Source organism: Roseibium sp. RKSG952, assembly GCF_009711355.1.
This window is the reverse complement of the sequence record NZ_SMMF01000902.1, coordinates 1-42,499: the sequence shown is the minus strand read 5'-3', so window position 1 is coordinate 42,499 and position 42,499 is coordinate 1. Positions and strand designations below refer to the sequence as shown.

The window sequence follows — 42,499 nt, the reverse complement described above, 5'->3', positions numbered from 1 at the left end:
AAAGTGCGAAAGATCTTTGACACTACCCATAAAACGGATCAATGACCCGGCCATCCTCTGTGGTGCACCGGTCTGCCCTTAACCGCATCCACCGGTCGTTCACGGGGTATCGGCTCGACAGGATTTTCCAAGGCTTGATCATGATATGCGCCCACCATACGAGTTGTATTGGCCATACTGCCGGGGCCATAGGACAGGAGGCGGTACGATCACCCGCCCGCGTCCGGTAACGCCGTGACAGGTTTCGCGAGTATTGTCATCATGCGATCACCCAGTCCATTTGCATTTGCTGCCGAGAGTGTCTTTGAAACGGCGTCGAAGATGGCGAGGTCCGAATTTGCCAAGGCTGCAAAATCGCGCATTTGCCGGTCCATGGCAGCGACCTTGAAGGGAAGGGCTGTTTCCTCGCCCAAAAGGGCTGTGGTGAACATGGTAAGCAGGGGGCTGTCACAAGCGCCTTTTTTCAGGAGGGCTGCAAGAGCGTCATCAGGGACGCCAACCGCCTGGGTGGAGCGGAAGGTTTCAGCCAACAGGCATCCGAAACCGATGGCAAGTGCATTATAGGCGAGTTTTGAGGCATGCCCGGAGCCTGGCCCTCCCATATGCAGGACATCGCTTGCAAACTGCGCAAGAAGCGTGCGGCGGGCTTGAAAGGTTTGAGGTGTTGCTCCCACCATCAGGAGCAGATTGCCGTTTCGTGCATCGTCCGGTGTGCGGCTGACCGGAGCATCCATCCAGTCTGCGCCTTTCGCAGTGACGAAGGCGGAGAGTTCCTGCGTGAGCGCCGGGGTTGAGGTCGACAGATCGACTATCAGTTGCTTTGGTCTGATCCAGTCGCGCCACCCGGGAGCGCTTTGTGCGACAGCATCTGCGGAGGGCAGGCAAAGGAACAGGCAATCGGTTGCTCCCACCATTTCGGCCAGCGTGTCGAAAGCGTGTGCGCCACGCAAAACGGCCTTGTCGACATTTTGCTGCGCAAAACCATTGAGCACCAGCACCGTATGGCCCGTGTCCAAAAGCCGGTCTGCAATTGCGGAGCCCATCTTGCCAAGGCCCAATAATGCGATTTTTTGGACCGCGCCATTGATCATCTCAACCTCTCCTGTGTATGCGGGGGAACCGGCTTAATGCCCTGCTCCGAGTGCAATTGGGGTGTCCATTATGCATATCAGCGGGAAAGACCGGTTAGAAGCATTCCGGACAAACTCGTGGCCTTACGCATAATTGCAGACCGTATGTTGCCTGCATGGCAGCCGGATTTGGCAAACAGCTGCTTGAAAGGTTCTCCCAAGGCTTGAACGTGATGGCTGGCAGCTACAAATTCGGATGGGGTAGCACCAACTAAACGAGGGCTTTTGAAGTGCGTCCGGCGGGACCTGCCGGGCTGCAATACGGGTCATGAACATGAACGACAATCTGGACCGGGTGTCACGGCTGCACTCCGCCATCGCGCGGCTTGCCGGACTGCCCGGAATTTCCCAAAAACTCACATGTGCGGCTGCTCACGGCATTCTGGCGGCCAGATTCCACGAGTTTGCAGACCTGCGCCCGGGCGCGGAACCGATTGATGCAGCATGGATCGAGGCGGTGTTTCCCGGCAATACCATTTTCGGGGCGCCGTGTGACAATGATCCCTACATACTCTCGTTTTATCCGGATGGTGCTGGACGGATGAAGATCATGGGCCGGAACGCCGAGAACGGGCGCTGGTGGCTGGATCGGCAGCAGAACATCTTGCACTCCCGTTGGGCGCATTCGGCGGCCGGCCGCGACATTGCTGTCCGCTATTATCGCACACCGGACCCCGGTATCTATCTGCACGAGGCGGCAAACCGGCCGCTGCCACAATCCAATTGGCGTATATGTGTGGTCCGGCCCGGGCTTGCCTTGTGAAACGCGGCCAGGCTGGAAACACCCGGTCGAGTGTTGATCTCGGGGCTATTGGGTTCTGTCGGAAATGTAGCATCTATCCGGATTTCTTGCCGCTTTCCGGCAGTTCTCCATGGCGATCCGGTCCGCTTCTGCTTGTGTCTTCTTGTTCCAGGCAGCTCCGCATCCAGCCATTCCGGTGATTGACAGGGCCCGTCCGCGCGCAAAGGCGGAATAGGTTTTTTGTTGGTGCTCGGCACGCCATTCCTTCAACATGTAGGTGCAGCCATAGTGCCTCTCTTTTGTCAGCTCGACATTGCTCAGCGGCGCAGCTCCTTCCGATTGGCAGGACGCAGTTGCAAGACAAATGCCACAGGCCAGAAGATTGCGCAGGGCAGGGCGGCGGAAGACCGGAACAGTCATTCGAAAATCCTGTTTTGAGGGAAGAGCGTCTTTAGGCATATAATCGAACCGTTGGTGGCGCGCTTGCCGCAAGTTCGTTCAGTTGCGAAAATAGAAACAACTTATTGTTTTTGCCAAGGTTTCTTTTCCCCGGATCGTGCAGCAAGCTGGTCGTTTCGAGAGCAGGTTGCAGCCAGACGGCAATGGGATTTGCGCGCAAGCCGCGGGCGGTTCGTCCCGGGGCCCGCTTGATCGTCCGCCCCCCCATTGCCCCGCGGCGCAAGATCCCCTAAAACACGGCCCGAGAAATCTCGAATAATCCCGTCATTTTTGCAAAGACACGCGGAGAAGCGGAGCCCCCATGGCGCGCCAGTTCATCTATCACATGCATGGCCTCTCGAAGGCCTATAACGGCAAGAAGGTCCTCGACAATATCCATCTGTCCTTCTACCCGGACGCCAAGATCGGCATTCTGGGCCCGAACGGGGCGGGTAAGTCGACGCTTTTGAAGATCATGGCCGGTCTCGACAAGGAGTATACCGGGGAAGCCTGGGCAGCCGAAGGCGCCAAGGTCGGTTACCTGCCGCAAGAACCGCAGCTCGACCCGAACAAGACCGTGATGGAAAACGTCATGGAAGGCGTTGCCCACAAGCAGGCCAAGCTCGACCGCTACAACGAGCTGATGATGAACTACTCGGACGAAACCGCCGAGGAAGGGGCCCAGCTTCAGGACGAAATCGACGCGCAGGACCTGTGGAACCTGGAAAGCCAGGTCGAAATGGCGATGGAAGCCCTGCGCTGCCCGCCGTCCGATGCCGATGTCGAAAACCTGTCGGGCGGTGAGCGCCGCCGGGTGGCGCTGTGCAAGCTGCTCCTGTCGGAGCCGGATCTGTTGCTCCTCGACGAACCGACCAACCATCTGGACGCTGAAACCGTGCACTGGCTGGAGCGTCACCTGCGTGAGTTCAAGGGCTCCGTCCTGATCATCACCCACGACCGCTACTTCCTTGACAATGTCACGGGCTGGATTCTGGAGCTCGACCGGGGCCAGGGCATTCCCTACGAGGGCAATTACTCGGTCTATCTGGAGAAAAAGACCAAGCGCATGGAGCAGGAAGGCCGCGAGAACATGGCCCGCTCCAAGGCGATCTCGCGGGAACGCGAATGGATGGGCATGTCGCCGAAAGGCCGCCAGACCAAGTCCAAGGCGCGTATCCGGGCCTATGAAGACCTGCTGGCCATGCAGGAAGAGCGTCAGCCGACCATCGAGCAGATCCTCATTCCGGTGGGCGAGCGTCTGGGCGCCAATGTCATCGAACTCAACGCCGTCTCCAAGGGGTTTGAAGACCGTCTGCTGATCGATGACCTGTCGTTCAAGCTGCCGCGCGGCGGCATTGTCGGCGTGATCGGCCCGAACGGTGCCGGCAAGTCGACCCTGTTCAAGATGCTGACCGGTCAGGAAAAGCCGGACAATGGTGACATCACCATCGGCGACAGCGTGCATCTGGGCTATGTCGACCAGTCCCGCGACAAGCTCGACCCGAACAAGACGGTCTGGGAAGAAATTTCCGACGGCAACGAGATCATCTATCTCGACGGCAAGGAGATCAACTCCCGCGCCTATTGCTCGTCCTTCAACTTCAAGGGCCCGGCTCAGCAAGCCAAGGTGGGCGACCTCTCCGGTGGCCAGCGCAACCGCGTGCATCTCGCCAAGGTCTTGAAGCAGGGCGCCAACGTGTTGCTGCTCGATGAGCCGACCAACGACCTCGACACCGAAACCCTGGCGGCCCTCGAGGATGCGCTTGAAAACTACGCCGGTTGCGCCGTGGTGATCTCGCACGACCGGATGTTCCTCGACCGTCTGGCCACGCACATGCTTGCCTTTGAAGGCGACAGCCATGTGGAGTGGTTCGAAGGCAACTTCGAGGACTACGAGAAGGACAAGGTCCGCCGCCTCGGCGCCCACGCCGCCGATCCGCGCCGGATCAAGTACAAGCCGCTGACACGTTAAGCGGTTCGGTCGATCGAACACGAAACCCCCGGAGCGGTGCTCCGGGGTTTTTTTATTTTTCAGCACCATAAAGTTGATCGCGCAATACCAGGCCTGGTTGACCATGACCCATGAGCCCCTTCCCGCATTCGGATCGGTACAACGTACCGATGCTGACTTGGTCCTCTGGTTCTTCGGCGAAGGCCTGCCCGAAATCCAGCAGAAGAAGGAGAAAGCGCCACTCAAAACCAAAGATGCATAACCCGCCCCGGCGAGCGGCAACCGTCAGGTCAATGCTGTTTAATTGCAGATGGTAATTGTCTAAGGTAATTCATTATTTCTTCAAAAATTTATTATTAATTTGATTGATGCATGACTCATTTACTGAATTGGTTATTTGATCAAAGCATCTATAAATTAATTTTGAAATATTTATTATAAAATTAGTCTTATCAGATTCTTTGTCAAATTCAATTCCGTTGATACTTATTGAAAGAAATTTAGACATTACACTATTTTTGCATTCTAGGAATGTTGAATATTTAACATCTCGACTTACTAAGGCTATTGCAGCATATCTATTATTTTTTGGGTCTATAATATTTATTATGTCACAGTATCTATTCGATTCATTAAGCCTCAGTGGCCGTAAATTTTCTTTTTCTAAAAAATCATTGTAGGATTTATTTGTATTGAAGATCGCTATTTGCTTGTTAACAATTTTATTCGGGGAGTGGGGAAGGCTCTCTAGATATGTGATTAATTCCTGATCACGATCAGGGTAGTTTGTTTTCGACATGTGATAATGAACGTTTCCATCACCAACAGAATAGTAACTTTCATCGGGGATAGTGGAAACTATGTGATCTATATACGAGTTAGAATCATCTTTGAATAAATCTCCCGCCAAACAAGAAGTGGTGGTCAGAAGCATTGCCGTCAATAACGTAATTATTATATTTGTAATGTGCTTAATATAACACTTTTTCATAGATAATTCCCACCAACAGTTTTCATTCCAAAACGCCAGAAGAGCCGTCAGTTTTAAGCGGCCTGTTCTCCATTTATGACATGTACTAGCAGATTCTGGCAGCTGCGTGTGTCCTCCCAATGCCGCTCCGCTTGCATCAGACGTAGGGCCGCTTTACCGCCAGGCAGCGTACCCAATAGGGCCGGTCCGGAACTGGCAGCGAGCGCTCGATGATCGCCATCGCCTTTGCTTCGGAATCTAGGGGACGTATGAGCGGCACGCGCCGACCCGGTTCCGGCTGTGAATTAAACCCCCTTGTCCTCGTGGTCTGCGAAGACGAAATCCCGGAAGGGTCACTTTGGCATGGCGCCGTGATGATGTTGCCTGAGCCAGGGTCCATTTCGCGAAAGTGGCGCATATGGGGTGTTGCCGGAAGGGGGGTAATCCATTCACTTTACAAGGAATCAACCTGCATCACCTGCCGTGTGAAGATAGAACCGGACGGCCTGAAATCTGCGCAAGAGCTGGTTGACTGCAATCGAGGATATGCACATGCCTGTGTGACGGATATTTGCCGGACTGAATCCGGCCTGCGGCTTCCGGAAACGAACTGTATCAACGCTGCGGGGTTCTATGCAGCTGATCTCGAAAAGATGGTGCCTGAATTGGCTGCGTTGAATAGGGACTGAAGCAATACCAACCCGATGCCCAGTCTGCTTTGAGATCTCTTCGTGATGCTTTTTGTTGGCCCGGTGCGTGGTTTGGTCGATCGAACACGAAACCCCGGAGCGTTGCTCCGGGGTTTTTTGTTTTTTGGCTAAGTGGCCGGTTCGATCTCGATGGTCAGGTGGGACAGGTCATGGATATGGGATAGTTTTTCCCGGTATCGGGCGGGCTTTTTCGGCTGGCTTGACCGGATCGATACGATGGCACTGCGGTGGCCCGGGCCGAGTTGCCAGACATGCAGGTCGACGATGCGGTCGTGGTCGGTTTCGATGGCCTTGCGAATTTCTTCCGGCAAGTCCTCTTCGGCCGGCATGTAGTCCAGAAGCACGCCGCCCGTGTCCCGGATCAATCCCCACGACCACTGGGCGATCACAAGGCTGCCGACGATGCCCATCATCGGGTCCATCCAGATCCAGCCATAGAGGCTTGCCAGAACCAGTGCGGCAATCGCCAGAACGGAGGTCAGCGCATCTGCCAGAACATGGATGTAGGCGGCCCTCAGATTTCGGTCTGTTGCGCTCCTGTGGGCATGGTGATGACCGTGACCGTGGTGATGATGGTTCTTGTGATGGTGCCCATGGCCGTGATGGTGGTGGTCGTGATCATCGCGCAGCAGCCATGCGCTTGCGAGATTGACGACGAGGCCCACGACAGCCACGGAAATGGCTTCTGGAAAGCTGATGGTCACCGGGTTGGAGAAACGCTGGATGCTGTCCCAAATGATCAGCAGCGCGATCAGCGCCAAAATCACGGCGCTTGCAAATCCTGCCAGTTCTCCGAATTTGCCCGTGCCGAATGTAAAGCGCGGGTTCCGGGCGTTTTGACGGGCATAACGATAGGCAAGCGCTGCGATCAGCATGGCCGCTGCATGGGTGGACATGTGCCATCCGTCGGCGACGAGGGCCATAGATCCGAATATCGATCCGGCAGTGATCTCGACGACCATCATCGTTGCCGTCAGGGCGATCACCAGCCAGGTGCGGCGCTCGTTGCGGGCGTGACCTTCGCCGAGGAAAACATGGTCATGGGGCGTGGCCAGACGAGCGGAGGTCTCGCTCATTTCATGTAACTCCTGATAACGCCGATCAGTTCCCGTGCTCCGTTGGCACGGTCGCTGTTTTCATCGGTGTCCGGATTGGAAATATGTTCGCGGATGTGATCCTCGATCAGTTCCGCCGTCAGGCCGTTCACGGCCCCGCGGATCGAGGCGACGAGGTTCAAGACCTCGCCGCAGGGCGCTTCGGCCTCCAGCAGTCGATCGACTGCTTCGATCTGCCCCTTCAGGCGATTGACCCTTGCGCGAAGTTTGGTCTTGTTACGTGTTGTGTGTGACATAATATAGGGGGGTACCCTATAAAATTTGCCTGCACAAGAGCCCGATGATTGCGGTTTCGTCACCCTTTTGGACCAGCCAAACAGAATGCGAAGATGGAATCAGGTATTTGCCCGTTTTGGAAGGAGTGCGGTCCGGACACAAACCTGGTGGTGGCGTTTACCGGCGCATGCGTCACCATGGTCAAGAACTCGGCGATCAAAGTCGGACGTGGTGAGCGGTGCGCTGGCGGCTTTTTCACAGTCATTTCGCCAAGCATACCTGCGCCCGGTGGCGCCATGTGGTGTGTGGGTGGTGATCCTCGGGGCTACGCGTGATCAAGATGCGCGATGATATCCTGCGAACTGGTGGTGATGTCGGCGGAAATCTTCTTGAGTTCCTCCGTCAACGCGCCGAACTCGCGGCCATAACTGCCCGCGCGGTCGGCGGAGATCTTGGCGTTGAGCGCGACCATGCGTGATACACGGGACGCTTTCTGGATTTCCTTGAGCGCCTGCATGACCTTCGCCATGTCTTCCGACCGTGCGCTGGCCTGGGCCTGCACCGTGTCTGCGAAATCGGCTTCGAGCGCTTCAACCAATGCCTGAAGGGTAGACAGCAGGGGCCCCAGAACAAAACCGGTCAGAGATGTCAGCCGGTCTTCCGGCCACCGTTCACCCGCTTTCAGGGCAGCCGCGGCCGCATGCGCCTCCTTCAGGAAAGCTTCGATCAGACCGGCCCCAGTCTGCCCGTCCGGGGCGGCCGTGTTCAGAACAAGGTTGATCCGTCCGGAGCGGGCTGACGGCAAGTCCTGGCTGGCGTCGCCATTGAGCAGGATCTCGTATCCGTGGCCAAAGTCGCGGACGGCATGGTCCAGAAAACCGGTCTGCAATTGTCCGGCTGCGTTCTCACCGGCGCTCGAGCGCATCAGCGACAGCACCAGAAGACCGATCCGCTGGGACAGCATCCGTTGGCGGCCGGCAATGTTGATCAGCCGCGCATAGGTGCTTTCCTTGATGAACTGTTCCGCCATGATCACTGCCCGCAAGAGTCGATAGTTGATTATGTTTCTCTTTTTGCGGGTTCAGAAGGGGCAAATTCTAGGCAGGCTGCTCAAACATTGGAGCATCCATGTCAGTTTTTACCAAGTCTTAACGCGTGCGATGGCGGCAACCGGCCTACTTGGTTTTGTCGGCCTGCCTATTGATCCTCGACGGACCAGCGCCGTTCGGCAGGCGGGGTGGCATCGCAATTGACCAGCTCCAACGCTCTCGATTCATAAGGGCCTGCGGCATAGGTGTCGCCCGGGCTGCCGAGGCAAAGATATTTGATCTCGAACGGATGGATCGCCTCGGATGCAGGCTCATAGGCGAAGGATTGCAGCGGGTCGTCGGAGCAGGGCTGAAGACCAAGCTTCACCCCTGGTGCAGGTTCGTCCAGAAGCTGGGCGCACATGTTGTCGAAGGCTGCGGAGATGATATGCCCGGTGACCGGATCGTAGCGGAATTGAACGTCGCCTCCCTGAGGCTTGCAGGAATGGGCATGCAGGCGGTCGGACATGCCACGCCCGACTGTATCGATGCAAAAGCCCAAATTGTCCTTTTCGCCGAGATTGTCCGACAGATAGATCACAGGAGGGGGCGTCTGAAGGTTCGGTGCTGCGGCCAGGGCCGGGGTCAGGCTGGTCAGAACAAGGCAGATGGAAGAAACGGCTAGATGGGAGTGCGGCATCCTGAAGGTCCTATCTTTGGAATCTCCGGTCAGCCTATGGTCAACGCGACCTTGCGGCAATACCGGTGTGGCTGGCATTCGCCACTGCACCGGAACCATTGACTTTTTGAAGGCATTTTCTTGCGAAAAGCGCAAATGTATCTCAATCGGCGGTCCTTATATGTACAAGGGACGAAATGACTTCAGGGTTCCTGGAGGTTTCGCATCCAGTCCTGATTGGAGATGGCCTGATGGGCAAGCAGTTCCCGGAGCTGACCGAAGCGCATATTCGATTTGTCGAAAAGCAGCACATCTTTTTCACCGCAACCGCCGCGCCAACCGGCCGGGTCAACGTGTCGCCCCGGCCAACAAACGCATTCAGGGTGCTTCAGCCGAATCGCGCCGTCTATCTCGACCAGACCGGCAGCAGCAATGAAGTGGCCGCCCATTTGCGTTTGTCGGATCGCATGACGATCATGTTTTGCGCCTTTGAAGGCACGCCCATGATCGTACGGCTTTACGGCAAGGCCCGCATTATTCCGCGCGGCGTGCCGGAGTATCAGGACCTGCTGCAAGACCGCTTTGCCAATACGGAACCGGCGGGCGCGCGGCAGATGGTGTCTCTTGAGGTTGATCTGGTGCAGAACTCCTGCGGCATGGGGGTACCACTTTACGATTATCGCAAGGACCGGTCGAACCTGACCGCGCATTGGGCGAAAAAGACACCGGAAGAACTGGAAACCTATCAGCGTGAAAAGAACCGGTTCAGCATCGACGGCTTTGCAACCGGCTTGTTTGAAGACACGGACGTGTCTTAATACCAACCGTTCCTGCGCTGTACCCCGTGATCCAACATGGGGTCAGGTCAGGGCCGGGATCCGCATTTCGGCCTTTGCCAGCGGCCAGTGGCAGGTTGTGCTTCCATGGCACCCATCGCAAGGTCTGTCATCCGGACCCGGATGTTCATATAGTCGTGTTCGCGACCTGTTTGCACATGAAGTCCTTTGCCGCCTGGGAGACTGTTTCTGCTCCGGTTCCTGATTGTTCTGTGGTTGGTCTATGCCGTGTGCGTGTTGGGGGCGCTTGGGGCTCCTCTCGCCTGGCCTTTGGATCTGCTGGCTCATTTTCACACTCAGCTCGCGATTGCGGGGCTGATTTTCCTGTTCGCGTTTTTGTTGGCGCGAGCCTGGCGGCTTGGACTGATGGCTCTGGTTCTTGCCGTGCTTTCGATTGGTCATGTCCTTGTATTCTCAGACCGGGCAAGCGTCAGGGCAGTGGGATCCGAACACAGTCAACGGCAGTTCAAGGCCGCCGCGGCGAATCTTTTCGGGAAGCTGAGCGCTTTGAAGGCGGTATCCGAACAGCATGAGAACGGGTGGCTGGACCTTGCCGTTTTGACCGAGCTGCCATCGCCAATTCCGGAATTGCAGGCGTATTTTCCGGATCTGCCACATGTTGCCGGTCTGCCGGACCGCGCGACCAAGGGGCGTCCGAGCGCGATTGTCCTGTCACGGTTTCCTCCGCATGACATTCGGATTGTGCCGGTGGGCCGTAATCCGGCTGCCATCGTGCGAGCGCGTTATTGTCCGGACAGCACCACAACCTGCGTAACAGTGTTCGCCCTGCATACCCCGCCGCCCATCACAAGAGGCTTTTTTGAGCGCCAACGGGCTATCTTCCATACGCTGACGAGACAGGTTTTTGAGACCGAAGGGCCTGTTCTGGTGGCCGGGGACCTGAATGCCGTGTCCTGGTCACCCGGCCTGCGCAGCCTTGCAAGTGGAACGGGGCTGAAAAAGGTGCCATGCGGCGGGCTCGCCCGCCCGACATGGCTGTCGTCTTTCTGGGGCGCGGGCCTGGAACTGGATCATTTTTTTGTGCGCGGCGGCGCGACTCCGTTAAGCTGCCATCTCGGGCCGTCCGCCGGGTCCGATCACTGGCCGATCATCGGGACATTTGCATTGATGCGCGTTCAGTCCGAAAACGGGAAGAAATGGAAAGCACACCGGTAATTTTCTGTTTCGCCGACCCACTGCCCGAGGCAACACCGTGACCTTTGCCAATTTGCATGAATTGCCGTTTGCCGTGATGAGCGGGCCGCGTGTCCGGAAACTCTGGAACCGTTTTGCCGAGCTTGATCCGGGCGGGATCAGGCTGGTCCGGGGCATCAAGCTGGTCGTCACGATGATGTTGGCCGGGCTCGTAGGCACGATCATTCAGCATGTCCTGCCTTACCGCGATCTGCCGGACTTTGGCGCCAGCACCGGCATTATCGCGATGATCTTGCAGATCTTCACATTGCCGGCTCCCAGACTGACAGAGCAACGCCAATTGTGGTTTAACGGCATTGTGTTCACCGGAGTTTTGTCGCTGATCATTCCATTGAGTTTTCTGCTCCCCGGAGAGCGGGATATCCTCTTGCAGGCCCTTTGGGTGTTTGTCATTGCCTTCGGGTTTTATTTGCGCCGGTACGGACCGTTCTATGAACGTCTGGGCATCCAGATTGCGCTGGCGTGGCTGATCATCGTCAGTTTTCATCCGACCTTTGCGCAAGCGGTCTGGTTCCCGCTGGCGGGCGGAGCGGCGATTGCAACCGTATCGCTTGTCTGGATGGTGTTTCCACGGCCGTCTCCCAAAAATGTGTTGCAGGCTGTCGAACGGGCCTATGGGAGAGAGCTTGCGGACAACCTGATCCAGATCGCGCGCGGGCGTGTGTTCACTCCGCCGGAGCAGCTGGATGTCCGTTCCCTGCTGATGTCCAAACGGCTGAAACTCGGACTTGCAGTGGAGTCGGCGGCAAAGACGGGAGAGATCGTACCGCCTGAGCCCTCTCTTATTCTTGCAAGGGCAACAAAGCGTATGCTCGCTTTGCTGGTTGTGATGGATGCGCTTGAAAAAATTTCGGCCCCCTTGCGCCCGACAGTTGTGTCATCACACCTTTTTCAGGCTACCCTTCGGGACGTTGTTGCAGTCACCCGAGGCGGCAAGGCTTCCGAGGCCGTGTCAGAGATCCGGCTGCAGGATTGGCTGGCGATCGGGCGGGCGGGATCGAAAGACGACCGCTACCGGCTCATCAGGCTGTACAAGTCCCTGACAGCCTTGTTGCGCCTGTCGGATCCAAACAACCTTGCGGAGAGCGCCCGGCGGGATATGGACACTCTTCCGGCAACCAAACCGGCGCCGGTTCCCGCTCTGCGTTTGGCGTTGCAGGGCGGGATTGCAGCCGCCATTGCCGTTTTCATCGCGCATGTTTTTGGCCTGCACCACGCGTTCTGGGTTCCCATGACTGTCATCTTCGTCCTGTCCAACAGTCTCGGGCAGACCTTGCGCAGATCCATCGAAAGGGTCCTGGGAACCGTCATTGGCGTTGTGGTTGCCTTTGGTGCATTTGCGATTTGGAAAGAAGCACCTTTGGTTCTCGGTGTGATTTCCCTTGTGTGCTTCAGCCTTGTGTTCGTGGCGACCGACCGGCACTATGTGGCCGGGAGTGCGGTGGTCGCATTTTCCGTCGTTCTTGGCCTGCATCTGTTAACGGGTATCGGCGTGGCAGACATGTTGGCCAGAGCCTACGACACCGCAATCGGGGCGATTGCGGGGGCGTTGATTGCGTTTGTCGTTTTTCCGATCAAGACCGACATACGCATTCGCGGGTGTCTTGTAGACATCCTCGACGAGGCGCGCCGCCTGATGACTGAGGAAGCTTCACGAAATGCTGTTTCGGTGAAAGAAGGGCGCTTGCTGGTCCTGCAGGTCAACCAGTTTGCAGCACAACTCGCCGCTTTTCGGGATGAACAGGTAATCCTGACGGCCTCGGCGCTGAGAAGCCGCGAGTTTTTGTCCTATCTGGAAATGCTGGCCGATTATACAGCACTGTTTTGTCTTGCACGTTACAACTTTCTGCAAGACAAAAGCATGCAGGAATGGGTTCCGTTGATCGTGGAGCTGGAAAGCCTGCTCGTCCAGAGTTTCGACGCGCTGGAGACGCATGAAACCATCCCGGATCTCACACAGACTGCTGCAAAATGGCGTGCCATGCTTCCGTTGGATGACGATACCGAGGCCGCAAGCCTGATCGATCTGGTCAACCAGATGTATTATGCCCGGAAGATAGTTTCGACTGTTCAAGCCTTGTCCGAGGACCCGGTGTTCCGGTTCATTCTACGTTGAGCCAACGATGGTGATTTGATCATCCTGATCAGTATGTTATCAAATTACATCAAGAAACATGACCGAATTCTTGCGCAGTCTTAACCTGAATTTTCGGTAAAATTGTAAACGGGTCATTGTTGTTCCGTAGCGTAATATCCATCTCTGGCGCGGCCCCAGTGCCGACAGGTCCCAAGCCGGACCGCTTCCCCATTGAAGACCATCGGTACGGGCCAAAAAATACCGATGGAGTATTTCAATCATGAAAAAAATAGCAGTGATATGCATGGCGGCGGTGCTTGGTCTCGCGCCGGTTGTGGCCAATGCGCAAGCTGTCCCGGCAGCGCCCACGGGTGCGGATGGGACACCGGCGCCATCATATGATTACGTTCAACAGGCCTCCGGAATGACGTTCGACGGCAACTCGACCCTGACACTCACTGGGGCTGCACCGAATGTCTCGTATTTTTCCAACCGGCCATACCGTGTCAGCGGAAAGGTGAATGAAGCGGATTTCGTGAAAATGTGGCAAGCGCCCGCAGGGTTCAAGAATGATCCGCCGAATGCGGCTCTCAGTGTTCCCGGCAATTCCGGTCAGTCGCCTGCAGTGCTGGAACTTTTGTCGTCCAAGGTTGACGGCTCGAATGTTGTCTACAAGGTGAAGGTTGTGGACGGAAACGTTCCGTCAAGTGCCAAGAACGTGTCGATGTTCGTTGATCAGGGTTTCCAACCCGTTCCTACCCACATTATTCGTCAGGGCCCCCCACCTCACGGTCCTGGCCGGGGCCCGGGCCCGGGTCCGAATGCAGGTGCGGCCGTCGCAGCCGGAATTGCCGGTTTGGCAACCGGGGCGATTATCGCGAGCGCCGCAAATCCGGCCCCCGCTCCGGCGCCGGTTTACACCTACTCCACACCGGTCCAGCAGGGATGCTATCTCAATTCCACGCATACGGCTGTGGTTTGCCCCGTCCGCTAGGGCAAAGCTCCCTGGGTGCCGGCAGGCACCCGGGGGCATCACGACAGGCGCTGGTTAGGGAAGCCAGCTTCCTCGGTCTGTTTACGACAGGCAGCCGGAAAACCCCAATTGTGCTCCGCCATTGACCGAAAACGTTCCGTTCCGGGACGCAGCGCCTTGCGCCGAGACCTGAACACGTCCGCCGGCAATCTCCGAACCTGCCACACGGGTTTGCCCCAAGGCGCTGTCGGGCAACGTGTCATCGACGTCTATTGTGAATTCCAAAGGCTGATCGGGCAAAAGATCAAGCAGCGTTATTTCAAGCGCGTGACCGCCATCCTGTGGCGCCCGGATTGTTTCGATCATCTCCGCCCCTCGAGTCAATTCAAAGGGTTGGAACACCTCCACACCGGCGCCTGATGCTTCCGTATCGAAAATGAGATTTCCCGCAGATTCGGACAGATCGATCGACAGAGTAATCGGGCCGGTCGGGCAAGTGGATGTATTCAGAACAACAAACCGGTCTTTTGGTGCGCTTTCGATAAATCCGATCGAAATGCCTGCAGTTGCGGGCGTGGCGCCCAAGACGATTGAAACAAGGGTTGACGTCAGCGTCAGGGATTGTCGCATCATTTTTCCTCCGATACTCATTCCGTTACGCAAGTTCGATGATGACGGACCAAAAACGGCGCAGCTTGCCGTCGTTCTGATGCAATGGATTGTCTAACTTGTGCCTCGGGTCTGGGAGGCTGCTGTCCCCGCGTTGCGGGCGGCGGCTGGACATGACTGACAAGGATGCGTGTTCAGGCATCAAGATGGGAGTGAGAGGATCATGAAAAGTCTTACGGTACTTTGCATTGCAGCAGGGGTTGGCTTTTTGCCGTCTCTGGCTGCGGCGCAGGAAACGGTTCCGGCCAACGCCAATCCGACACCGCCACCGACCTATGACTATGTGCAGCAGGCAGCAGGCATGACCTATGACGGCCAGTCGAGCATGACCCTGACCGGTGCCGCTCCGACGATCCTGTATTTCAGTGACCGGCCCTATCGGGTTGCCGGCCAGCTTAGCAAGGAAGCGTTTGCCGACTTCTGGACGGCGCCGGAAGGCTTCGGCGATCAGCCGCCAAATGCCGTTGTCAGCATTCTGGGCCAGACCGACAAGGCTCCGGCTTTCATCGAACTCATGTCGTCAAAAGTGGACGGCGAAAATGTAAGCTACACTATGCGGGTCTTGCGCGGAGAGCTTCCAGCTTCTGCACAAAATATTGCGCTTTTTATAGATCAGGGACCGGGCCCTTCAGGCGGGCATGGCGGCGGGGGTGAAAGCCGTGGAGGGGCCGAGAGCCATCACCATGGCGGGCATCCGCATAACCAGCCCGTCCATCACGCGCATCCCTATCCGCACACGCATGCCGCCCCCTATTATCACCACCAAGGATATCACGGTTTCTGGCCCTATGGTCCATATTGCGCCCATGCACCCCAGGATCCGCAGTGCCGGGCATGGCATCAGCCGTACCACCCCTATCACCCCTACAACCCGTACTACCCGAGATATTACTACCCGGGGGCTGCCTATGCGGCAGGGGTGGCAACAGGGGCGGCGGTCGCGCACTCGGCTCAGCCGACCTATTATTACTACCCGCTCCCGAATGGCCCGTTGCCGCAGAATTGCTACGTCAATTCCACGCACACCCAAATGGTCTGTACGGTTCCCCTGAACTGACTTGTTCTTGGCACGGGCGGACCGTTCCGTCCGTGCCTTCCAATCATGCCGGGGGTGTATCCGGCCGGTTGGTCCGGCAGCATTCAGGGGGGCTGGGTCCGTTTGAATTCATCACCGGACCATGGGGTCTTGATCAAATGCTTTGATTTGTTCCGGCGTGCTGGTGGGGCTAGTGTGCGGCCGCACCCGAAAGGACAAGGCATGACCGCAGATCTCTTTGGCGAAGACCAGATTTCGCCGCTCCATCACACGCCGGCACGCAAACTGAAAGCCGATGTCAGTGCTGTTATGCAAACGCCGCAGGCAGACGATTTTCAGACCCGAAAGGTTTCCGGGCTCACCCTGACGCTTGAAGGCATTCCGGGAGACCGCCATGGCGGCTATACCCGATGTTCCGGCGGGCGTGAGCCTTATTACCCGCGCGGCACGGAGATGTGCAATGAGCGGCAGGTGTCGATCCTGTCGGAAGAAGAGCTTCGGAGCATCGCACGCAGGATGGATGTCCGGGCTGTCGAGGCGGAGTGGATCGGCGGCAACATCCTGGTCAAGGGCCTTGCCAACCTGTCCCTGATCCCGCCACGCACCCGTCTTGTATTTGAAGGCGGAGCGGTGATCCGGGTCGATGGCGACAATCGGCCCTGCCGGTATGCGGGAAAGGCGATTGCAGCGAACTATCCGGATCGCGACGGGCTGGACCTGTTGTTCCCCAAGGTGGCCCAACGCCTGCGCGGGCTTGTCGGCTTTGTTGAAAAGCCCGGGACCATCCGCGCCGGGGAAAGCGTGACAGCGCATGTTCCCGAACAGTGGATTTATCAGCCCGGTTAAACCGCCGCTTCACAACAGAGGCTGAGTTATTGAGCGGGAGCACCGGCGGGAAGGGTTTCGAACAGCAGACCCTTGGCGGTGCGATCTGCAAAACCGGTCCAGTAGCTGTGATCGGGCGTCGGCAATCCGCCGTCGTCCAGAGCATGGACACCCATTTCGGCTTCCGGGACAAGGTTCAGATAAGCGGCCTTCTGGGTGTCGCCCTTTACATGCAGGTCCAGAAAGGCTGCTGCAAAGTGTTGCAGGATATTGTTCATGCGCACCGTATCCCAGACTGCATCCGCATAGTGTTCATACGGGTACCAGCCGAGTGTTTCGCTGAATGCAAATGCCTCGGCCGGGGCTGGAAGCGGGGCGGCCGCATTGTGATTGGCGCTCAGGAAGGTCAGCAAATGCCGGTCGGTGCCGGTTGCCTCCTGCCAGAGCTTGCGGACGCCGTTTTCGTATCCGGAGATGTCATCCTCGCTCCCGGCGACGAACAGGGTCGGAATGCGCAGGCCGGCCATGCCTTTGGCGTCCCAGAAATCCCGTTCCCGGCCCCATGGACCAATGGCAATGATCGCGGCAAGACGCGGGTCGATCAGGGATTCGTGGGTCTTCGATCCGGCGGTATGCCGGGCAAGGGTCCGGTTCGGAGCGCCCCATTCATAGCCGACCGATTTTTCCGTCACCCCGGCGCCACCTGCGATCAGAGCGCCATAACCGCCCATGGAATATCCGACCAGCCCTGTTTTCGAGGTATCGATCAGGCCGGACAGCGGGCCGCCCGGCATATCGGTCAGGCGCTGCATCTCGTCGAGGACAAAAAGCTGATCCAGCGGGCGGTTGACCAGCGTCGAGCCGAAAGCGGCCTTGTCCCGATAGGTGGAATCCGTGTGATCAATGGAGGCCGCTACATAACCCCTTGAGGCCAGTGATTCGGCAAGATGGCTCATCAGGAACCGGTTGCCCGGATATCCGTGCGAAATCAGGACCAAAGGGTAAGGGGCGCTTTCGCTCTGAGGCGCGGCATCCAGGGTCGATGTTCCAAGAAGCGTGACCGGTGTTTTGCCATCGCGCAGATAGGTCTTGATCGGGTCGGGTGCTGTTTTGGCGGCCGCGGGGTAGAACACCTCGACCGTGAGCGGCCGGTCGTAGCGGGGCAGTGGGGCGGTTTCGCCGGTATTCAGAATGTCGATCTGGTCCGGATTTGTAAGGCTGAGGGTCAACCGCCCGACAGGGTGCGGGCCACGGTGCGCCAGGTCCGGCGCATCGGGCCGTATTTGATCGATTCGATTGCCGGACGTCATTTGCGCTTTCACGACCAGGGGGGCGTCAGGGGCAATCAGCCAGATGCGGTTCTCGCCCAGAGCTGACTGGCCAAAGGCCAAACCGCCCCACACACATGCCAGCAGGAAGGGACCCAAACCTTTAAAAATCGCCATGACACAAAAGCCTGCGGTAGAAGTAGAAAGAGATATCGTTAAAGTTGCTGCAGCCTATCCGGTCAATATGCTTCTGGCTATCGTCAATCGGGAAAAATGCCGGCGTCTGTTTCATCGATCTGGCGGTTGCAGCCCCACTCCCGCAAAAGTTCGTTCATGTCGTCGACCACAAAAAACCGGGCAGCATGGCGGTCGTAGCCTTCGCCCAGGAGCAGATCATAATCCGTGTGCAAGTGCCGGATATGGGACGAGAGCGCTTGCCATAGCGCGATCGAGGGCGGCAGGTGCCGGAGGTGTCCGGCGAGTGCGATCGTCAAAATGTCTTCGGCATCGGCAAGCGGGACGCGCGGTACCAAAGCGCGCAAGGCCTTGCGCATCTCCTTCTGCCGTTTTGTGCCGCCTGCCATAAGAGCTCCGGGAATATGTCGATTTCCATTGAATATATGGCACTAGAGCTTCTGTACCAGCCAATCAACATAGCGCCGCGAACGTCTGGCTCCCGCCGGGCTTCGCTTGGATCGGCGGTAACATCATTCAGCAAGTCATCCGGAATGAGGTCCAGCGGCTCCATTCTCGCCTGTTTGGCTGAAAAGTCATAAGACACGCGTGTCTTGGGACGGGACTGCGGTCTCACACGCGCCGATGTGATAAACTGGACCTGATTGGCCGATGATGCCGCAGCTAGCGGTGCAGAATTGACGTATACGGAACCAAGATTTGGTGCCGGCATGCTGAAAATGAAGATGAATTTTAAATCAACATTACCTCTTCTTAACCCGGCGTAACCACGCTATGGTTCGAATCGGACCTTGGGGCCGAACATCGGGGGAAGGTAGCCTGTATGGTTTTGAAAGCTGCTTTACAATCGTTGCCCAGGCGGTTTTTCGTTCTGGTTTCTTTTCTTTTACTAGCAGGTTGCAGCCGGTCGGACTATCCGGTCATGTTCCCGAGCGGACCGATCGGCCAGGCCCAGCGTGATCTTCTGTTTGACGCCTTTTGGCTGATGATGATCGTTGCAATTCCGGTCTACCTGCTGGCAATTTTCTTTATCTGGCGTTACCGTCGGTCGCATAAGGGAAATGCGACCTACAAGCCGCACTGGGAAGGAAACTGGCAGATCGAGACCGTGGTCTGGACAGTGCCCGCCCTGATCGTGATCGTGATTGCCTATCTCCAGATCACCGGCACGCAGAAGCTTGATCCGTTCCGGCAAATCGATCCCAACCTGAAGTCTTTCCAGGTACAGGCGGTCGCGCAGGACTGGAAGTGGCTGTTCATCTATCCCGAACTGGGTGTCGCCACGGTCAACGAACTGGCGTTTCCTGCCGACCGGCCGCTGACCATCGATATTACGTCCGACACGGTGATGAACTCCTTCATGATCCCGGCACTGGGCGGGCAGATCTATGCCATGGCGGGCATGCGCACGGAGCTCAATCTTCTCGCAAACGAACCGGGCACCTTTACCGGGCGCAACACGCTCTACAGTGGTGACGGCTACTCCGAGCAATATTTCCAGGCGCATGCGATGACGGACGCGGATTTCAGCGCCTGGCGGGAGAAGGTCGCCGCCTCCGCCAACGCATTGGACGCGCAGACCTATGTCGACCTGCAAAAGCCCAGCGTCGCCAATCCGGTGACCTATTACTCAAGTTTCGAACCAAACCTGTTCACGATCATCTTGCGCAAATACGCGCCGATTGTCGGCCCATACGAAAGCGAAGCCGCTGAACTGATTTGCCGTGGGAGTGCTGCCTGATGCTTGGACGTCTGACCATTGACGCATTGCCGTTTTACAGTTGGGTTGCGATGATGGCCGGTGGCATTACCGTCGGCGGTTTCATTGTTGCCTTGCTCCTGATTACCTATCTGCGCGCGTGGAAATATGTCTGGACCGAATGGCTGATCAGCACGGATCACAAGCGCATCGGCATCATGTATGTGATGCTGGCCCTGATCATGCTCGTGCGCGGTTTCGTCGATGCCATCATGATGCGCTCGCAACAGGCGATCGCCCTGAATGGCGGGGGCTATCTGCCACCTGATCACTACGATCAGATCTTTTCCTCTCACGGCACGATCATGATCTTTTTCGTGGCGGTGCCGTTCCTGTCCGGGTTGATCAACATCATCCTGCCCCTGCAGCTCGGATCGCGGGACGTCTCCTTTCCGATGTTGAATTCGTTGAGTTTCTTCCTGACCGCGGCCGGTGCGGCTCTGGTGATGATTTCGCTGGCAATCGGCAAGTTCTCGACCGCCGGCTGGACCGGGTATCCGCCGTACTCGGGGATCCAGTACAATCCCGGGGTCGGTGTGGATTACTGGATATGGGCACTTTTGCTCAGCGGGATAGGCACGACCATATCGGGCATCAATTTCATCGTCACGATCATCAAGAACCGTTGCCCCGGCATGACCTATTTTCGCATGCCGTTGTTCGTGTGGACGACGCTGTGTATTTCGATCCTGATCGTTTTTGCTTTCCCGGCGCTGACCGTTGTCGGTCTTGAGCTGTGGCTGGACCGCACGCTCGGCTTCCACTTCTTCACAAACGGTGACGGCGGCAACATGATGATGTTTGCCAACCTGATCTGGATATGGGGGCACCCGGAAGTCTATATTCTGATCCTGCCGGCCTTTGGGATTTTCTCGGAAGTTGTTGCCACATTCTCCCGCAAGCGGCTGTTCGGATACGTGTCCATGGTCAACGCGACCATGGTGATTTCGATCCTCGCCTTTTCGGTCTGGCTGCACCACTTTTTCACCATGGGAGCGAGCGCAAACGTCAATGCGGCCTTCGGGATCGCAACGATGATCATCGCGGTTCCGACGGGCGTGAAGATTTTCGACTGGCTGTTCACCATGTATCGCGGCCGGATCGAGTTTCACCCGGCCATGCTTTATACGATCGGCGCGATTGTAACCTTCACCATCGGTGGTGTCAGCGGCGTGCTTCTGGCTCTGCCACCGGCCGACTACCTGATGCACAACTCCACCTTCCTGGTGGCGCATTTCCATAACATGCTGATCCCTGGCGCCCTGTTCGGCTATCTTGCCGGCATGAACTACTGGTTCCCGAAGGCTTTCGGGTTCAAGCTTAATGAGAAATGGGGCGTGCGCGCCTTCTGGTTCTGGATCATCGGCTTCTATCTCGCCTTCATGCCGCTCTACGTGCTGGGCTTCATGGGTATGACGCGGCGGATGGAGCAGTATCAGGATCCGTCCTGGCAGCCGTGGCTGGTTGTGGCCCTTGTTGGTGCCGTGTTCATCATGTTCGGCCTGATCAGCATCGGCATGCAGCTTTATGTCAGCATCCGGGAGTGGGGTTCGCATCGTGATCGCACCGGCGATCCCTGGAACGGCCGCACGCTTGAATGGGCGACCTCATCGCCTCCGGCTCCCTATAATTTTGCGGTAATCCCGTCGGTAAAGGATCTTGATGCCTTCGTGGACATGAAGATCGAGGGGACAGCCTACAAGCCGCCTGCCGAATACGAGGACATTGTCATGCCGAAACCCTCATCGGTCGGAGTGGTAATGGGCATTACCTCCTTTGTTCTGGGGTTTGCCGCTGTCTGGTACATCTGGTGGCTTGCCCTTTTGGCGCTCATTGTCAGCGCGGTGGGCATGATCATCTATGCCTGCAATGACAACACCGAATACGTCATTCCCAAGGAAGAGGTTGAGCGGATCGAGAGCGAACGTCTTGCAGCCCTGGGTCCGGATGACCTCCATGACATGAGCGAGCTTGCCCCTGTTGGCGAAGCGTCCGGTCAACCGCTGCCAGGGAGTGCATAATGAACATGATCTCAACGGAGCGGGCCGAAGCTGCGCTCAAGCATGAAGAACCGCATATCATTGCCTCACGCGAATTCGGCTTCTGGCTGTTCCTTTTGGGCGATGCCATCACCTTTGCGCTCCTGATCGCAAGTTACGCCGTGCTTGGCGACAATTCCGCTGCGGGACCGACTTCTCAGGAGGTCTTCCATCTGGGCCTGACCCTTGCACAAACCGTTTTGCTGTTGCTGGCGACCTATGTGATGGGATTGGCGGTCGTCTCGCTGATGGAAGAGGATGCCGCACAGGTGCGGCTCTGGCTGGCCGCCACCGTGGTCCTGGGGCTGGCCTTCACGGTGCTTCAGGTCTACGAGTTCTCCAGCATGATCGCGAGCGGGGCCGGTCCGGATGTGAGCGGGTTTCTGAGCGCGTTCTTTACCTTGCTTGGGGTTCACGGTCTGCACGTGATTTTCGGGACACTGGCCTGTGCGGTGTTGTTCGGGCAGGTGATCGTCAAGGGTTTGACCAAGCCGGTCGGCTCGCGCGTGATCCGAATGGCGGTTTATTGGCACTTCCTTGTGGCCGTCTGGGTCGCCATCTATTCGGTCGTTTATCTTTCCGGCGTCTTGTAGGAGCAGGTCATGATCCATCCAAGCCAACCGAGCCGCGTGACCTATCTCAACGGGTTGCTGCTTGCGGCGATACTGACGGCCATTCCTTTTGCACTTATCTGGAGCGGGCTTTTGGGAGGAACGGCAGCTTACACGGTGATTGCGGTTGCCGCCGTCCTGCAGATCATCGTTCATATGGTGTTTTTCCTCCATGTCGACTTTAAGGCCACGCCGGCGGAAAACCTGTTTTTTCTGGCCTTTGCGATCGTTTTGATCGGCATGATGGTTGGCGGAAGTATCTGGATTATGAGCGACTTGCATCACCGCATGCGCTATTGACGGAGCGCTGGGTGCCAATTGGCGCAATGATTGGGATCAATCAAAACAAAAGACGCCGCGCCGGAGGAAACTGGCGCGGCGTCTTTTGCTGACTGATCGGGACTGCAGGCTTTGCATGTCGTGGCCAGTGTTAGTTCGCTGCCTCGACCGGGCTACTGGCCGGGTGGAGGCGGTGGAGGTGGCGGAAAGCCAGGCATCCCGGGAGGCGGACGCATTCCGTCTGGGGCACCCGGCATCCCGCCCGGTCCGCGCATGCCACCCGGTCTCCCGGGACGGCCGCGTCTGTCCGGGGGCGGTTTTCGGAACGAGGCGTCTGCTGTTCCCTTGAAACACGCAATGATCCAAGGGTATTCATCGGTGACAAAATAGGCGTATACGCCATTGACGGTCATGCCGTTGCATTCGTCGAGGTCGCCCTGTCCGGTAAAGGTATAATCACCTCGGTAGAGGCCGTTATAGTCTCCCCCGGGGTTTCCGTCACCGCTGGGCCGTTTGCCGGACTTTAGTGTGTATCCGGACTTTGCCTTGCGGACCGTGCCGGTTTCGTCGCGGAAATAGGAGCCGTATATCGGGAACCCGTCGGCCGCGAAGCCGATCAGCGGCGAGCCGTCCGGACCCGGTGTGACGTTGAACATCGCTTCCGGATTGCCGTGATAGTGGTATCGTCCGGTTCCGCTTTCCGGCTGGGTGTGGGCATGGTGATTGTCCAATTCGATCGGTGAAAAGGGCGACATCGGATCCACGAGCCAGGGATGCGTATAGCGGCAACCGATCATTATGATCCCGTCCGCATTGGCTCTTGGGCTGTCCGGGCTGTAGCATGCGGCGGCGACGATATCGATCGGCACGCCATTCAGAAACACGCCATTAAAGCTGATATTCACGAGCGGTTGAGGACTGCTGGCGAATTTCGGGGCGCTGGTGATATTGAAAGATTTCCCGATTTGTCCGGCAGGGACCGCAAACGGCCTGTTCACCCCTCCGCCGAAATTGTGGTTGGGGATGCCGTTCGAACTGAGCGTACAGCCGTCCTTGTCTTTCTTGATGATCACAGCACCATTGAATGTGCGGTCCTGCTGCAGGTCCGTAACCTTGGAAGCATATGCATCAACATAGTCGGCGCAATTCGCCATCATATTGGTAAAAATCGCATTGGTTATATCAACGCTGTTCGGGTCGTCGGTAACATCCTGAACAAGGTCGGCCGCGCTTTGTGCATGAATTTGTCCGTACGTCCAGAAGATACCAAGGGCTGCTGCAGCAGCGCCCTGACGTAGTCGATGGGCCCTCATGTCACGTGTACCTCGCGGGATTTGCAGGCTGAAATCACGATATTGACGCGCGGGTGTCGTCTCACAAAAGCGACACATCCGCCTATTCATTTCAATACAAGGGAACGGCGTTGGCAATGCGGATTATTGCCAGATTGGGCCATGACGACAAAAGGTTATCGGTGGGTGGCGACAGGTTTGGCGCTCGCCGGAAAGTTCAGACTGATTGAATCTGCGCTGTGAGACTTGGCGGTTTGGTGAACCGGTGTTGAAAATATTCCTGTTCGGTGACAATTATCCATCATGGATAAAACATCACGTGCATTTTTGTTTCGGGAGCGTCTGGCAGGTGCCCTGGATAGCCGGGGCCTGAACCGCAGCGATCTTGCGCGCGCCGCAGGGCTTGACCGGTCCACAGTTTCCCAGCTTCTGTCAGAAGATCAGCCGCGCCTGCCGAACGGTCAGGCACTCGCGTCCATTGCATCCAGCCTAAGCGTCTCCGCTGACTGGCTTCTCGGGCTGTCTACCCATCAGGGCGTGGCGGCGGAAATCCTTGATCGCGCGGTCCAGTTTGCCGAGGCAGACCGCAATCCCGTGGACGATCATCTACTTGCATGGCAGAAGGAAGCGGCTGGCTCGAAAATCCGCCATGTCCCGGCCAACCTGCCGGACGTGCTGAAGACAGAAGCGGTCCTCGCTTATGAATATGCGGCGACCGACTACCGCACACCCGGCCAGGCGATTACCGGGACTCGTGACCAGCAAGCGCTGTTGACCCGGCCGGAAACGGACATGGAAATCGCCGTATCCCGCCAGGCTTTGGAGGGATTTGCCCGGGGAGAGGGGTTATGGTCCGGCCTGACCAGTGATCTGCGGCGGACACAGCTCATATGGATGGGAGATCTCCTGGAGACCTATTACCCGTCTTTGCGCCTGCACTTGTTCGGCGCCAATGACCGGTATTCAGCGCCATTCACCGTTTTTGGGCAAAAGCGGGCGGCCATCTATCTGGGGCAGAGATATCTGGCATTTTCGGCCACCAGTCATGTGCGTCTGTTTACGAGCCATTTCGACGATTTGGTGCGTCATGCGCAAATCAGATCGCATGAGGCGGGCGGTTTTGTGCGCGGTCTCGGTGACGCTTTATAGGAGGGGTTCCTTGGAGGGGGCGCCACTTTCATGAAACCCTGGTGCATGGTACGGCGTTGTAGTGGCCAATGCGAATCAGCGGGCGGACAAACACTTTTTGATTGAGTTTGCTGTAGTTGTGCTCTTAAAGGTGTAATTCGCACCAAGGCGCAAGGCTCATGTAAGTCCGGATTGATCTCATAATTCCGCATTTGTCCCGATTTTTTCGCTTTCAAGTTTGCGTTATCAACGCAAGCCGTGTTAAAGTTGAGTCAATTAAATTTATATAAATCAAGGGGTTGTAGTTTTTTGGGGAGGGTGTTCAGAAGGTACGTAAAGATTTGGGAAACCACGTTTCCATTTTGATCCGAAGCGTTCTTCTTCTTTTTAAATCTGAGCTTCATCCTCCATAATAGACGGGAATTCACTCAGGTAAGAATCTATGTCCGAGTCCGATGCATTGAAAACTGAACTGGTGAACTTCTCGGAGCTGACCGGGGAAGCTGGACGCGCGCGCCGTGCAGAATTGGCACGCCATGTGGCAACCCTCTTTGCCCTAACATCCGATCGCTGTTCTGACGAGCAGGTCGATATTTATGATTCCGTTCTCGTGCGTCTCGTCGACATGGTCGAACTTGAAGTGCGCCGCTATGTGGCGGAGCAGATGGCCGGACTGCGGCGCGGGCCGGAAGAAACCATCCGCAAGCTGGCGGAGGATGAAATCGAAGTTGCCGCTCCGATCCTGAAACGGTCGACCGTCTTGCGCGACGCGGACCTCGTTCGGATTGCCACCGATATGGGCGACGCACACCGGTTTGCCATTGCGCATCGCGACATCCTGTCCGAGGATTTGACAAATGTGCTGGTGCGCCGGGGGGACCTGCGCGTGAAACGCAGGCTTGCGGCCAATGACGGGGCACGGCTTTCCGAAGCCTCCATGTCGGTCCTTGTCAGCGACGCAGCTGCCGATGCCACCTTGCAGATGTCTCTTGCCGACCGCGTCGATCTCGCCGAAAACCATATCCGCGCTCTTGTGGTGATTGCCAGCGAGGAAGTCCGCCGCAAGCTCAAGGAGCGCGGGCGGACCTCCGAAGCAGCCCGTCTGGGCGAGGCCAAGGAAGTCGCGGCGCGGCGGATGACCAACAGGTACTGGCTTAGCCGGTATGATTTCGAGACGGCCCGCAGCCGGGTCCTTCTTCTTGCCAAGCGCGGCATGGTGAGCGAAACCACCCTGCGCCGCTTTGCATCTGAAGACCGGTTTCCGGAAGCCGTTGCCGCTTTTGCCTGGTTGGTCAGATGCGGGATTGAGGAAGCGAGCCACTGGATGGTGCGGGAAGACCCCGAACCCTTTTTGATCATTGCGAAGGCTTCGGGCATTTCGGCCATCACCGTCGGCGGGCTCTTGTCCGTCGGTCCGTGGCGGCATCGGCTGACACCCGAAGGTAGGACGGCTGCCATGCGGAAGTTCGAACGGATGAGTGCAGCGGATGCCAAGCGCAAAATGGCGCATTGGAAGGATGTGACACTCAACTGATCGTAGCTGGTTGTTTACCTTTTGTTTCAGCCCCGCTCACAGCGGGGTTTTTTTGCTTTTTGTGAAGCCCGTTGCGGCGTTGAGGGGGGGGAGGCCTGCACCAGGTTGGGCGATTTCGAGGCGGAATACTTCAGGGAAGGTGCGAGCCGATGCGGACATCGGTCAAGAAATTTACCAAGTCATTGTTTTAGTGACATGTTGCGAGCCGGAAACGAAAATCAAAGTATGCTTTGGACGTAGCGTTAATAAAGAATGTCTAAATCCGGCCTTGGGTCTTTTCATGATGATTAATCCGTGGTTTGTCAGAAGGGGACTAATTGCGGAGATGCGAGTATGGCCAGGTCCTTTCTACGCAACTTGAACGACTGCCAAATGTCTCGACGGTACCAACACTGGTTGGGTCTTCTTCTTGTCTTGGGGCTAATCCTTGCGCCCGCCTTTGCGGCGGTGCCCGCGCAAGCGCAAGGGATCTTGTCGCTGATCCAGTCGGCACAATCCGAGAGCAAGGCGTCGGAAGAGACCGGGGCGGCTGGCAACGCAAGTGCTGCTGCGGCAAGCAGCGAGCCTGCGGGCCGGACGGTATCGCAAGCGTCCGCGATGGCGGACGTGGACATGCTTTCCGAGCAAGCCGTCCTGGCCCGCAACGAATTGAGCGGGATCATCGCAGCCCTCCCCCAATTCGGATCGTCAATGGCGGCAACATTGCGGTCTCAGGGAGACGACGGCAGTCTTTCATGGCTTCCGAATGCAATAATCGGGGTTGTGATTGCCATCCTGGCAGGCTTGGCCGCCATGCAACTTCTTGAGCGCTGGGTCCGGCCGAAATTCGAGCACCTTTATCGCGCCGACGTCTTTCACCGCGCCGATAAAATTTCTTACTTATTCATACGCACCATTATCATGACCCTCGGACTGGTCGTGTTCCTGCTGGTCGCGGGCATTTTGGCTCTGGTTCTCAACAGTGCCCCGGATGCGGCCAAGCAAACGGCGATTGTAGCCCTCAGTGTGATGCTCTTGTTCCTGTTTGTACGGATCGTGTTTCTCAATGTTATTGTCCCGGACGCTGAAAGCCATCGCCTGATCCCGCTGAGCGATCATGAGGCGCGGGGGCTGTATTTCAGTCTCCTTGGAGGTGCGGCGATCTCTGCTGCAGCCTTGGCCTTGTGCAATTGGATGGACCGTCTCGGGTTGCCGGAAGAACCCCACAAGCTGGCGTTGATCGGCGCAGCCTTTCTGTCGATGCTCATCCTGAGCACGATCGCAATTGCCTTTCGAAAGGTGATCGGCCGTCTGTTTCTCGGGGCAGCGGGTGCAAGCGGTTCGCAGGAGGGCGGGCCTGCCGCCTTCGATGTTTTGGCAACCGGGCCCGTAGCGTTGTGGCGCCGGATCCTGGCACAGGGCTGGCACATTATTGCGGTCGTCTACTTTGTCATTGCTTTCGCGATTTCTGCGGTTCGGGTTCTGCTGGATTTGCCCGACGCCACCGGCCTTGTCGTTGCGCCGATCCAGGTGATGCTGATTGCGGCTGCTGCTTACGGGGTGCTGGTGTTGATTATCGACCGGCTTCTTCTGCCGCGGCTCGATACGCCTCAATCACAGGCGGCGATCGCCGAAGACATCATGCGCACCGAGGAGGCGGAAGGCGAGGATGTCAGCCCGGTTGAATCCGCGGCCCAGGCAGAGGCGGAGGCTGCCGACCGGGAAGCGCACCGCAGTCCGTTCAGGCACCTGCTTGATCATGGGGCCAAGATCCTTGTCCTGTTTGGTGCCGCCTACATGTTGGCACTCAGTTGGGGCGTTCCGATTATTGGCAGTCAGTCCTTTATCAGCAGTTTTATAGATGTCCTTCTGGTCGGCTTTGTCGGCTACATGACCTACCAGGCCGTGAAAGTCTTTATCGATCAGCAGATCGAAAAGGAATCCCCGGCCGAAAAGGACGAGGAGGCGGAAATTGGCGGCCCGGGCGAGAGCCGGATCGCGACGCTTCTGCCGATTTTCCGCAACTTCCTGCTGATCACCATCGTGGTGATTGCCGCCATGGTCATCCTCTCGGAGCTGGGTGTGAATATAGGTCCGCTTTTCGCAGGTGCCGGGGTTGTTGGTTTGGCCATAGGTTTTGGCGCTCAGACGCTGATCCGCGATATTTTTTCAGGCGCGTTCTATCTGCTCGACGATGCTTTTCGCAAAGGCGAATACATTGATATCGGCAGTGCCAAGGGGGTTGTGGAGAAAATCTCGATTCGTTCGATGCAGCTGCGCCACCACCGTGGAGCGCTGACCACCGTGCCGTTTGGAGAAATTCAGCATGTCGAAAACTACGCGCGTGACTGGGCGATGATGAAACTTGCCTTCCGGGTCACCTATGACACCGATGTCGACAAGATGCGCAAGATCATCAAGAAATTCGGTCAGCAATTGCTGGACGACGAATATTACGGGCCGATGTTCCTGCAGCCTTTGAAATCGCAGGGTATTCTGGCCATGGAAGATTCGGCGATGATTGCCCGTGTGAAATTCATGACCAAGCCGGGCAAGCAGTTCGAGTTGCGCAAGGTGGTTTATGCCGGTCTGCAGGATTTGTTTGAACAAAACGGCATCAAGTTCGCCCACAAGCAAGTGACCGTTCGGGTTGCGACGGACGAGACTCAAACCAATGGCAGCGGCAAGCCCAGCCCGGAGGCCCTTAAGGCAGCAGCCGCCGCAGGGGCTGGGGCGGCCGGCGTGATTGAGGGAGAAGAAGCCGGGAACGGTCAGGCGGCCGCAGACCAGCTTTGACTTTTTCCTTGCACGGGTTGTGCGCTTCACCTTGCGTGGTGATCGGGTGAGCCTGCCATATGCCCGCAAAACAAACTGGACAGGCTGGGTGCGCTTCGCTATGGCGGGGGAAACCAGCCTGAGGACTTCCGGAATGCGCATTGGCTTTCAAGGTGCCGCGATCAATGAGCGCGGCATGAGCGTCGCGGTTTACGACTACGCATCAGGTGTTCAGGAGCAGCTCGGACATGAAGCCGTTGTCTTCTACGACAAGCAAAAGAGCAATGCCGATGTCCTTAGGAAATTTGCCGGCAAATTCCGGATGATCGGCTATGAGGGTGCGGAGGACTTCCGCAGTTCGGCAGAAGCCGCACACCTTGATTTTTGCTATTTCATTACGGGCGGGCAGGGGGCTGTGCCGTGCAATTTGGCCGAGCGTACAGGCATTCACGCCGTATTCCGGCACTTCGAACCCAGCGCCGACGTCTACGCCTATGTTTCGAAGTGGCTCGCGGACTGGATGACAGGCGGACAGGCGCCGCATGTTCCCCATATTGTTGATCTTCCCGCTCCATCGGAGGACTTCCGCGCGGAGCATGGGATACCGGCGGATGCGTTTGTTGTCGGGCGCTATGGCGGTTTTGACCAGTTCAATCTGGATTTTGCTAAAACCGCTGTCCGACAAGCGCTTGAAAAACGGAACAATCTGTATTTAGTGTTTTTGAATACCGAACCGTTTGTCGCTCATGAGCGGGCTCTGTTCCTGCCGGCTCGCGTGACCTTGCAGGAAAAATCGAATTTCATTCACGCCTGCGATGCCGGTTTGAATGCAAAGAAGATCGGCGAAAGTTTCGGGCTTGCTAACGCGGAATTTCTGGCTTGCGGCAAACCGGTTTTCACCTGGGCAGGCGGGATGGATCAGAATCATGTCCATCTCAGCCCATCCGAAACCTGGGTGTACCGAAATCGTGCCGATCTGCTGTGCCTTCTGCTCGAGACGCAAGTCTCGGCACGTGACACGGAACTGGCGCGCGCGTCCACCTCCGGCTTGGCGCCCGCACCTGTCATGCGTCAGTTCGACAAGGTCTTCCTGTCGGGAGACTACAGGGCGCAGGATTTGTCGTTGTCTCCGGCTTTCCGGTTGAAGCGGTGGAGCCAGGAAAAGGCGCTTCGCGCGAAATTTCGGTTCTGGAAGATGTCCTGATCGGGAGATCTGGCTTCGCCGGATTTGCTGCGGGCTGTGTGTTACCAAGGTCTTTGGCCACGCATTTCTGCGTAAAAAAACACATAAACATTCAGTGATTGTTTTCTGGTGCTGCCGGAGAGATTTGAACTCTCGACCTCTCCCTTACCAAGGGAGTGCTCTACCCCTGAGCTACGGCAGCATCTGCGCAGTAATTGACCTCTAAACATCAGGCAGCTGGTGTGCCGACAAGGTCGTCTAAAGCGCTTCCGGCCAGTTGTGCCGCCCGGAATGAGGCGGCTTTTGCCACAACTGTTTTGAAGGCGCAAGCGCTTGTCGTGTCTTTTTTCGTTTTGCTGTTGATGGACGGCGTAGCTGCACGTCGCCGGATTAGCTCCCGGTTGTCGAATGGCTTAGAATTCCGTCAGTTTTTTGCTTGTCAAAACGGCGAGGCGTTGTGGAAAAGAATTCGCCGGTTCACCAGACAGTTCACCAATATGAGCCGGTCAACTATTGTTTGACCATGATCGGTCGGCGGATTATTCCGTAGCGCCGGGCTGGCCGGTGCGGCCGGATCACTGGAGAGGCTAAATGGACTCCAAGCAATCAGATGACGAGAGGGCGCCTGGCAAGGCTTCCAGGCCGGTCCGCAACACGGATGAGGCGGGTGCAAAGGCAAGCCGGGAAGAGCGCTTGGCCGAAGCTCTGCGGGCCAATCTGAGGCGCCGCAAGGCGGCCACGAAGAAAACAACGGGTTAGGGCGCAAGCGCTCAAGGCCAGGTGCGGGGGTGCTCAAACAGCCAAGGGTATGCTCAAAGATGTGGCGTTGCGCCTCTGGTGCCTTGCCTTGCATGAACCGGCACTTGCGTGTAGATCGCCGCTTTGCTTGGGATTTGTGGCAAGTTGCCGGATCATGACGCGCGGTGAAGCGCAGACCAGGATGGGATAATGGACAGCATCAGAATCACCGGTGGCAATGAACTTCATGGAGTGATCCCGATTTCGGGTGCCAAGAATGCCGCGCTGCCCTTGATGATTGCCGCGCTTCTGACCGACGAAACCCTGACGCTTTCCAACGTGCCGCGTCTGCGCGATGTCGCCCAGCTGTCCCATATCCTGTCCAATCACGGGGTCGACTACGCCGTCAATGGAAAGCGCAATGGCCAGCACGCTCTGGCAGGCCAGACCATAAGTCTGACCGCGCGTGAAATCGTCGATACCACCGCGCCCTACGAGCTTGTGTCCAAGATGCGTGCAAGTTTCTGGGTGATTGGTCCCATGGTCGCCCGGATGCACGAAGCGCGTGTGTCGTTGCCCGGTGGATGCGCCATCGGAACGCGCCCGGTGGACTTTTTCATTGAAGGGCTGACCGCGCTTGGGGCCGAGATCGAGATCGAGGGCGGATATGTCGTCGTCCGCGCGCCAGGTGGTCTGAAGGGGGCCAGGGTTGAATTCCCCAAAGTCTCTGTCGGTGCGACCCACACGATCATGATGGCGGCGACCCTTGCAGACGGCGAGACCGAAATCGTCAATGCGGCCCGCGAGCCGGAAGTCGTGGACCTTGCCAAGTGCCTGCGTGCCATGGGCGCACAGATTGAGGGCGAGGGCACATCTGTCATCCGGATCCAGGGCGTGAAGCGCCTCCACGGCGCGCATCACGCGGTTCTACCGGACCGGATCGAGACTGGCACCTATGCCATGGCGGTTGCCATGACCGGCGGCGACGTTCTGCTTCAGGGCGCGCGCGGGGACCTGCTCGACACGGCTCTGGAAACCCTGCGCCAGACCGGAGCGCAGATTACGGAGACGGCTGAGGGCATCAAGGTCTACCGCAATGGCAACGGCATTCAGCCGGTCGATGTGACGACAGAGCCTTTTCCGGGCTTTCCAACCGATCTGCAGGCGCAGTTCATGGCGCTGATGACCATGGCCGGCGGGTCCAGCCGGATTACCGAAACGATTTTTGAAAACCGGTTCATGCATGTGCAGGAACTGGCCCGGCTCGGTGCCCAGATCCATGTCGACGGCCATACGGCAACAGTTGACGGCGTGTCTACCTTGCGCGGCGCGCCTGTGATGGCAACGGATCTCAGGGCTTCCGTATCTCTGGTGATTGCGGGTCTGGCTGCGAAGGGCGAGACCACGGTCAGCCGGGTCTATCATCTTGACCGTGGCTTCGAACGGCTGGAAGACAAGCTCACCCATTGTGGCGCAAATATTCAGCGCATCAGCGCCTGAAGCGGGTGCCGTGACCGTCTGGAGCATGCCGGGCGATTGCCAAAACCGTGAAACCCGGCTACGGGATCGCAATGAATGGTGTTTGCAAGCGCTTGTGTTGAGCAGGATGCGCAAGCGGTGCCAAAACTGGTGTCAGGTCGTACAGACCATCATGACAGGAGAGGGGAACAGGACGTGACAGCGAATGGTCCGCTAAAACTCGCAGCTCTCGACGTGGAAGATCTTGAGGTCATTTCGACCCATTTGCAGGACGCCATCATGATGGTGGGAGATATCCGGTATCTTCCGAAAGAAAAAAAGGCGGTTTTCGTAATGAACCGCTTTGTCTGGGATCAGGAAGCCGACAAGCGCACGCAAGAGCATGAGCGCCGCCGCTCCGCGTTGGCAATCTCGCAGGTTTCGGCCATGAAGGCTTCCAAAATCCGGCAGAATGCCAAGGATGCGGTGCTGGAGCTGCTCGCGGTCACATTCGAGCCCTCCGAAGGTCCGTCCGGCCGGGTCAAGCTGGAATTTGCCGGTGGCGGCACGGTCATGCTGGAGGTGGAGTGCATCGAGGCGCAGCTTGCCGATCTGGGCGCTGCCTGGTCGACGCCCAACAAACCCGCCCACGATCTCAATTGAAGTGACCCCATTGTGGGCAAATAATACGTCAAGCATTTCAGGAGCAGCCCTTTGGCCCGCCGCCTTTCGATTAAAGATGCCGATTTTGATGCCCGTTTTGCCGAGCTTCTGGGCGCAAAGCGTGAAGTGTCCGAAGATGTCGATCTGACTGTCCGGGACATTCTGGAAGATGTCCGTCAGCGCGGCGATGCGGCGCTGGTCGACTGCACCCGTAAGTTCGACCGGGTAGACGTTTCTTCGGCAGGGGACCTTGTTGTCACGGCAGCGGAAATCGAGGCCGCTGTCGCCGAGGTGCCGGAGGAAACACTGGACGCCTTGAAACTTGCTGCGGACCGCATCCGCTCCCATCACGCAAGACAGATGCCGAAGGACGATCGTTATACGGACGCCCTTGGCGTCGAACTTGGCTCCCGGTGGACCGCGGTTGAGGCCGTTGGCCTTTATGTGCCCGGTGGGCTTGCGAGTTATCCCAGCTCCGTTTTGATGAATGCCATTCCGGCACTTGTCGCCGGTGTGGAACGGATCGCGATGGTGGTTCCAAGCCCCGGCGGCGTTCTTAACCCGCAAGTTCTGGCTGCAGCTCATATCGCGGGTGTTTCCGAGGTATACAGGGTCGGCGGGGCACAGGCCGTGGCGGCCCTTGCCTACGGCACGGACACGATTGCACCGGTGTCGAAGATTGTCGGTCCGGGCAATGCCTATGTGGCAGCAGCCAAGCGCCGGGTCTTCGGTACCGTTGGTATCGACATGATTGCAGGGCCTTCGGAAGTGCTGATCCTCGCGGATGGCGACAGCCATCCGGACTGGGTGGCTGCCGATCTTCTGGCGCAAGCCGAACACGACCCGGTTGCCCAGTCGATCCTGATCACAGACAGTCCCGAGCTTGCCGATGCGGTTGCCAGCGCGGTCGAACGGCAGTTGAAAACCTTGCCGCGCGAGGATGTGGCGCGGGCGAGCTGGCAGGATTTCGGTGCAATCATTGTCGTTGATGACTTGATGTCGGCCATGCCGCTTGCCAACCGGATCGCGGCGGAGCATCTGGAGCTGGCTGTCGCCGATCCGGAAAGGCTGCTTGAAAAAGTGCGTAATGCCGGGGCTGTGTTTCTCGGTCATCACACGCCCGAGGCCATCGGAGACTATGTTGGCGGGTCCAATCACGTCCTGCCGACCGCCCGTTCGGCACGGTTCTCCTCGGGTCTTTCGGTGCTTGATTTCGTCAAGCGCACCTCGATCCTGAAATGCTCGCCGGACAGTTTGCGGGCTCTGGGCCCGGCGGCCATCACCCTTGGCGAAGCCGAGGGCTTGACTGCGCACGCCCGATCAGTAGCCATAAGGCTCAATCTCTAACGGGGGAAGACAACGGGGATGAGTGAGGTCAGGGAGGAGCATGGCGGCAGCCGCAGCAGCGGAAAGCTGGTGGATGTGGTTCTTGACGAGGCCTCGATTGCCCGGTCGACCCCGGATGTCGAACACGACAGGGCGGTCGCGATCTATGACTTGATCGAGGAAAACCAGTTCCAGCCGGTTGGGCAACCGTCGGCGAACTACGTCCTGCATCTGTCAGTGGTGGAAAAGCGGCTCGTTTTCGAAATCCGGCTCGAAAACGGCGAGCAGGTTGTCACTCATGTCCTGTCGCTGTCGCCCCTGCGCAAGATCGTCAAGGACTATGACATGATCTGCCAGAGCTACTATGAGGCGATCCGGACGGCGACACCGCGCCAGATCGAGGCGATCGACATGGGGCGGCGCGGGGTGCATAATGAGGGCTCGACGATCCTGATGGAGCGTCTTGACGGCAAAGTGAACGTGGATATGCAAACCGCCCGCCGTCTGTTTACGCTGGTCTACGCGCTTCACTGGAAAGGCTAGGGCAAGTGGCCGGGCCGGGCAATCGTCCGACTGCGGTGCTTTATGCGTGCGGGATGAATGCCGTGCGTTCCCCGATGGCTGCCGCGATTACCGAGAAACTGTTTCCGGGGCGCATCTATGTCCGGTCTGCGGGGGTCCGGCAGGGGCAACTCGACCCGTTTGTCGATGCGGTGATGGCCGAAATCGGCATTGATATGGCCGGACACCATCCCAAAACCTTTGAGGAACTTGATGAATCAGGCTTCGATCTGGTCGTGACACTTGCTCCGGAAGCCCATCACAAGGCCTTGGACCTGACCCGGACGGATGCCGTCGATGTGGAGTATTGGCCGACCATGGACCCGACGCTTGCGACCGGCAGCCGGGAACAGATCATGGATTCCTACCGGGGTATCCGTGATCAGCTGATGATGCGCATCAAAAAACGGCTGGATTGGACGCCGCCTCCGAGCGGATGAGGACCGCATCAGGAACTAAATTCGAACAATGCGAAGACTATGCCAAAGAATGGTTCCCTTTCCGAAGCTGATCCGTTAGGTTCCCCGCTCATCTGACATCCTCTATCAGGAAAGCATATGGCAAAAGAAGAAGCTCTGGAGTTTCCGGGCGTCGTCACGGAATTGCTCCCGAACGCGACATTCCGCGTAAAGCTCGAAAACGATCACGAAATCATCGCCCATACGGCGGGGCGCATGCGCAAGAACCGTATCCGGGTACTGGCTGGCGACAAGGTTCTTGTCGAAATGACTCCATACGATCTGACCAAGGGCCGCATCACCTACCGCTTCAAGTAGGGTGACAGCCGTCGTGCAGGCATAATACTTTCGGATCCATGACCGACGCTCCGCCTCTCATTCTCGCTTCCGCGTCGCCGCGGCGATTGGCCCTTCTTCAACAGATAGGGCTGGATCCGGATCACCTGATGCCGGCCGATATCGACGAAACGCCTCAAAGGCTTGAAACACCCCGCGCGCTTGCTGCGCGTTTGGCGCGGGAAAAGGCTGCGGCTGTGCGGCAACTTGTCGACAGGGACCCGGATTTGAAGCCGGGTCTTGTCCTGTCCGCCGACACGGTGGTTGCGGTCGGCCGGAGGGTCTTGCCGAAAGCCGAGGTCAGCGACGAGGCCATGGCTTGCCTGTCATTGTTGTCGGGCCGTGGGCACCGGGTCTTCACCGGTCTGGCGCTAAGCCAGCCGGACGGAAAGACGCGCGCAAAGGTGATTGAAACCCGCGTCCGGTTCAAGCGCCTGTCGCGCAAGGACATGGACGACTATATTGCCTCCGGAGAATGGCGGGGCAAGGCGGGTGGCTACGCCATCCAGGGATTGGCCGGGAGCTTTGTCATCAAGTTGGCCGGATCCTATACAAGTGTGGTCGGACTGCCGGTTGCCGAAACGGCGGCCCTGCTGTCAGGAGCCGGTTATCCGGTTCATCGCAACTGGGCCGACACCGCCGCCTGAGTTCCGGGTTTTAGATAAGCCCGGACCGGAAAGAAAGAAACTGACATGAGCGAGACCAGACAAGAGCGGCGGATGCGGCCTTGCCCTATCTGTTCCAAGCTGTCCACGCCGGAAGACTATCCGTTTTGCTCTGATCGTTGTGCAAAGGTGGACCTCAATCGCTGGTTCAGCGAAGGCTATACGATTCCGGTTGTTGAGACCGATGACATGGATGAGTCGGACCGCGTCACCGATGACGGGGGCAATAGCTAGGGAGATTGTCCCGGCGCGAGTCCCGCAAATCAATGAGCCGGCTTATTTTTCACTTGATTGCCCCCTGCTCCTGCGGACATAAAGTTTGGCACTGTTTATTTTGACGGGGTTCTTTTGATAAACTGTCAAGAATGACAAGTAATCTTCGCAGAGGATGGCTACACTTCCGGACCGACCAACCGGCAGCTGTGGCTGGATATAAAAAAAGCAAGTTGAGGCTTTGATGAAAAACCTGTTCCTTGGCAGCGCGGTCCTTGCCGCGTCGACCATGCTCTCGTCCACGGCATTTGCCGACTACTCCCTGACAATCCTTCACCTGAACGATCTGCATTCGCGGATCGAGTCGATCAACAAGTATGATTCGACCTGTAACGCGGAAGGTGAGGCCGAGGGCAAGTGTTTCGGCGGTATCGCGCGCGTGAAGACGATGCTTGATGAGCGCCGCGACGCGCTGAGCAACGAAGGCAAGGACTATCTCGTCGTCGACGCCGGCGACCAGTTCCAGGGATCCCTGTTTTATACGACCTACAAGGGCGCTGCCGCCGTTGAGTTCATGAACGGCCTCGGCGTCGATGTGATGGCTGTTGGCAACCACGAATTCGATGATGGTTCCCAAGGATTGGCAGATTTCATCGAGGCGGCAGAATTCCCGGTGATTTCCGGGAACACCCATGTTGAAAACGAGCCGCTTCTGAAGGGCAAGATACCGGGCGTGCTGGTTCTGGAGAAGAGTGGCGAAAAGATCGGCATTGTCTCTGCGCTTGCAGAGGATACCGATGAAACGTCGTCTCCGGGAGAGGGCGTGCGTTTCATTCAGGCTGAAGACTACTTGAAGGGAGCCGTTGAATCTCTGGAAGCAGCGGGTATCAACAAGATCATTGCTGTGACCCATGCGGGTTTGAGTCGTGACAAGGAAATTGCGGCCGCTGTTCCGGGCATCGACCTGATCGTGGGCGGACATTCCCACACGCTGCTTTCCAATACCCAGGAACGCGCGGAAGGCCCGTATCCGGTTCTGGTTGAGAACCCGGAAGGCAAGCAGGTTCCGATCGTTCAAGCCTATGCCTACGGCAAGTTTCTTGGCGAAATCGATGTGACCTTCGACGATGATGGCAATGTTCTCTCCGCGCAGGGCGAGCCGATCCTGCTGGATGCGTCTGTCACGCCGGACGAGGCATTTCAGGCACGTGTTGCAGAACTGGGAGCGCCGATCGAGGAACTGAAGGCCAAGGTGATCGGTTCGTCCGAAGCGCCGATTGACGGCGCGCGCACCAGCTGCCGGGCAGGGGAGTGCCAGATGGGCAATCTCGTTGCCGACGCGATGCTTGACCGCGTGAAGGATCAAGGCGTTCAGATTGCGATCCAGAATGGTGGTGGTTTGCGGTCCTCGATTGATGAGGGCGAGGTCACCATGGGTGAAGTTCTGACCGTTCTGCCATTTCAGAACACGGTCGCGACGTTCCGGCTTTCGGGTGCCGACGTGATCGCCGCCCTTGAAAATGGTGTGTCCAAGGTCGAGGAAGGTGCTGGCCGCTTCCCGCAGGTCGCCGGACTGAAATACACTTGGACCCAGTCCAAGCCCGCAGGCGAAGGCCGTATTCTTGCTGTTGAAGTGATGGAAAACGGTGAGTGGGTGCCGATCGACCCTGAAAAGACCTATGGCGTTGTGTCCAACAACTACATGCGTTCGGGCGGTGACGGCTACAAGGTCTTTGCGGAAAACGGTGCGAATGCCTATGACTTCGGCCCCGGACTGGAGCTCGTTCTGGCAGACTACATTGCTGCCAATAATGGCTATACGCCTTATCTGGATGGCCGTATCACCGAGCAATAAGCTCTTCCGTGGCAAGTAAATAATGAAGGCGCGCCGTTTCGGTGCGCCTTTTTTGTTTCCCAAACGCAACACTAGTGCTTTGTTGTGACGGCAGCGCGCGGTCCGTGTCTCGACTCAAGGCGCTAAAGTCCATAACAATTTAAAAACTTACGTTTCGGCACTTTTTGCTGTCGAAACTGTCATGCCCTTGCGTGCGGGAAAGGGGCTTTGCGGGTGTTTGGTGCTGGGACGCGAGCTGTTCGGGTTATTTATCTTTGCGCCGCGTTGTTGGCACTCGGCGCGGTACCCTCACTTGCGCAAACAGCCGGGGAAGACGGCACACCATCTGCCAATCTCTCAGCCGAAGCACTGGAAGCCCGCCAGCTTGCACTTTTGAATGCCATGCTGCTCAATCCTGCAGATCTGGATGTGGCCTTCGACTACGCGACAATCGCTGCACAAAACGGGGATTTCGAAGCTGCAATCGGTACCTATGAGCGTATGCTGATTTTCGCTCCCGGCTTGCCGCGGATTCAGCTGGAGCTCGGTGTGCTGTATTATCGGCTCGGCGCCTTTGACGTTGCACGAAGCTATTTCGAAGCGGCTCTCAGTGCTCCCAATGTGCCTCCGGAGGTTGAGGCCCGGGTCGCGACTTATCTGGCCGCCATAGACCAACAGGACCGGACGACGGAATTTAGCGCAACCGTTGTTGCGGGCGCACGTTACCAGACAAATGCCAATGCAGCCCCGGGTAGCCGAAGGGTTGATTTGAATGGCGGGACTTTCATCCTTGATGAAACCGCAACTGGCCGGGCGGACTATAATGGCTTCATCGCTGCGAATATCCACGCAGCCTATGATCTGGGAGCCCAGGGAGATCTTCTGGAAGCCGACCTGATTGTTTATGCGGCCCGGTATGCGGATCTGGTTCGGCTTGATACCGGGCTTGCGGAGTTGACGTTTGGTCCGTCGTTCAATTTGAAAAGGATTGGCCTCGACAATGGCAGGCTGGGTGTTTACGGGATTCTCTCCGGCATCCGGCTGGACCACGCCAACTACAACGGGACAGTCGGGGTCGGCAGCCGCCTTGCCTATGCGTTCGGTCCCTTCACGTTTTTTGATGGCAAACTCGAGTACCGTCAGCGCTGGTACAATGACACTGCTGCCTATCCGACGGTGTCAGACCGGAATGGCTATCAGCTGGAAACCCTGTTGACGCTCACGCGGCAGGTTTCGGGATCCTTTACGGCGCGCACGCTTTTGCTCGGAGACTTCGAGGAGACAGTCCGGCAATTTACCCAAAGCTGGGAACTCGGGATTGGTGTCGGGGGAACATATCAATTCCCGTCACCGATCAAGAGGATTGCGGACGACTGGTCTATCGATCTCGAGGCCGGGTACATCTACCGCGAATACCAGGGGCCCGATCCACTGATTGATCCAACCCAAAGTCAACGGGACAATGAAGGCTGGATTCGCGGGGTTCTGGCGGTTCCGGTCCGTTCCGACGTGCTGATCGGTCTGACTGGTGAGTTCCGGCGCCAGCAATCGAACTATGACGTCTCGACTTACAACAATACCTCCGCGATGCTCTCTGTCGCCAAGTCCTTTTAGGAGGCGGGCGTGACCGCTAGAATGTCAGGAACCCATCTGTTGGCATTTGCCGGAGCGGTTGCGGCGCTTTTACTGGTGCCTGAAATTGGCTTTCGGTCCGCCCTTGCGCAGGACATCGGTGTCGCAGCCGCAGTCAATCGCATGGCGACCGGGCGTCCTCCGGGGCGGGCTGAGCGAACGGTCGTATTGGGCGATCAAATCATCTACGAAGAGCGCATTCGCACCACCGGAACCGGCCTTGTTCAAGTCCTGTTACGCGACGGGTCGATATTCACGATTGGCGCAAATTCGGATTTTGTCATTGATGAGTTTGTGTATGACCCGGATGCCGGTAGCGGCAGACTTGCGGTCTCGTTTGGAAAGGGCGTGGCGCGCTTCGTTGGCGGCAGGCTCTCCAAGACTGAAACAGGTGTTACGGTGCGCACGCCGGTCGGCGTGATCGGGATTCGTGGTGCCATCGCCGACCTGAGGGTTGCGGAAGATGAAGGTGTCTTTTCGCTGGTATATGGCCGTGACATCGTTCTGCGAAGTCCGTCCGGTGAAAAGGTTCGTATCTTCGAGCCGGGATATGCGATCAGCGTTGGGCTGGATGGGCCGCCGAAGGTTCACAGGGCCACACCGCAGGCTGTTGCCGCATTCCAGTCAGACTTGATGGGGCGGCCGGCGCAAAGGGGCGGGATACGCCAGCCGCCAACGGGGGCGGATATTGCAAGATCGGGATTGCCTGATGTGAATTCCGGTCGATCGATCAATCGGCGCGGTTCCCCTCCGCCGCCCAAAGGGGTGCGCGCAACCTCCTTTCGGCATGTAGAGCCGAGACTGATCCAGCCGCACACTCTGGACCAGCGGCGCTTGAGGGGCGGGATCGACACCCAGGTTCCGGCACCTTCTCCCCCTGTGCCTCCTCGACCGCCGCGTATCCCTCCTGCAGAATAGTACTGATGAAATTTTTTGTATTCCTATCAGCTTAGTGATAAATATGCCTAAGCGTAAATTATGTATTTAAACAGTAAATTCACATGATAATTGTTTTATATTGATGCGTATTTAGCGGTTTGTTGACGTCCAAAGCTGCTCTGCACAGTCGCGAGTTTGGGGGCTCCGGATGCGTTGTCGACGAACATGTTCGGGCATGGTCTTGGTATTCACCGCATGGTTGCTGGCTGCTGCCATTGGTGTACCTGTGTCCTGGGCGCGTGATGTCGGGGTCGCTGCTGCGGTCAATCCCGATGCCTTCGGTACGAATCCTGGTTCATCCAGACGCATGATCGTGCTGGGCGAGAACGTCATTTTCAGGCAGAGAATCGAAACCTCCGGGTCGGGGCTGGTCCAGGTGCTTTTGCGGGACGGGTCTACGTTCACAGTGGGCGCGAATTCCGATCTGGTGATCGATGAGTTTGTCTATAATCCTGCGGACGGCTCCGGCAGGCTTGTCGCCAGCTTCGGAAAGGGAGTTGCCCGGTTTGTAGGAGGCAAGCTCAGCAAAAGGAAGGGTGGGGTCGCGATCAACACCACGATTGGCACGATCGGTATTCGTGGCGGAATTGCCAATATCCAAAGCCGAAGCGATCGCTCGGCCTTTTCATTCCTTTTCGGCGAGATGCTGACTTTCAAGGGGCGCAATGGGCAGAAACGCCGTTTATATCAGCCCGGCTACACACTTGAGGTTGCTTCGACCGGGCGCTCGAAAGTAAGGCGGACAACACCGCGCGATATCGGCTTTGTCCAAACAGCACTTACCAGCCGGCCGGAATTGCGCGGTGGCCTTTTGAAACCGCCACCGCCATCCCGCATCGCCCGTAGTGGGCTGCCGCCGGTGAATTCCGGGCTTGGCGCTGTCCGGACAGCGCCCCGGCCCAAACCCGGCATGTTCCGGCCTCCACCACCGCTTCGAGGGACGCGGTACAAGCCTCTAGACGTAAATATTGTCACCCGGGATCAGATCGACGAAGATATTCGCAGGCGTGGTCCCCCGCCACCC

42 protein-coding genes and 1 tRNA gene are annotated in these 42,499 nt (G+C 57.5%); 31 read left to right on the top strand and 12 right to left on the bottom strand.

The window, feature by feature from the left end; all coding sequences use genetic code 11:
• Positions 1-209: 209 nt before the first annotated feature.
• Positions 210-1,091 carry an NAD(P)-dependent oxidoreductase gene (locus tag E1297_RS16950; protein ID WP_155140309.1) on the bottom strand — a complete coding sequence of 294 codons (882 nt, stop codon included), beginning with the start codon at positions 1,089-1,091 and terminating at the stop codon, positions 210-212.
• Between the two features lie 313 nt (positions 1,092-1,404).
• Here E1297_RS16950 and E1297_RS16945 point away from each other — a divergent pair, with 313 nt between their 5' ends.
• Positions 1,405-1,893: a hypothetical protein gene (locus E1297_RS16945; protein WP_155140308.1), complete on the top strand. Its 489-nt coding sequence runs from the start codon at positions 1,405-1,407 to the stop codon at positions 1,891-1,893.
• A gap of 45 nt (positions 1,894-1,938) precedes the next feature.
• Here E1297_RS16945 and E1297_RS16940 read toward each other — a convergent pair whose 3' ends face one another.
• Positions 1,939-2,292 carry a hypothetical protein gene (locus E1297_RS16940; protein WP_155140306.1) on the bottom strand — a complete coding sequence of 118 codons (354 nt, stop codon included), beginning with the start codon at positions 2,290-2,292 and terminating at the stop codon, positions 1,939-1,941.
• Positions 2,293-2,632: 340 nt separating this feature from the next.
• Between E1297_RS16940 and ettA the strand changes: the two genes are divergently transcribed.
• Positions 2,633-4,282 (top strand): energy-dependent translational throttle protein EttA, encoded by a 1,650-nt coding sequence (gene ettA / locus E1297_RS16935; protein ID WP_155140304.1) that lies wholly within the window; start codon positions 2,633-2,635, stop codon positions 4,280-4,282.
• A 313-nt stretch (positions 4,283-4,595) separates the two neighbouring features.
• Here the strand turns inward: ettA and E1297_RS16925 are convergent, their stop codons facing one another.
• The gene (locus tag E1297_RS16925) at positions 4,596-5,372 is read right to left on the bottom strand and encodes a hypothetical protein (RefSeq protein WP_155140299.1); all 777 of its coding nucleotides are present in this window, start codon (positions 5,370-5,372) and stop codon (positions 4,596-4,598) included.
• 89 nt (positions 5,373-5,461) lie between these two features.
• On the opposite strand from E1297_RS16925, the gene E1297_RS51305 reads away from it, so the two are divergent.
• The gene (locus tag E1297_RS51305; protein WP_155140297.1) at positions 5,462-5,920 is read left to right on the top strand and encodes an ATP-grasp domain-containing protein; all 459 of its coding nucleotides are present in this window, start codon (positions 5,462-5,464) and stop codon (positions 5,918-5,920) included.
• Positions 5,921-6,048: 128 nt separating this feature from the next.
• On the opposite strand, the gene dmeF is transcribed toward E1297_RS51305, so the two are convergent.
• Positions 6,049-7,017, bottom strand: a complete 969-nt coding sequence (dmeF, locus tag E1297_RS16915; RefSeq protein WP_155140295.1) for a CDF family Co(II)/Ni(II) efflux transporter DmeF — start codon at positions 7,015-7,017, stop codon at positions 6,049-6,051.
• Positions 7,014-7,292, bottom strand: coding sequence for a metal/formaldehyde-sensitive transcriptional repressor (locus E1297_RS16910; protein WP_155140293.1), 279 nt, complete (start codon positions 7,290-7,292; stop codon positions 7,014-7,016). Before E1297_RS16910 ends, dmeF begins: the two co-directional genes overlap by 4 nt.
• A gap of 93 nt (positions 7,293-7,385) precedes the next feature.
• Here E1297_RS16910 and E1297_RS16905 point away from each other — a divergent pair, with 93 nt between their 5' ends.
• Positions 7,386-7,607 carry a hypothetical protein gene (locus E1297_RS16905; protein WP_155140291.1) on the top strand — a complete coding sequence of 74 codons (222 nt, stop codon included), beginning with the start codon at positions 7,386-7,388 and terminating at the stop codon, positions 7,605-7,607.
• Here the strand turns inward: E1297_RS16905 and E1297_RS16900 are convergent.
• Both E1297_RS16900 and E1297_RS16895 read right to left on the bottom strand, forming a co-directional pair.
• Positions 7,598-8,302 carry a type IV pili methyl-accepting chemotaxis transducer N-terminal domain-containing protein gene (locus tag E1297_RS16900; RefSeq protein WP_155140289.1) on the bottom strand — a complete coding sequence of 235 codons (705 nt, stop codon included), beginning with the start codon at positions 8,300-8,302 and terminating at the stop codon, positions 7,598-7,600. The genes E1297_RS16905 and E1297_RS16900 overlap by 10 nt on opposite strands.
• 167 nt (positions 8,303-8,469) lie before the next feature.
• Positions 8,470-9,000, bottom strand: a complete 531-nt coding sequence (locus E1297_RS16895; RefSeq protein ID WP_155140287.1) for an RICIN domain-containing protein — start codon at positions 8,998-9,000, stop codon at positions 8,470-8,472.
• 176 nt (positions 9,001-9,176) lie between these two features.
• On the opposite strand from E1297_RS16895, the gene E1297_RS16890 reads away from it, so the two are divergent.
• From E1297_RS16890 to E1297_RS50325, 4 genes are all read left to right on the top strand, one after another.
• On the top strand, positions 9,177-9,797 hold the full coding sequence (locus E1297_RS16890; protein ID WP_244327791.1) for a pyridoxamine 5'-phosphate oxidase family protein: 621 nt from the start codon (positions 9,177-9,179) through the stop codon (positions 9,795-9,797).
• Between the two features lie 186 nt (positions 9,798-9,983).
• Complete coding sequence (locus tag E1297_RS16885) at positions 9,984-10,991, top strand: endonuclease/exonuclease/phosphatase family protein (RefSeq protein ID WP_155140285.1); 1,008 nt, start codon at positions 9,984-9,986, stop codon at positions 10,989-10,991.
• A 37-nt stretch (positions 10,992-11,028) separates the two neighbouring features.
• Positions 11,029-13,146, top strand: coding sequence for an FUSC family protein (locus E1297_RS51300; RefSeq protein WP_155140283.1), 2,118 nt, complete (start codon positions 11,029-11,031; stop codon positions 13,144-13,146).
• A gap of 241 nt (positions 13,147-13,387) precedes the next feature.
• Positions 13,388-14,101: a hypothetical protein gene (locus tag E1297_RS50325; RefSeq protein WP_244327790.1), complete on the top strand. Its 714-nt coding sequence runs from the start codon at positions 13,388-13,390 to the stop codon at positions 14,099-14,101.
• A gap of 81 nt (positions 14,102-14,182) precedes the next feature.
• Here E1297_RS50325 and E1297_RS16870 read toward each other — a convergent pair whose 3' ends face one another.
• Complete coding sequence (locus E1297_RS16870) at positions 14,183-14,713, bottom strand: aggregation factor core (protein ID WP_155140281.1); 531 nt, start codon at positions 14,711-14,713, stop codon at positions 14,183-14,185.
• A 199-nt stretch (positions 14,714-14,912) separates the two neighbouring features.
• On the opposite strand from E1297_RS16870, the gene E1297_RS16865 reads away from it, so the two are divergent.
• Positions 14,913-15,806 carry a hypothetical protein gene (locus tag E1297_RS16865; RefSeq protein ID WP_155140280.1) on the top strand — a complete coding sequence of 298 codons (894 nt, stop codon included), beginning with the start codon at positions 14,913-14,915 and terminating at the stop codon, positions 15,804-15,806.
• Positions 15,807-16,007: 201 nt separating this feature from the next.
• Positions 16,008-16,631: an MOSC domain-containing protein gene (locus E1297_RS16860; RefSeq protein WP_155140277.1), complete on the top strand. Its 624-nt coding sequence runs from the start codon at positions 16,008-16,010 to the stop codon at positions 16,629-16,631.
• A 26-nt stretch (positions 16,632-16,657) separates the two neighbouring features.
• Here E1297_RS16860 and E1297_RS16855 read toward each other — a convergent pair whose 3' ends face one another.
• Both E1297_RS16855 and E1297_RS16850 read right to left on the bottom strand, forming a co-directional pair.
• Complete coding sequence (locus tag E1297_RS16855; RefSeq protein WP_209015825.1) at positions 16,658-18,055, bottom strand: dienelactone hydrolase; 1,398 nt, start codon at positions 18,053-18,055, stop codon at positions 16,658-16,660.
• An 83-nt stretch (positions 18,056-18,138) separates the two neighbouring features.
• Positions 18,139-18,462 carry a DUF2293 domain-containing protein gene (locus E1297_RS16850; RefSeq protein ID WP_155140275.1) on the bottom strand — a complete coding sequence of 108 codons (324 nt, stop codon included), beginning with the start codon at positions 18,460-18,462 and terminating at the stop codon, positions 18,139-18,141.
• 533 nt (positions 18,463-18,995) lie between these two features.
• Between E1297_RS16850 and E1297_RS16845 the strand changes: the two genes are divergently transcribed.
• Genes E1297_RS16845 through cyoD form a run of 4 tightly spaced genes read left to right on the top strand, consistent with a single transcriptional unit; the run spans position 18,996 to position 22,782 of the window.
• Complete coding sequence (locus E1297_RS16845) at positions 18,996-19,814, top strand: COX aromatic rich motif-containing protein (RefSeq protein ID WP_244327789.1); 819 nt, start codon at positions 18,996-18,998, stop codon at positions 19,812-19,814.
• The gene (locus tag E1297_RS16840; RefSeq protein WP_155140271.1) at positions 19,814-21,853 is read left to right on the top strand and encodes a cbb3-type cytochrome c oxidase subunit I; all 2,040 of its coding nucleotides are present in this window, start codon (positions 19,814-19,816) and stop codon (positions 21,851-21,853) included. Before E1297_RS16845 ends, E1297_RS16840 begins: the two co-directional genes overlap by 1 nt.
• Positions 21,853-22,464: a cytochrome c oxidase subunit 3 gene (locus E1297_RS16835; RefSeq protein ID WP_209015824.1), complete on the top strand. Its 612-nt coding sequence runs from the start codon at positions 21,853-21,855 to the stop codon at positions 22,462-22,464. Before E1297_RS16840 ends, E1297_RS16835 begins: the two co-directional genes overlap by 1 nt.
• Before the next feature lie 9 nt (positions 22,465-22,473).
• Positions 22,474-22,782, top strand: a complete 309-nt coding sequence (gene cyoD, locus E1297_RS16830) for a cytochrome o ubiquinol oxidase subunit IV (protein WP_155140269.1) — start codon at positions 22,474-22,476, stop codon at positions 22,780-22,782.
• Positions 22,783-22,934: 152 nt separating this feature from the next.
• On the opposite strand, the gene E1297_RS16825 is transcribed toward cyoD, so the two are convergent.
• Positions 22,935-24,074 carry a YHYH protein gene (locus tag E1297_RS16825; protein ID WP_196223341.1) on the bottom strand — a complete coding sequence of 380 codons (1,140 nt, stop codon included), beginning with the start codon at positions 24,072-24,074 and terminating at the stop codon, positions 22,935-22,937.
• A 282-nt stretch (positions 24,075-24,356) separates the two neighbouring features.
• On the opposite strand from E1297_RS16825, the gene E1297_RS16820 reads away from it, so the two are divergent.
• The 4 genes from E1297_RS16820 to E1297_RS16805 all read left to right on the top strand — a co-directional run bounded on the left by E1297_RS16820 (position 24,357) and on the right by E1297_RS16805 (position 30,673).
• A complete protein-coding gene (locus E1297_RS16820) occupies positions 24,357-25,202 on the top strand; it encodes a helix-turn-helix domain-containing protein (RefSeq protein ID WP_155140265.1) in 846 nt (281 codons plus the stop codon).
• Between the two features lie 421 nt (positions 25,203-25,623).
• A complete protein-coding gene (locus tag E1297_RS16815; RefSeq protein ID WP_155140264.1) occupies positions 25,624-26,715 on the top strand; it encodes a DUF2336 domain-containing protein in 1,092 nt (363 codons plus the stop codon).
• Between the two features lie 372 nt (positions 26,716-27,087).
• Positions 27,088-29,490: a mechanosensitive ion channel family protein gene (locus tag E1297_RS16810; RefSeq protein ID WP_155140262.1), complete on the top strand. Its 2,403-nt coding sequence runs from the start codon at positions 27,088-27,090 to the stop codon at positions 29,488-29,490.
• Positions 29,441-30,673 (top strand): hypothetical protein, encoded by a 1,233-nt coding sequence (locus E1297_RS16805; RefSeq protein WP_155140260.1) that lies wholly within the window; start codon positions 29,441-29,443, stop codon positions 30,671-30,673. The genes E1297_RS16810 and E1297_RS16805 overlap by 50 nt, the downstream gene beginning before the upstream one ends.
• Positions 30,674-30,779: 106 nt before the next feature.
• Here the strand turns inward: E1297_RS16805 and E1297_RS16800 are convergent.
• Positions 30,780-30,854 (bottom strand) — tRNA-Thr (locus E1297_RS16800).
• A gap of 389 nt (positions 30,855-31,243) precedes the next feature.
• On the opposite strand from E1297_RS16800, the gene E1297_RS49185 reads away from it, so the two are divergent.
• From E1297_RS49185 to E1297_RS16740, 13 genes are all read left to right on the top strand, one after another.
• Complete coding sequence (locus E1297_RS49185) at positions 31,244-31,411, top strand: hypothetical protein (RefSeq protein WP_196223339.1); 168 nt, start codon at positions 31,244-31,246, stop codon at positions 31,409-31,411.
• 189 nt (positions 31,412-31,600) lie between these two features.
• A complete protein-coding gene (gene murA / locus E1297_RS16795) occupies positions 31,601-32,890 on the top strand; it encodes a UDP-N-acetylglucosamine 1-carboxyvinyltransferase (protein ID WP_155140258.1) in 1,290 nt (429 codons plus the stop codon).
• A gap of 75 nt (positions 32,891-32,965) precedes the next feature.
• Positions 32,966-33,511 carry a DUF2948 family protein gene (locus tag E1297_RS16790; protein ID WP_155140256.1) on the top strand — a complete coding sequence of 182 codons (546 nt, stop codon included), beginning with the start codon at positions 32,966-32,968 and terminating at the stop codon, positions 33,509-33,511.
• Between the two features lie 51 nt (positions 33,512-33,562).
• Complete coding sequence (gene hisD / locus E1297_RS16785) at positions 33,563-34,858, top strand: histidinol dehydrogenase (protein WP_155140254.1); 1,296 nt, start codon at positions 33,563-33,565, stop codon at positions 34,856-34,858.
• An 18-nt stretch (positions 34,859-34,876) separates the two neighbouring features.
• Positions 34,877-35,380, top strand: a complete 504-nt coding sequence (locus E1297_RS16780) for a UPF0262 family protein (protein WP_155140252.1) — start codon at positions 34,877-34,879, stop codon at positions 35,378-35,380.
• Between the two features lie 5 nt (positions 35,381-35,385).
• Positions 35,386-35,838 (top strand): low molecular weight phosphatase family protein, encoded by a 453-nt coding sequence (locus E1297_RS16775; RefSeq protein ID WP_368669589.1) that lies wholly within the window; start codon positions 35,386-35,388, stop codon positions 35,836-35,838.
• A gap of 117 nt (positions 35,839-35,955) precedes the next feature.
• Positions 35,956-36,174: a translation initiation factor IF-1 gene (gene infA / locus E1297_RS16770; protein WP_006939340.1), complete on the top strand. Its 219-nt coding sequence runs from the start codon at positions 35,956-35,958 to the stop codon at positions 36,172-36,174.
• A 38-nt stretch (positions 36,175-36,212) separates the two neighbouring features.
• Positions 36,213-36,839 carry a Maf-like protein gene (locus E1297_RS16765; RefSeq protein WP_155140248.1) on the top strand — a complete coding sequence of 209 codons (627 nt, stop codon included), beginning with the start codon at positions 36,213-36,215 and terminating at the stop codon, positions 36,837-36,839.
• Positions 36,840-36,884: 45 nt separating this feature from the next.
• Positions 36,885-37,091: a DNA gyrase inhibitor YacG gene (gene yacG, locus E1297_RS16760; protein ID WP_155140246.1), complete on the top strand. Its 207-nt coding sequence runs from the start codon at positions 36,885-36,887 to the stop codon at positions 37,089-37,091.
• 223 nt (positions 37,092-37,314) lie between these two features.
• Positions 37,315-38,925, top strand: coding sequence for a bifunctional UDP-sugar hydrolase/5'-nucleotidase (locus tag E1297_RS16755; protein WP_155140244.1), 1,611 nt, complete (start codon positions 37,315-37,317; stop codon positions 38,923-38,925).
• A gap of 267 nt (positions 38,926-39,192) precedes the next feature.
• Positions 39,193-40,518, top strand: coding sequence for a tetratricopeptide repeat protein (locus E1297_RS16750; protein WP_155140242.1), 1,326 nt, complete (start codon positions 39,193-39,195; stop codon positions 40,516-40,518).
• Between the two features lie 9 nt (positions 40,519-40,527).
• Positions 40,528-41,454 carry a FecR domain-containing protein gene (locus E1297_RS16745; RefSeq protein ID WP_155140240.1) on the top strand — a complete coding sequence of 309 codons (927 nt, stop codon included), beginning with the start codon at positions 40,528-40,530 and terminating at the stop codon, positions 41,452-41,454.
• Positions 41,455-41,650: 196 nt separating this feature from the next.
• Positions 41,651-42,499: FecR domain-containing protein (locus E1297_RS16740; RefSeq protein WP_196223338.1), on the top strand; the 849-nt coding region annotated here is incomplete at its 3' end.

Bases quoted from the DNA above. Each gene is read 5' to 3' on its own strand.
- E1297_RS16950 (WP_155140309.1), bottom strand. From the start codon at position 1,091: ATGATCAATGGCGCGGTCCAAAAAATCGCATTATTGGGCCTTGGCAAG.
- E1297_RS16945 (WP_155140308.1), top strand. From the start codon at position 1,405: ATGAACGACAATCTGGACCGGGTGTCACGGCTGCACTCCGCCATCGCG.
- E1297_RS16940 (WP_155140306.1), bottom strand. From the start codon at position 2,292: ATGACTGTTCCGGTCTTCCGCCGCCCTGCCCTGCGCAATCTTCTGGCC.
- ettA (WP_155140304.1), top strand. From the start codon at position 2,633: ATGGCGCGCCAGTTCATCTATCACATGCATGGCCTCTCGAAGGCCTAT.
- E1297_RS51305 (WP_155140297.1), top strand. From the start codon at position 5,462: ATGATCGCCATCGCCTTTGCTTCGGAATCTAGGGGACGTATGAGCGGC.
- dmeF (WP_155140295.1), bottom strand. From the start codon at position 7,017: ATGAGCGAGACCTCCGCTCGTCTGGCCACGCCCCATGACCATGTTTTC.
- E1297_RS16910 (WP_155140293.1), bottom strand. From the start codon at position 7,292: ATGTCACACACAACACGTAACAAGACCAAACTTCGCGCAAGGGTCAAT.
- E1297_RS16905 (WP_155140291.1), top strand. From the start codon at position 7,386: ATGGAATCAGGTATTTGCCCGTTTTGGAAGGAGTGCGGTCCGGACACA.
- E1297_RS16900 (WP_155140289.1), bottom strand. From the start codon at position 8,302: ATGGCGGAACAGTTCATCAAGGAAAGCACCTATGCGCGGCTGATCAAC.
- E1297_RS16895 (WP_155140287.1), bottom strand. From the start codon at position 9,000: ATGCCGCACTCCCATCTAGCCGTTTCTTCCATCTGCCTTGTTCTGACC.
- E1297_RS16890 (WP_244327791.1), top strand. From the start codon at position 9,177: ATGACTTCAGGGTTCCTGGAGGTTTCGCATCCAGTCCTGATTGGAGAT.
- E1297_RS50325 (WP_244327790.1), top strand. From the start codon at position 13,388: ATGAAAAAAATAGCAGTGATATGCATGGCGGCGGTGCTTGGTCTCGCG.
- E1297_RS16870 (WP_155140281.1), bottom strand. From the start codon at position 14,713: ATGATGCGACAATCCCTGACGCTGACGTCAACCCTTGTTTCAATCGTC.
- E1297_RS16865 (WP_155140280.1), top strand. From the start codon at position 14,913: ATGAAAAGTCTTACGGTACTTTGCATTGCAGCAGGGGTTGGCTTTTTG.
- E1297_RS16860 (WP_155140277.1), top strand. From the start codon at position 16,008: ATGACCGCAGATCTCTTTGGCGAAGACCAGATTTCGCCGCTCCATCAC.
- E1297_RS16855 (WP_209015825.1), bottom strand. From the start codon at position 18,055: ATGGCGATTTTTAAAGGTTTGGGTCCCTTCCTGCTGGCATGTGTGTGG.
- E1297_RS16850 (WP_155140275.1), bottom strand. From the start codon at position 18,462: ATGGCAGGCGGCACAAAACGGCAGAAGGAGATGCGCAAGGCCTTGCGC.
- E1297_RS16845 (WP_244327789.1), top strand. From the start codon at position 18,996: ATGTTCCCGAGCGGACCGATCGGCCAGGCCCAGCGTGATCTTCTGTTT.
- E1297_RS16840 (WP_155140271.1), top strand. From the start codon at position 19,814: ATGCTTGGACGTCTGACCATTGACGCATTGCCGTTTTACAGTTGGGTT.
- E1297_RS16835 (WP_209015824.1), top strand. From the start codon at position 21,853: ATGAACATGATCTCAACGGAGCGGGCCGAAGCTGCGCTCAAGCATGAA.
- cyoD (WP_155140269.1), top strand. From the start codon at position 22,474: ATGATCCATCCAAGCCAACCGAGCCGCGTGACCTATCTCAACGGGTTG.
- E1297_RS16825 (WP_196223341.1), bottom strand. From the start codon at position 24,074: ATGAGGGCCCATCGACTACGTCAGGGCGCTGCTGCAGCAGCCCTTGGT.
- E1297_RS16820 (WP_155140265.1), top strand. From the start codon at position 24,357: ATGGATAAAACATCACGTGCATTTTTGTTTCGGGAGCGTCTGGCAGGT.
- E1297_RS16815 (WP_155140264.1), top strand. From the start codon at position 25,624: ATGTCCGAGTCCGATGCATTGAAAACTGAACTGGTGAACTTCTCGGAG.
- E1297_RS16810 (WP_155140262.1), top strand. From the start codon at position 27,088: ATGTCTCGACGGTACCAACACTGGTTGGGTCTTCTTCTTGTCTTGGGG.
- E1297_RS49185 (WP_196223339.1), top strand. From the start codon at position 31,244: ATGGACTCCAAGCAATCAGATGACGAGAGGGCGCCTGGCAAGGCTTCC.
- murA (WP_155140258.1), top strand. From the start codon at position 31,601: ATGGACAGCATCAGAATCACCGGTGGCAATGAACTTCATGGAGTGATC.
- E1297_RS16790 (WP_155140256.1), top strand. From the start codon at position 32,966: ATGGTGTTTGCAAGCGCTTGTGTTGAGCAGGATGCGCAAGCGGTGCCA.
- E1297_RS16780 (WP_155140252.1), top strand. From the start codon at position 34,877: ATGAGTGAGGTCAGGGAGGAGCATGGCGGCAGCCGCAGCAGCGGAAAG.
- infA (WP_006939340.1), top strand. From the start codon at position 35,956: ATGGCAAAAGAAGAAGCTCTGGAGTTTCCGGGCGTCGTCACGGAATTG.
- E1297_RS16765 (WP_155140248.1), top strand. From the start codon at position 36,213: ATGACCGACGCTCCGCCTCTCATTCTCGCTTCCGCGTCGCCGCGGCGA.
- yacG (WP_155140246.1), top strand. From the start codon at position 36,885: ATGAGCGAGACCAGACAAGAGCGGCGGATGCGGCCTTGCCCTATCTGT.
- E1297_RS16755 (WP_155140244.1), top strand. From the start codon at position 37,315: ATGAAAAACCTGTTCCTTGGCAGCGCGGTCCTTGCCGCGTCGACCATG.